The sequence below is a fragment of the Lysinibacillus cavernae genome, assembly GCF_009724685.1.
GTDB classification, from domain to species: domain Bacteria; phylum Bacillota; class Bacilli; order Bacillales_A; family Planococcaceae; genus Lysinibacillus; species Lysinibacillus cavernae.
Genome location: NZ_WMEF01000002.1, coordinates 1 through 57,671, shown reverse-complemented (window position 1 = coordinate 57,671; position 57,671 = coordinate 1). Strand labels below are relative to the sequence as shown.

Genomic DNA, 57,671 nt, shown 5'->3' with positions numbered 1-57,671 from the left:
CGTTTCCACACCAAGCATTCGTTCCACATTAAAAATAAATGCTGGGATGCGGGCAGCTCGTTCCTCATTGGTCATCAACACCATATCATCATCGAAGACAGTATTTGTATAAGCAATAATCATTTCCATACATTCATAAGGATATGGCGTATGGTACATACCTTGCTCAATGCCCTCACGGATAATGGCAGCAAGTATTGGCGGTACTTGGTTGATGACCACCTGCTGGATTTTTCGATGCATCAATGCATTTTGAGGCTTATGAACATGCTCCATCATTTCCTGACCACCGGTTTCATTTTGCATGTTTAATGCCATAACAACACGCAATATGCGCTCATTAACAGCAATGCTCGTGTCTGTAGCAACCGCTTTTGCTTTTGCTAGCATCGTGTTTGTATAGCGCTCAATGAGTGCATCCATAATGTCTTCCTTCGACTTAAAGTGATAATAAAGTGTCCCTCGCGCAATGCCCACTTTTTCAAGAATATTACTTGTGCTAGTGCCGTCAAAACCCTTCTGTGCAAATAACGCATCTGCTGCATCTAATATTTCATTTCTACGTTCTTCTGCTTTTTTCATTTCTCTCATCACGACAACTCCTTACAATTGACCGACTGCCTGTCGATAATTCATACACTAATCGTAGCATAGGACTACTTATAATGGCAATTATTTCTACAAAAAAAAGAATCTGCATAAAGCAGAATCTTTCAGACTGTAGACAAACTCAACGAATTTTGATTTTGCCTACAGTCTTTTTTCTTTTACATTGAAATAAAGTAAAGCCGTTGATTTCCACTACGGGCGGACGCTTTCCGCGGGCGGGGGCGTGCTGCTTCCCTCGCTCCGCTCAGTCCAGGATCTCGACTTTCCCGCTTTTCCCGCAGGAGTCGCCGCCCTTCGTTCCAATCAACTTCTACATAAAGAACTCCTTATTCATATGTTGATAAAAAGTAAATTTTCGAGGTGATTAACCATATGACGAAGAATCATAGCTAGAGGCTGCTATTGATTTTTCTTTCATATATCCGCGTAAAGAAAACTATTGAGTATGTCTCTGCGGATGCTTACTTTGCTACCACGAAATTAAAAAAACTGGCTACTTGGAATGGCAGGTAGCTTAAAAGAGTACTTATGCTTGAAGAGTACGTTTAAACATATTGAAGAAGAAAAAATGACAAAAAGAATCGAGTGTGAACTTCTCGATTCCTTTTGTCAACGGTCTGTAAGAATCTGCATAAAGCAGATTCTTATTCTTGCGTATTTTCGTTCTTACGATATTCCAAAATATCGCCGGGCTGACAATCTAACGCTTCACAAATTGCCTCTAATGTTGAAAAACGAATGGCTTTGGCCTTGCCATTTTTCAAAATAGAAAGGTTTGCCATCGTGATGCCAACTTTTTCTGAAAGCTCTGTTACACTCATTTTTCGTTTCGCCAGCATTACATCAATATTAATGATCATCGCCATAGTATTCACCTCAAACTGTCAAATCATTTTCTGATTTGATATCAATGGCATTTTTTAGAAGCTTTTGAAGCACAGCAGCAAAAACTGCTACGACAAAGGAAGCAAAAAAGATGACCATTCCGATAATAATAAGACCAGGGGCATCATCTACTTCCGCCACATAGTATATCAGTGGCATGCCTACCACGTATATACTACTAATGATAATTGCACAGTATTTGATATTGATTAAAGCTTTCACTGATCGCTCTGAAAATGCAATGTTTTGATCAATATAGCTTAAAAGTTTGATCGTCATATATAGGGCAACAAAATAAGCGATTGCCGTTGCATAGGCACCAATAACAGCAAAGAAAGTTGTTTTTGGAAAATGCGATGCTGCTCCCATAGCAACACGAGGCACCACCACTATACATAAGGCAAGAACTGGCAATCCCATTAGAAAAACAGCAATCTTTAAAAAGAGCGTTTCTCGTTTCATCTTACGCACCTCTTTTATTTATTCTCCAGTTCAATTTACCATATTATTTATCGTTTTTCAATAAACATTTATCTTGTTTCAAGATATTAAAACTATATATCCATTATTTGGATTAATTTAGTGTTATAATGAATTCAACTATTATGAAGGAGGTATCCCATGATTTATCGACCAGCAGAAAAAACGATAGAGACAGAGCGTTTATTACTCCGACTTTTTACAGAAGAAGATGCACCTGAAGTAAGTGTACTTTGTAACAATTTTGCTCTGTACAAAAGCACGCTGAATTTACCCTATCCCTATACGTTAGATTGTGCATTGGCATGGATTGCCAATCATCAACAAAACTTTGAAGCGGATAAACTATACGAATTTGCTATTACAAACAAGCGCAGCGGAAAATTATATGGAGCGATAGGATTGTCAAATCATCAACAACACCATAAAGGAGAAATCGCCTATTGGGTTGGGGAGCCCTATTGGGGAAATGGCTATGGAACAGAAGCAGCCCAAGCCATCATCGAGTTTGCCTTTAAAGAAAAACAATATCATCGTGTCTATGCCCAGTATTTTCAATCCAACCCCGCATCAGGCAAAATTATGGAGAAATGTGGCATGCACTATGAGGGAACGTTAAAACAACATGTATATAAAAATGGTGCTTATGAAGATATCGTTTATTATGGCATTATCAATCCATTTCATTAGTTACAACCTTAAAAGAAAGAGGCGTTAACTAAAATTTGCCTCTCTCTTATTTATATACCATTTCCCACATTACAATAATGATTATAGTGTGTAATTTGGTTACGACCATTACGTTTTGACTTGTAAAGTGCTTCATCTGCATGTTTGATTAGTTCTTCCACTTTTGTAATTTTACCTTGATTATTCGTACTGACTCCAATGCTAAATTCTAGATGAACCGTTTCATTATTAACCGTGAGTGACAATGAGGTTAAAGTTTGATAAAGATTGTTAGCCAATGATTTCACCGATTCACCCTCCTTTACTTGACTGAGTACAATAAACTCATCTCCACCGAAACGTGCCACGATAGACTCAAGGGGCTGAAAATAGTCCTTTAATGCTTTTGCTGTAATTGTCAAAGCATCATCACCAAATAGATGACCATTCGTATCATTGATCACTTTAAAATGGTCTAAATCCACCATCATAAAAGCTATTTGCTGATGGTCTTCAGCGGCTTTTTCAATCATTTTTTTTGCGTTTTCATCAAAATAGCGTCGATTGTAGATATTCGTCAGTGGATCAATGTAGGCGTTTTTTTCAAATTGCTTTTTATGATCGTTGTATTCCATTTCAAACAATACATGTGAATAGTTTTCACGTTGAATTTCTAACAAAATATTAATAAACTCTTTTTGCACAGCACATAACACGATTTTATTCCCCTGATCCTCAATTAGCTTCACTAAAGAACTATAAATTATTTGAAGCAAGGACAAATCATTGTTTTGCAAAGCATAATGTTTCGTCTTTTGGTATAAATCAATGGCTTCACTGATACGCCCTTGTCTCTCGCATAGTAGGGCAAACGCATTGAATACCTCTAGTTGTACTTTCGAATAAGGTGGGTCTTGAATCGTTGCCAACAATTCTTGTAAGAGTACGCTCGCTTCATCAAATTCTTCCAGCCAAATAAGCGCAACAGCCAGGTTCGTTTTTGGATATATAATCCCTGTATAGGGCTCTTTATGCTTCACTTCAAACGCATTTGAATAATAAAGACTCTTTAAGGCAAATTCCTTGGCTGTACGATAATTGCCCATGGAAATTTCTAAATCGCTTAGGTTATTGTTAATTTTCCCCATACTCTCCACATGATGAATCGTTTCAGCAATTTTTAAGCCCTTCAGCATCAATTCTTCAGCCTTCTTTAAATGACCGAATGTCCCCCAATAAATGGCTGCTAAATTGTAGTATTGAATTAAATCAATGTCATTGCCATGCTGAAACGTTAGCTCACGATATTGTTCAAGGACACTTATGGAAAGCTGTAGATCACCCGTTTGAAAATAACTGGCACAACTATAACGTAGTAGTAGGATAGCCTTATCATACATGCCAAGCTTAATGGCACTTTCGATTGCAACACTACTTATTTCTATATATTCTAAAAAGCGATCTGCATTATATAATTCATTTAGCGTAATCCATAATTCTTCAAATTCTTGTGTGTTCATTCCACCCCTCCTCATCTTCACCCTTACTTCTTTAATACTACCTTCGCTCACAAAATATTACAATTCTTAGGACTCATTTATTTTTTCATAATTAAGCAATTATTCCTAATGATGAGTTTTCCTGTGTATTTTAGCCTAAGAATCCTTTGAGAAGTCGATAGGTTATTTTAACATGGTCCCTTCACTATAGTTTTCTCCTAAACAAAAAACAAGCCTCTTTAACAGAGACTTGTTAAGATTCTTCTAAACCTAATAGGGATATTAACTGCTTTGCTCTTTCTGCCTTTAACTGAATCATTCCGCTTCCTACCTTTTGAAGATAAAGTGATTCATAGCCCATTTGTATGACCGTTTCATTTTTTTCAATTATTTTCATCAAGTACCTTGACCTTGGAGCATACTCCAATGTTAGGATGATTTTAGGAGGTGCTCATTTTGAAAATTAAACAATTCGCCGACAAGTTTCACTTAACTACTGATACGGTTCGTTACTATGAAAAAGAGGGGCTATTGTACCCTCAAAAACAAGACAATGGCTACCGTGTGTATGATGCCACATGTGAACATACAATGAAATTCATCATCGTCCTACGCCAGCTAGGGTTTACCCTACAAGAAATAAAACACTTACTGACACTAGAACAAAAGCCTATGTCACCAACGTGTAATGAAGAAACGGTCCATCTATTTAATGCAAAGATCGCCCACATCGAGCAGCAATTGCATTTTTATCAGCATGCGCTACAATCCTTACAACTGACAAAAACATTAATGGCTGATGGTCAATATGAAAAAAATCAAGAACAAATCGCCTCACTCATTGAGGGTATGTATCAAAATTTACAGGAAGGTCGTGGTTAAATGAAACTACGTAAAATCATCTCTTTAGAATATGTCATTGCCTTTATCATCACCGTCTTTTTCTATGGACAACTCGATTTTTCATGGCTTTATTTTATTGTGTTTTTACTACTCCCTGATGTCACAATGATTGGCTATTTCATCAATACAAAAATAGGTGCTCTTTTCTATAATATTGGGCATAGTTTTGTAGTACCAGCGCTACTTCTCGTTATAGGCTTTATGACGACTACACCTATTCTTCTTATGGTTGCAATGATTTGGCTTGCGCATATTTTCTTAGATCGTGCACTTGGTTATGGCTTAAAATATGATGAGGCCTTTACGAAAACGCATTTACAGCAAATTGTGTAATACATGATTTTGGAGAGGCTATCATGCATATTCTACTAGAATGATAAAAAACAGCCACTCTGCATGGTCAATTCAATTACCGTGTAGAGTGGCTGTTTCTGTCTGTTTTATCTCATCATAATCGTAAATGTAATCATATTATAAAGAACTGGTACAATGAAAGCGAACGCTAAGCACAGTACCGCCCACCACTTTGTTTTCTTAATGTCCTTGTCATCACCAGTCTTTAGATGATGAAAATACGTTAATGTCAAATAAAAACACACGACCATCAACAAAGGCGTAATCAGTTGTTGAACCAAGCTATGTATAAATGTAGACATTCATAAAACCTCCTTTAAAAACCCTTTTTATATAAATATTGTAATAGATAAAAGATAATTCTACCATAATAAAAGGCAGGACCATACACTCATGACCCTGCCACCAAACTATTTAAATAAAACGTTTTAATTTGGATTCATAAAGCCCCACAATAAATATACCTATCAATACTGGAATCAGAGAAGTAAAGTGAAAAGAAAAACCTACATCATCATATCGTCCCGTAAATTGAAATTGCAGCCAAGACACATCATAGGTCTCCCCCACTCCATATAAAAAAATAGTGGTAAATAAAAACAATGCCAGACATTTCAGTCCTTCTGCGCTTTTCATCGCATCACCTCATTGAACAAGTGTCATATGTTGCACATAGCTTAAAAGATCCTCAAGCGTTAACTCTGGATTTTCCCCAACGATATTGTATTGATAGCCATTTTCCTGCCAAGAAATAGAACGGAAATTTTCATCATCCATAACAGTTCCTTTTTGCCCTCGAATAGACATCTCTTTTTCATTTACTATTGGCTCAATTTCTGCCAAACTCGGATCTGCCTTAAAAATAGTGACAAAAAATGCTAGCTGCCCATCTAATCCATAGTCAAACGAGTATTCAGGTCGATCTTCTAATCCTTTATCCATGGAAATTTTGTCTAACGTAAGACCGTTTTCTTGTGGAACTGTTAAAAAGGCTCCTAGCTTTTCTTTTGCAACTTCAAACGAAATAGATTGTGAAGTATCCTCTCCACTAATTTCTTGAATCGTTACATCCTTTGGTAGCTCTAGTGTAAATTGTTGATCATCTATTTTTTCACCAACATTCAACTTTGAATATTCGGTGATCATTTGATTGCCTGCATTGTCTGTCTTCATTTTTAACGTCAGCCATGTTTTTTTGTCAATCCATGCCTCCATGTTTCCAAATAAAGACTCTGTTTTTTTAGTTTTTGCGACAATTTTATATGTGTCTCTACCAGCGACCTTCTCCTCACCTACGATCTTAATTTCATGTGTGTCCTTGACCAAATTAAAAATAAGCTGTACCTGATCTCTTGGTGATTGTAGCCCATCTAGTTCTCCTTGTGGGAAGGCCATTTTATAGGCAGTATTTTCAGTGACGTCATAGCTTATCACCTGTGAATCAGTTGTGACCGTGATGACATGTTCACCATTATCACCTGTCAATTCCATGCGTCTATTACCATCCTTGACCCATTCTTTCACTTGTGCTGTGCCACCAAGCTCGCCCATATCTAACGTATATTCGCCATAATAAGTAAGTGGTTCCTTCGATTCTTGTAGGGCTTGCTCCATAATTTCCTGTGGTGAATACGACACTTCCGTATTACAACCCACTAAGCTAAATGTCATGACCGCGATGAAGCCCGCTGCTTTGCATGTTTTTTTCCAATTCATTTTCAGTTGCTCCTTTATATAGTGGTAGCCAACAAACAACCGCTGTTCCGACGTTCTCCATCGAAAGCAGCTCTACAGTACCACCATGTTTTTCAATAATTTGTTTGGTAATATTTAAACCTAGACCTGTGCCATGTTCTCCAGCCTTCGATCTTGCACGATCAGCTTGATACATGGGCTCGAATAATTTTGTGATGTCCTCCTGCCGAATCCCCTGTCCGCTATTTTGCACGATAATATACATTCCCTCTTGCTTGCTCAAGGCTGGCTTCAGAAAATCAAAACCCCATATAGGATATTTCTCAGTATTAACGGCCGCTAAGCCGATAGATGTACCTGTCTTGCCATAACGCCATGCATTGCTCATTAAATTATCAATAACCCGCTGTAATTGTTTCGGATGAACAGCATATCGACCTTCTACGTCGCAGAAAACTTCTAATGAAAACCCTTGTTCCTCACATAACGGTTCATAGTCAGACAATGCCATCTCGAAAAATTCTTCTCCATCAACGGGTACCAGCTCTAATTCATAGTTCGTAGATTGGAGCAATGTAAACATGAGTAAATCCTCTAACATGTGCTTCATCCGATCAGCCTTCGTTACAATAACCTGCTGATATTCCGCTTGCTGCTGTTCTGATAGACCTTTGCTTTGTAAAGATTCAGCGTAGGCTTGGATGGCTGTAAGGGGCGTTTTTAAATCATGGGAGATACTTGCAATCATCAATTCTTTTTGCAGTTGCTCCGCTTTTAAAGAAGCTCGCGTCTTTTCAATTTCATCCTGCATGGCCACAAACGTTTGAGCCAATTCGCCAATCTCATCTTTTCTTGCACTGAGCGTTGTTTCCACATGTCCACCTTTTGCAAAAATACGCATTTGCTGCATCAGTACTGTTAAAGGTCGATTTAATCTACGATAAAGCAAGAATATGACAGCTAAATAGATGGCAAGAAACAGTAGAATAGAGCCTGTTATGACAAGCAAAGAACGATTTTCAACACCTTTTACCCAATCTGTTCTTACTGATTGAATTTCAAAGACTCCTAACAAATCACCTTTTTGATAGACAGGCTCCTTGTATGTAAAAGCATTGTAGGTCTGTTGTAAATCATATAAACCTTTAAACATGCGCTCTTTTCCTACATAGCCCGTTAGCAAAGGATTGGAGGAATATAAAACGAAGCCAGATTTTGTATAAAGTGTAATCCCCAGTTGCTCATTTGTGAGTTCTTCTAGCTCTTGATAATCCGCGTTTTTTTCATAGAGCTCTGGATTGTCAACGATAGCTTTGATGTGATTCAGCTCAGTCCATTTATCAAAGTATTCCGCAACATGTTTATCTTGATAATAAGCATTAATCCACACATACAGGCTATACGCACCTGTAATGGGTAACACCATGACAAGAAAAAATGTAATGAGTAACCATGTTTTAATTTTCATAATGGTTCACCAATAAAACGGTATCCCTTGCCCCATACAGTTTGAATAAACTGTGGGTTTTTCACAGAATCGTTAAGCTTTTCACGTAATGCCTTAATATGTACTGTAACCGTGTGGGTGTCCTCTATACTCGCTTGCTGCCAAATATGCTGATACAGTTCCTCTTTCGCAAAGGTTTGATTTTGGTTTTTTGCAAGTAACTTGAAAAGAGCAAATTCTTTTTGCGTTAACCCTAACTCTTGCTGATTAAGAGTCACTATTTCTCGTTGCCAATCAATTGTTAATCCATAGGTATAAGAAGTTTGATCTTCTACTTCTTCTAGCTTGTTATAACGTTTCCAGCGGCGAAGATGAGAGGCCACACGTGCCTTTAACTCCTCTAAACTAAACGGTTTTGCAATATAATCATCCGCCCCCTGCAACCCCTCCACCTTATCCGCTTCTTCCTTTCGGGCGCTCATCATAATAATCGGTACATCACTTTCCCAGCGTATATTCTGACAAACAGTGAGACCATCCATCTCTGGTAGCATCCAATCAACTAATACTAAATCAAATGCATCCGACTGAAAATCTGCCAGCCCTTCAAGGCCCGTGGTCGCCCATGTCACACCGTAGCCCTCCTGCTCCAGCGTATCTTTTACAATGTAACCAATGGCTGCATCATCCTCAATCAGTAGTAACTTTTCCTTCATCCGTTCTCCTCCTGTTTCCACTTTACTACGGAAAAAGCGATTCTCTCCGAACTTTACACTTTCTTTATAATTACCTTAGAGGGAAACCGCACTTCGCACAAGTATGGGATTATCCGCTATTTTGAGCGTTCTATCCGTTTCTTTCGCCTTATCCTCCACTATGTGCGTTCTATCCGTCACTCTGAGTGTTCTATCCGCTACTTTGAGCATTCTATCCGTCACTTTGAGCATTCTATCCGTCACTCTGCTCATTCTATCCGTTTCCTGCGCTTTATCCTTCACTTTCCTTAGGCATCCTTCACCTTGTGCGTTCTATCCAACACTTTGCTCAGACTATCCGTCACTTTGAGTATTCTATCCTCTACTTTGCTCGCTCTATCCTTCACCTTGTGCGTTCTATCCAACACTTTCCTAACTCTATCCCATACTCTGTGCGTTCTATCCAACACTTTACTCACGCTATCTTTCGTTTTGAGTATTCTATCCGTTTCCTACGCTTTATCCTTCGCTTTGTGCGTTCTATCCGTCACTCTGAGTGTTCTATCCGCTACTTTGAGCATTCTATCCGTCACTTTGAGCATTCTATCCGTCACTCTGCTCATTCTATCCGTTTCCTGCGCTTTATCCTTCACTTTCCTTAGGCATCCTTCACCTTGTGCGTTCTATCCAACACTTTGCTCAGACTATCCGTCACTTTGAGTATTCTATCCGCCACTTTTCTCGGGCTATCCTTCGCTTTGAGCGTTCTATCCACTACTTTGCTCGGGCTATCCTTCACTTTGAACGTTCTATCCGTTTCTTTCGCCTTATCCTTCACTCTGAGCGTTCTATCCGCCACTTTGCTCGCTCTATCCTTCACTTTGAGCGTTCTATCCACCACTTTGAACGTTCTATCCTTCACTTTAAGCATTCTATCCGTTTCTTTCGCCTTATCCTTCACTCTGTGCGTTCTATCCAACACTTCGAGCGTTCTATCCGCCACTTTGCTCGCTCTATCCTTCACTTTGAGCGTTCTATCCACCACTTTGAACGTTCTATCCTTCACTTTAAGCATTCTATCCGTTTCTTTCGCCTTATCCTTCACTCTGTTCGTTCCATACACCATTTCGCTCGGGCTATCCGTCACTTTGAGCATTCTATCCGCCACTTTACTCACTCTATCCGCCACTTTGTGCGTTCTATCCACCACTTCGAGCGTTCTATCCGTTTCTTTCGCTCTATCCACCACTCTAAGCATTCCATCCACCACTTCCCAGCGAGCTATCCTCAAACACAAAAAAGGAATGCACAGGGATTGTGCATTCCTCAATGTTACTAGAAGAACAAACTTAAAATATAGTAAATCAATGCTGCCATGACAGCTGAGATTGGCATTGTGATGACCCATGTTGTCACGATTTTACGTGCCATTCCCCATTTAACACCTTTGACACGATGTGCTGTTCCTACACCCATGATTGATGAAGAAATAACATGTGTTGTGGAAACAGGTAGGTGGATCAACGTCGCACCAAAGATGATTGAAGCAGAAGCTAAATCTGCTGCTACCCCATTCACTGGGCGGATTTTCATGATCTTGCCACCAACTGTTTTGATGATTTTATAACCACCTACAGATGTACCAAGACCCATCGCTGTTGCTGCTGCAAAACGTACCCAAAACGGAATATCATCCCCTTGGTGCATGCCTCCAGCTATTAAAGCAAGGGTAATAATCCCCATCGCTTTTTGGGCATCGTTTGTACCGTGCGTAAATGATTGTAAGGCAGCTGTCCCGATTTGCATCGTTCGGAAGCCTTTATTCGTACGATATAAATTCATATCTTTAAAGATGACCTTCAATAATGTCATCATTAGGAAACCAGCTGCAAACGCTAGTAACGGTGAAAAAATAAGTGCTTGAAGAATTTTAATAAAACCAGCATAGTTCAAAATATCAAATCCTGCCGCCGCAATGGCTGCACCTGCAACAGAACCAATTAATGTATGGGAAGAACTTGATGGAATCCCAAAATACCACGTTAATAAATTCCATGTGATCGCAGAAAATAAGGCTGCTAAAATAACGACAGAACCCGTAATATCGCCATCGTAAGCATTTAAGCTAAACGGGTCTACAATATCTTTTGTTAATGCTTTTGCTACTCCAACGAATGTAATCGCTCCGACGAAGTTCATAACCGCCGCCATATAAACCGCAGTACGTGGCTTTAAGGCACGGGTTGATACAGAAGTGGCAATGGCATTTGCTGTATCATGGAAGCCGTTAATAAAGTCGAACACAAGTGCGAAAATAACGACTAATATGGTGATTAATAATATCGTATCCATTTCGTACACTCCATCTTACGCATTACGCATAATTATTGTTTCAATTGTGTTTGCTACTGTTTGACAGCTATCCGCAATATCTTCAAATTGTTCATAAATATCCTTGAAGATAATCAGACGCATTGGATCTTTTTCCTGGATAAATAACTGCTTCATAGAAGAACGGAAAATTTCATCACATTCACGCTCATTGTCCTTGATTTGAATAGCATGTTTACGCATTTCTACAAGCTTTTTACTATTTAAAAGTTCCATGGCCTGTACCATTTCATCTGTGCTCTTCGCAATATATGTGAGGAATTGACGCATTGGCTCTGTTACTTCTGTTAAGTTGTACATATTGAAATGAGCAATACAGCCTTCCATCCCATCAATCACATCATCTAGTTTATTCGCTAATGCTAAAATGTCCTCACGCTCGATTGGTGTCATGAACGATTTATTCAGCATCACAATGAGCTCATGGATTAATTTATCACCACTTGTTTCATATTGCTTCATTGTATCTGCAATTTCTTTTAACGCATCTATATCTTGAATACGGGCATTATGTGCATAATAAATACCTTCATTCACATTTTTTGCGATTTTTAATAATGACTGAAAAAATGGATCTTGCTTATTTGAGTTGAACATCCTGTTCCTCCTGTGAAATAAAAATTGGTCAATTTCTGAACCATCATAACAAAACATTTACACAATTCTACAAAATTTTAAACAAAAAGATGTTGATTTTACAAAAATGTAATATAAAATTCGCCACATTTATTTTTAAGCTGTTTTCCAAGTTGAAAACGTTGGAAATCAAATGATAAAAATCACTATTTTTTCTTTAAATATGACCATTTTTTCTTTTATTTTTATAAAAATACTTGAAATAAACTTTTTTCCGCTTATTTGTTTTCTAGATGAAATGTTAAGGAATTGTAAAGACTATTTACATGAAAATGATGGAATTTCATTGTTATTTTTTGTCTTTCGCAATGCTCTTAGAGAAAGATGTGAGCAAATACATGGATATCGATGTATTTTTACTTACTTTATCATGCGCTTGTTGGACCCTATAAACAGAATACGATTTAATAAGAACTTTTTTAGACATTAAAAAGATTAGAAAAAATTCTCCCATTTATTTCTTGCGCTGGTCATCTTATCTCCTGCTATTAAAACCACTTATGCTTGTTATGCTCGTCCTTGTAGCTGCTTATACGGTAATAAAAAAAGATTGGGGACAATAACCGTCACACTTGTGCTCGGCAAAGCTGAAAAAATAACATACATTGGTGCACTTGCAGCGATTGGTTTTTTCGATGACCTTTTTAGACCAGACAGAGGCGTTTTTAATTTTTTGCACGATACTGGAGATACTAAAACAAGAGGTTAATTTTCTATATGCGTTTCAATACGTGAAGCCTGGAACAAAATTGATGTGCTTCGAATTATGTTTTCATTAACGAACTCCAATTTTCTGTCAATTGACAAAAATTATTAGCGTGCTATAATACTTTTGGGCTTCACCGCATTGAAGCGCAGAAGTATTTATTAGGAGGATTCACATGTTTCGAATAGAAGCAAAGAGTAACCCTCGATTTATCGAGGCAGGCTTCATTATACTTTTAATTATTGCCACTATGGCTTTTAGTATTGGCTATTTAAAAGCAACACCCCATATTCCCATTTTTCTAGTCATTTCACTATTACTGGCTTATGGATTACTGAAAAAAGTTCCCTTTCGCGAACTTGAAGGCGGTATGATTGCAGGTGCTAGTGCTGGCCTTGGTGCCGTTTTTATCTTCTTTTTTATTGGTATTTTAATTTCTAGTTGGATTATGGGTGGAACGATCCCAACGCTGATATATTATGGTTTTTTAACTGTTTCACCAAACTTTTTCTTTGCAATTGTTTTTCTTATTTGTAGTATCGTCGGTATTTCCGTTGGTAGCTCCCTAACAACAGTAGCGACTGTTGGTGTGGCATTTATGGGTATTGCTGGTGTCATGGACATATCGTTAACGATCACAGCTGGAGCCATCGTTTCTGGTGCCTTCTTTGGTGATAAAATGTCACCATTATCAGATACAACCAATCTTGCCTCAGGTACAGTTGGTGTAGACCTATTTGAGCACATTAAAAATATGGGCTGGACAACGATTCCCGCTTTCATTATCTCGTTTGTACTGTATGCGATCCTTTCACCAACAGGAGCAGATACTTCGTTTGATACAGTAGAGCAATTTAAAGAAGGTTTATTATCGACAGGGCTTATTCATTGGTATACATTATTGCCAATTGTGGTACTCGTTATTATGACCTTTTATAAAGCACCTGCCGTCATTACATTAGCAGTCGTGTCCATTCTTGGCGTAGGTCTTTCCTATCTATTAGACCCACTTCCGGCTTCAGATGTCTTCAAAATTTTGTTTGACGGCTATGTCTCTCAAACTGGTAATAAGGAAGTAGATGCCCTATTAACTCGTGGTGGGATGAATAGTATGTTATTTACTATTGCCCTTGTATTACTGGCCTTAACAATGGGTGGATTATTGTTTACACTTGGCATTATTCAAAGTATTTTAGCGAAAGTTGAAAACTTATTTAAAAGTGCTGGCTCTGTTATTACAGGTGCTGCGATTACAGGCATTGGCGTCAATACATTAATCGGTGAACAGTACTTATCCATTCTGTTGACAGGTGAAGCCTTTAAAGCTCAATTTGCGAAGGTTGGCCTGGCACCGAAAAACCTATCTCGTGTCATGGAGGATGCTGGTACGGTCGTCAATCCACTTGTACCTTGGAGTGTTTGTGGTATTTTCATCTCAAGTATCCTTGGTGTATCCACATTTGATTATCTGCCATTCACCTTCTTCTGTTTACTAGGCCCGATTCTAACTATAATTTTTGGTTGGAGTGGCAAAACACTAACAAAACTTGATCAATAACAAAAGGTAGCTGATGCAAAACGTCAGCTACCCTTTTTTCAATTTATGTTTGGATGAAAAGATCATGGGCATGTTGCTTAAGGTTTTATAATAAAGTTTAATCATATGCTTCCTCCGCCCTTCAACAATCGCGCCCTTTAATAGCTGGTATTATAGAATATCGTTATTCAACTATTGCACCTAAAGTGGAACAAGCAATCTATCTATATTCTTTAATTCCATCTTCAAAAGCCTGTCTATCGGCATTCTCAATTCCGTATAATGCTTCTTGTAAAGCAAAAGTGCTTTTATAAAATTTAACTCGTTCAGATATTTCTTCACCGTTAGGATATAGATTAATACATCTATCAAAAAAATCCTCACCATAGCTAGAGAGTATTCCAGCAAAATCATACGCTGGATCGCCTAAACCTGAACCACCAAAATCTAATATCCCTGAAATCATACTTATTACTGGATTCCACAAAATGTTAGATGCTCCAAAATCTCCGTGTATAAGTGTTATATCTAAATTTGAGAATGCCTTCCCTTTTAGGATCGTTTCAAAAGATTGTGATGGTTTTTCCCTTCCTCCAGAATAGCGTCCGATTATTGAAGATCGTTTTTCTGATGTTTTTTGGCTTTAAGTCTTCTATATCTTCTATTTGCTACTCCGAAAAAATCAAGTAACTAACAATGTAAAGCAGCAAAAAGTGTTTCTAGTCATTAACACAATCAGGAAAGTTTAGTAAAAGATGTTTACAAACAACTTAAAGATAGGTATACTTACAAAGTAAATAAAAAATTCTTAAGGAGGTCGAATGAAATGATCGTTATCGTTAAATTAAAGTCATTGGTAGTTACAACTTCAGTAAAAATGAAAATCACACATTCGACCAGATCGGAATGGATCGCTTAAGGTTTTTTTGTAATTAAGCATACCCATACCGCAGGGAGAAGTGTGCCCCTGCGGTATTTTTGTGCCTTTTTTCACCGTAGGGGAGTCTCTCTACGGTTTTTTTCATTTTTCATGGTAATTTAAGGAGGTGATAATAAATGATATTAAACATTTTTGATCTCACGATAACTATTACAAAACGTGAGAACTCTCTTGAGAAAGCACTTCATAATGAAAATGTGAAAAAAATCTTTGAAGAGAACCGAAGAAAAGTAGAAAATTATATTCGTATTCGTCAATATTAATTTTGTTAATTAAAAAACATGAAAGGTGGGAATCGAAATGATTTATATGATCAAAAGACGTCGTCATGCAGTTTTATGGCTGGAGAAAGACACAACCTAGCCACCAGATGGAGTAATATAAAGTGGCAATATAGCTATTTAATTTTATAATCTCAGTAAAGCTAACCCGTTCTAATCTAGGACGGGTTGCTTCAGGAGATATTTTACACATACAACTTGATGTAGTTTAAGAAAATGCGGAATTACAATGTTAGGGAAATTCTAATTCTAAAAAGCGGAATTCCTCGATAATAAAATTGAATTTGGCAATTTTTATCTTAATTCCATTATTCTGCCCCGTTAGCCATCCATATAGCGCAAAAACGCGCCCGATTGTGGAAGATCGTTGTCTTCGTTGAAGAAATATCAGTTAAAGAAAATGATTTAACTACTTTTTAACATTTATTACTTTGTATCCAACAAATAAGATTAAAAACCAAACTGGTGCGACATATAGGGCAGCACGCATATCTGGAATAAACGCCATCAACACAATAACCATTAATAAGAATGCAATGGCAATATACGTAGAAAGTGGATAAAGCGGAATTTTGAATTTCAGTTCGGCTACTTCCTCTTTCGTTTTTGACTTTCTAAATTTCAATTGTGCTAATAAAATAATCATCCAGCTTGTAATGACTGCAACAGTCGCAACAGCAGAAATATAAATGAATACTTTTTCAGGTACTACATAGTTTAAGACAACCGCAATTAATAACACCGCTGAAGAAAATAAAATCCCTCTACGCGGACTACCGTTTTTGCTTACTGTTTTAAAATATGTTGGACCATTTTTTTGTACCGATAAGTTGTGTAGCATACGTCCTGAACCGTATAACCCACTATTAAATGCAGACATTGCTGCTGTAATGACAACAAAGTTAATAATGTGAGCCGCAGCAGGGATGCCAACGTAATCGAAAATTTGAACGAACGGGCTACCTTCTGAACCAACTTCGTTCCAAGGATAAATAACCATCATAACGCCTAATGCACCAATGTAGAAAATTAATATACGCCAAACGATGTTGTTAATAGCTGAAGGAATTGACTTGCTAGGATTTTTTGCTTCTCCTGCAGAAATACCAACTAATTCAACCCCACCGAATGAGAACATAACTAATACTAATGACATTAAAATACCATGGAAACCGTTTGGCATGAAGCCACCGTGTGCCCATAAATTATCGAAGCCAATTGCTTCACCGTGGTTGCCAACACCGAAGAAAATAATGGCTAATCCTAGAACAATCATACCAATAATCGCAACGACTTTAATCATCGCAAACCAGAATTCGAATTCTCCGTAAGCTTTTACATTTGCTAAGTTTACAAGCGTCATAATAACAAGTACTACAAGGGCAGTTACCCATTGTGGAATATCAGGGAACCAGTAGTTAATGTATACACCGACCACTGTTAATTCTGCCATGCCAACGACAATCCACATGAACCAATACGTCCAACCAGATAAAAACCCAGCGAAGCGTCCTAAATATTTATTCGCGTACGTACTGAACGAGCCTGATACAGGTTCCTCTACTGCCATTTCGCCTAATGCACGCATAATTGTGAAAATAACTAATCCGCCAATTAAATAAGCTAGTAAAATAGATGGCCCAGCCATTTGAATTGTTGAACTAGAGCCATAAAATAAACCGACCCCAATGGATCCGCCAAGTGCAATTAATTGCATGTGACGAGTACTTAAACCGCGCTTTAGCTGTGAATCTTGATGATTGTCTTTCATAATGTTCTACTCCTAATACGTTTAGATTTTCAAATACTTTTGCTCAAAAAAGGAATAAAAAAAACGCCCTTTTGGATTAACCAAAAGGACGATTCAACTCGTGTTACCACCTTTAATTTATAAGCAATTCACATTACTTACCTTAAGAAGTACAGTCATTTGACGATACTCTCGCACATGATTACGGGTGCTTACCGGTGTAGCCTACTTAGAATGATCTTTTCGGTACACAGCTCCAAGATGAATTCTCAATCGTTTTACATGCACCTCTCATCAACCGGTAACTTTCTGTTCGTAAAAATAATTGATACTATTTCTTTTCATAGCCTTTGTTCTATACAAATATTTTTGAATTGTTTTTCATTTTACAGAAAAAAAATATTTTGTCAATATTTTTTTTGAAATTTCTCCATAACCCGCTTAAATTTCATATGACATTTTACTATATAAATACAAATCACCACTTAAATATAAACATTCTTTCACAAACTTTATTGATTTAGCTAAATTAAATAGTTTATACAATACAAAAATAATACCCCATTAGCAGCCTTTGAAAAAGCAATCCATCATAAAGAAAAATTACTTCCTTTCTTTTCATATTTACTTATTACTTTGGCTGTTAGTATGACCTAGCTTGCTAAATACTCTTATCATTAATTGCCCTAAAATATAAATAATTGAAACAAATATAATGGCGGCATCTCTGCCAAAAGGTTTAAACCAACCTCCATCATCAACTATGAAAAAATAGCCAACTATCAAAGAAATTACGGTCATAATAAAATTCAAGCCAAAGAACAAAGGGAATTTAATGTTTCTCGATGATATACCTACAACAATTATGAACACTAGAAATACCGGAAACAAAAAATCAGCTTGTTGCCTAGCAAGATGACAATTATATTCGTAAAAATGAAATAAGAAAGGAACAGGAAATAAAGACAAAATACTGTTAATAAACCTCTTCAATTTATATATACCCCCATATTATATTGATCAGGAAAAACCGCCTTACAGTGTAATTTTACACCATTAGGCGGTTTTTTCAATGTGCTGTCGTTTTATTATTTCTAATTCTTATTCTACTAAACTGAAAAATTCTATGCTCCATAACGATTTTCTTAAAATGTGGTACTCAAGAAATTAGCACTTTCCATGAATAAAGACGCTTTCTTATTCAGAAAAGCGCCCTTTATTTGAATAAGAAGAGCCTATTCAAAATATATAGGGTTCAGTTGTGAGGTAAAAAACAATTCACAACTGAGTTCAAATATCATTCTTGAATTTTTTGACAATAAATATAACTTAGGATGACTTTATAAATTTTCTCGCTCTAAAAATGACAGCCGGTCAAACGGAAACGTCAAGATTTGTCGTAGCGATCTTCATCTGTTCTATTAGACGTTGGCGCAAATCCTCCTCAATGGGAGCGTTGCGGCTTTTCAAGAAACGGACTATAAAGAACCCATCTGGGGCAAGCATGCTCAAGATCAATTCATGCTGTAATCCGGTGCTGCCCTTGAATTTTGATTCAATGATAGAGGAATTCTCCTCCATCATCAGGATATCACTATATTCCAGGGTATTTCCCTCAATATACGCATTTGTATGCTCTTCTATCGAGCTAACCTCCATTTTTTGGAAGTAATTGAAGGTAAGCTTTTCCGAGGTCCGATAGGTACAGCGCTCCTCTTCGGGATAGTAGCCGATGAACTCACTATCGGTATATGTAAGATAGGTAGCTGGCTTAAAATGCTCAAGATGAATAATATCGATAAAGCGCTTCATATTGTCCAAGTACAAGGCCCCAGGTGGCACAACCGCCTTTTCATCCGGTAAAATATTTCCTTCAAGATCCAAAAAAAGCTCACTGTATCTTGCATACTTCATGACCCAAATTTCTTTACTTTCTACCTTAAGCTGGACATAGTAGCTGGATATATTGTTCGGGTTTGTCCCGTTTTCATCCTCTTTATTTATACATGCATACATATGTTTCCGCGTATATGTAAAACTTGCCTCCTCTTCATTCATATCCAATACTTCGAGGTTGAGAATTTCAGATGTAATATTGTAAATTTGAAAGTTCATCATGAGGGAAAAGTGATTTAAAAAGGAGATATTGCGATGGTCGGGATGAAACATTTTCGACAATTGTTCGATTTCCTTATCCGTATATGTTGTTTCCAGTTTCCGCAAGAGTTCCTTGATTGTTTTCTCATTTATTTTCGGTTTTCTTTTGAAAAACATTTTATGCTACCTCCAGTGAATATCCCAACTATATTAAAAATCAAAATAAATCTATTTTTCCTATTATACAAAATATTGGTTTCATTTTCATAAGATTTTTAACCTATGTTTCCTCTAGAAAAAGTTTAGTTTACATGAAATTGATAACTCTTTGAAAAAGTGTGTTTTGAAAAAAAGTTTAATTAATATACATTAAGATTCTTTCTTCATTGCTTATTTACCGTTCACTGTTGGCATCCTCAAGTTCATTTGCCTGAATAAACAACACCTTTAAAAAAGTATTTCGGCAATACAACTTAGACCCCAAAAATGCTTACTTAGCTGATTTAGTCACTTTGATGCCAGTGAATAAATATGCATGGTATACAGACTTGAAGGAAAGCACCTAGCTAATGGCGTTTCGCAAAATAGATTAGCGATAGAGGTTGGGATGCCAGATAGTATGTGAGTGACATTGAAATTGCGGAAACGGCAAAATAATCTAGCAGCGTGTTTTGTACAACAAAAAAACTTGAAAGAAATATCCCTTCAAGTTTTTTGCTTCTTGCTATTTTTGTATAATCCGATATAAAAATGCCACAAACTGCGCTCTTGTTACTGGCACATTTGGGTGGAAATTGCCATTATCGCCTAACGTAATCCCTTCACGCTCTAACACAGCAATATAGCCTGAACTCCAATGGGTGCTATCCACATCTACAAATGAACTTGCGCCTTCTGGTGTTAGCCCAAGAACGCCAACAAGAACTTTTGCTAATTGCGCTCTTGTCATATTTTCTGTTGGACGGAAGGCACCGTTTGACCCGTCTACAATGCCTGCTTGTTGCAATGCTTGTATCGCCTCATAATAAGGGTGTGTGGACGCCACATCTGAGAAATCATCCGCTTCTCTTACTATTTTTAGTGAAAATGCTCTTGTTAGTAAAACTGCCACATGCATACGACTAATAGGGGTATTCGGACGGAAAGTACCATCTTCATAGCCTTGAATAATGCCAAGTGTCGCTAGTTCCTCCATCATCGCTTTTGCCCAATGTCCTTCTACATCGCTAAATGTCACGATTGGTTTGGATGGTTGTGGGTCTTGTGGAGATTCAGATTTTTCCACAGGTAACTCTATCCATTTGGCATAAAGTGAAATATTTTCTCGCACAATGATTTCCTCTGCCCATCGTTTTATTAGTGCTTCATCTTGATACCAACCATCAAAGCGATAACCAGCTCTTGTTGGAACAGGTAAATCGTTAACTTTTGTATTATAGCGGATGTCGATTGGCGCTATCACTGTGCCACCATTCGTATGCAACGTGATTTTCACTTTTGTTGGTGGCGAGTAGTCATTGTCATTTGATCCAGGTGGTGGATTACTATCTCCACCTGTCGTTGGTGGGTTCACTGTCCACTCGGCATACAGTGTGACATCCGTTTTCCTCATTTGGAATGTTGCTTTTTCAACATACGATGTCCCTTTGCCATCTGCTTGTGTGTTCCAACCTTTGAACGTATAGTTCGTTCTGACAAGTTGACCTCTGTTGTCCTGCACCGTTACACTGTCATTATCTTCATATGCTTTGTTATCTAGTGGCACAGTACCACCAGTTGCGCCGTTTTTATCATATATGACGGTGTATGTTGGGTTCGTTGTCCATTTCCCATACAATGTGATGGCTTCTGTGACGACATCTGTAGTGAAATCCCATGGCGCTGAAAATGCATTATTCTTATACCAGCCATCAAATATATAGCCTAGTTTTTTCGGGACTGGCGGTGCTGTCGCTTTTGTGTTGGGAGTGACGAATTGTGAGGCGACCATACTACCTCCATCGCTGTTAAACGTCACTTCATACTGCGTGACGTCCCACTTCGCATACAGCGTCGTATCTCCTGTTACCATATCTTTTGTAAAGTCCCACACATTCGTCAGGGCAGCTTCTTTATACCATCCATCAAATGTATAACCTGTTTTAGTTGGGACAGGCGGTTCCATCACTATTGTGTTGCGCGCGACGGTTTCGGGTGCTACAGTTGTACCACCATTTGATTCATAACTTACCAGAAAGGGACCCTCTTCCCATTTAGCGTATAGAGTAATATCTTGATTTATTACTATTTCTTCTCCAACATTATAATCCGTTCCACTTCCATCATGCTTACTATTCCACCCTATAAATGTATAGCCTATTTTCTTTAAACTCCCTTGATTTTTTACAATAAATGTTTTTGTAGTGTTTCCTGTGTAGTCTTCCGATAGTTCACCACTCGTTTGTCCATTCCCATCATATGTGATTTTATTCGCTATTTCTTCAAATGCAAATCCATTTGCATCAGAATATTCCTTTGCTTTAGATGGAATAATCCCTAATATCTTAGTGTTATTAGGGATAGAATTTTGCAATAATACTGTATTAGCGCCAAAAACCGTTATCGTTTTCAAATCATTCCCAATAAATGCGTTTTCACCAATTTCTTTTACGCTGCTTGGTATCGTTATACTCGACAGATTATTATTGTTAAAAGCAAAATACCCAATCCATTCAAGCTGATTCGAAAGCATTACCGATGTCAGCTGATTATTCTGAAACGCCCCGTAAGAAATTAACTTCGTATTATTTGAAAATTCTAAGGAGGTCAGTTGTTTATTATTAAATGCATCGATCCATATTGTAGTGACAGGTTTTCCACCTAGTATATCTGGTAAAACTAAATCTTTTCTACTCATTCCTAGATTGCCATAAATTGTTACCCCACCTGGATAATATTTTTCTGGTACTACACCCGTTATATTGTCACCATAATTAAAATCATTTTCTATACTATTTGCAAAAACTATATTATTAGAAAATAATATGTAAAACGAAAAGAAAATTATAGGGATGAAACATTTAAACTTACTCATTTTTCGCATATTGTGTTGCTCCTTTCATTTTTGACCATTCTTTCTGTTGCAGCTGCATCAATTTCCTCAATGGCCCAATGTGTAGAAGGGACATCGCTAAATGTAGACGTTGTGATTACTTCTAGAACTGGTCATTCGAATAATTGGTTGAGTACCTTCACTGTTTGTGCCCGTGTTAAAGAACCGTTTGGATGAAAGGTCGTTTTACTATAGCTGTCATAATCCCCCATGCACTCACTTGTTCAATCGCCCTGGCAGCCAGTGATTTGGCGAAACATCTGTAAATGATTTGCCTTTTCCAGAGGCATGGCAGATCGTTTTTGATGGAACCTTCTCACATTCATTTTCGATCCAATGGACCATTACTGTGCCCATTTATGCGCGTATAATCGTTCCATTTGGATTGAATATCGTTTCCTGTGCCACTAAATAACCCCATTTACTTCACCACTTCAATTGCATCTTTTGAAGGGTGGTCATCCATGATGGCCCCCTTGTTTAACTTGATTACTAAATACTGTCTGACTAAGAGTAGAAATTGTCCTCTTAAATTCAACTTGATGGAGCTGATTATTAACAAAGGCATAATTCCATATAGACATGATGCCCTCTAGTAATTACATATCTTAATTGTACTAAGAGGAAATAGAGGACGATACTGACAAATGTTAATAATGCGACAATTAACATTCCAAATGAGGATTCAACATGCTAGTTTGAGGTTAAAAAATTAGTTTTAGTGTTTTCCCTTTCAAGGCCAATTCACCTCTGATTTTCTTACATCACCATCTATAAGGATTCTTAAACTCATATTTCGATTTTTGAATTTACCTTTTTTATAGACATAAAAACACCCCTTTAGACCAATTATCTAAAAGGGTGTTTCTGCGTGATTTTTTACAACCGTCGCGACTTTATTTTAAACATCATATCTTTTTTATAAACATCGCAACTTTATTTCAAAGCTACATCAAGTTCCCTATTTTCGATTAGATATTACCCCAAATGTAGATGCTTTAATGTATGATTGCCCTTGTAATAACTCCAATTGCTTTGGTGTGCCAGTTACTACGGCCCCAATAATTTTCACATCACCTTTATCCAAAGTCCCATTTTCCCCTATTAAAGATTGATAAACTTGGTTTGTTTCCCACTCAAAATTCTTGCTTTCACGGAGTAGCTCAATGTTTCGAACAAAGGTGTCAACCTCATTATTTGAAGAACGGCGGGGTGCCGGTTTTGATTGCTCTGATTGAAAGCCGTAAATGTAAGGGGAATTGGCTGGAATAGTATTCTGTCCTTGCTTAAAAAAATCTAGAGTATCATCTGTATAGGCATCCACCCACCACCAATCTACTTGCACTTCTGAAGGTAGCTTGCTTTTGATTTCGTCAAAACTATAAGCATTATCAAAAGAGATTGCTAATTCTACAAAAGTATTTTTATCCAATTGAGTAAGTTCACTGATTTTATCTTTATAAACATCGTATGAAATCTTAGGGTGATAAAAAAACATTTCCCGATCACCTGTGTAGTCATTAAACCTTTCAAATTGATAGGTTTCTGCCAGTGATTCTGAACCTTCTATTTGGATGGAGCTAGAAACATAAGTTTGTGTAAGCGTGCCAAATAAATTGTAATCACTTTCAAAAGGTTGCCAAATATATGGCCTATGCTGATCTCCAAGTAACTTATAAGTTGTTGTTGTTATTTTCCCTCCGATTAAATTATCGTCATAAACCTGATTACTAATTTGAACATTTGGAGCACTTATTTCATTGAATAAACTAATATCATCCATTACTTTCTGAGCACTATTTAATGATAAATACCTGAGTCCATACCATAACACTACTAGAACAATAGGTGTAACAATGAGTGTTATACCAATAATTTTTATCGTTGACCAAAACTTTGCCTTTCTCATTATTTTTTTCATTTGTTTATCATCAAATAAAAAATTATTTTGTTCATTATTCATCATCAGTTTCCTCCTTAAATCGTTCAGTAAATTCTTCCCTAGCACGTCTGACATGCGTTTTTAGTGTGTTTTCGTTTTTATTCATTAGGGATGAAATTTCTTTATACGATAATCCCAACTCATATTTCAGGACTAATAATTCCTGATGCAAGGTGGATAGCGTGTCAAGTGTGTCCCGAATGTCCTGTAATTTTTCCTTTTTTAGCACCTGTATCTCAGGCATGTTAATCAATGCTGTCAATTGGACTTCATCAAATTCGGTTGTGGGATGACGCGTTTCTTTTCTCTTGAGATCATAAAACTGATTGGTGGCTACACGATATAACCAGCTCATTACTTTGTCTGATTGAATTCCATCTTTATGTAATAAAAATTTATAACATGTATCTTGGACGATATCTTCTGCATCTTCATGGGCTAATCCACGTTTCCTTAAATAACTGTATAACATGGTTCCTACTTGCTGCAGAAATTCATTCATTGATTGCTGTGCCATGTCTACCTCCCTTCTGCCTATACAACGCAGAACTTAAAGAAAAGTTTACATATTATAAAAAATTTCCCACTAATTATATTAATTTATCGAAAATAAAAAAGAAGCTATATAAATAGCTTCAAACTTTTCTAATAGTTTAATTGCTCTTTTGTAATCCCTTTAAAGCTTTTTTGATAATTTTGGTAACCAGCTATGTTCTTTCTCCACTTGAGGAACATAAGCTTTAGCACTTGGTAACCTTACACTCATATCGTCCCCTAAATGAAACGTTCTATTGTCATGTCCACTATTTTTAACAGGCTGATTTATCATTTTGACCATTCAGGGAATCGCTCATTTATTAACTACATTCACATCCATACTATTGATTTAATACACCTCTATTAATCACCATACGTTTGCCTTCAGTATTACTTATAATGGAAAATAATCTCATTAGAAATACTCCCTGTATGAAGCATCTACAACGAAAATTAGCAATGTTATTTTTAAAGGTTCTCAAAAAAGACAATTCTATTTCCAAATGGGTCTCCAATGCAAACTTCCTGAGAATTCCAAGGGGTTGTTTCGATGCCAGGACGCGCGTATTTGTATTTCTTTGATAGAAGGTTTGAATGGAGTAACTCTAGGTTTTCTACTTCAATTCTTATAGCACCTCCTGGACAGCAATCTCCATGATGTTCTGAAAGATGAATAATACAATTTCCATAAGAAATTTGCATGTATAAAGGTAGATCATCTTCAAATCGATGTTCCCAATCCAATGTAAACTCCAAAAATGTTAAATAAAATTCTTTGGCTTTCTCCTCATTAAAAATACGGAATATTGGTATGGTGCTTTTCATAATTATTTCAGATGCACTCATTACATACATCACCTTTCCTTAATTTTTTATCACTAAGTGATACCATAAATAATTTTACTTGTGATTCTTCCTCCATTAAATGGCCCTTTAGATGAAGAAAGACAAATCCCTTACTAAAGAAATGAGCCTTTTTCTTGAAGACTTGAATTTAGATAATTCATTTTAGCTGCCTTTAATTTAAGCAATATTAATTTATTTTGGAATAAATACAAGTGTCAGTCAGCTTGCTGCCATCTGCGGATAGATCCTCATTCCTTAATGTACCTTCAAATATAAAACCAAGTTTTTCAGGTATATAACGACTTTTAACATTTGTTGATTCACATCTTATTTCTAATCTCTTAAATTCGAGGTGATATAATCCGAAGTTAGCTAACGCCTTTACTGCTTCCGTCATATATCCATTACCACTATATTTTGTATTAATCCAGTATCCCATTTCACATTTAGGAATGTTCCAGTCAATCCCATGAAGGCTCGTAGTTCCAATTAAGTCCTTGCCGCCAGCTTTATTAAAAATAAGAAAACGAAAACTTTCTCTTTTTAAAAAATTTATATGAGCATTCCTTAACATGATTTCTGTTTCTTCAATGGTAGGAAGTTGTTGGAAAAGTGACAACCACTCTTTTAATTCAGAAAATGATTCTCTAATTGCTTGGTTCACAATTTCTCCATCTCCAGTTAAAAGTGGTGCACGAAGAATTAACCTTTCTGTTTCTAATTGTAAAGGAATATCTAATAACAAAGGGTTCATTTGTTTTCCCCTCTCCTTGATTATTTTAGATTAATAGGGCACTCTACCAACCTCTTTGATTATGGCAAAAAAATAATACCCTACCTCAATCTCAGTAATGGGAGATCCCGTCGCGCATCATCACTAAGAATAATAACCTTAGATCCATACGAAGCTCCAAGTCTTTTTAAATCATAACTACTCTTCTCTTCACAGCCGAATGTTTTTTCCGTACTTATTAAAAGAAAGAAATACGCATTCCATACTAAAGAAAAGCGCTTTTATTGAATAACTAAAATATGAGCTTATAACATAAGGTTCATCTTCAAAAACAGCCATCACTTAATCTAGGCTCAGGATCACCGTTATATCGCAACATTAAAGTTTCCTCTTCTGCTCACCTTAATGAAGTCGGTATTATTCCTCCTCAATTATTTTCTAACCCTCTATAAGTTTCAACCTTATATCACTCATTTTCCTATCCCCTTTAACATTAATAAAATCTCTTCTATTACAATTTCAGGTTCATCATGATGTATATAATGTCCACTATGACTAGCAATCCGGAACTTACTTGACGTTGATAGCCATTGGAATTCTGCTTGTAGACTTTGTTCAATTTCTAATATTTCTTGAGAGGGCCATCCATCTTCACCATTATCGGGTAAACCTCTTGTAATAATGGAGAGAGGGATGTCACTTTGTTTTGAACAATCAACAACTTGCTTATAACTCTGTATTTTGTCAATTTTCTTACTATTCAACATAGGTTTCTCGAAATATTCCCTATTTCCTGCAAGTAGATTTTCTGATAGAACCTTTTCATAGGCAAGTTCTTTATATTCCGGTGCAGCGTCAACCAAAACCATACCACAGATGTCCAGCGGATAAAGACTGGTATACAATCTGGCGACCAACCCACCAAAGGAATGGCCTACTAATATATAGGGCTTCTCCACGTCAAGCGCTTGCAACAATTCGGAGAGCTCCTCGACAAGATCACAGCAAGTCCGCGGGACAGCTACGCCTTGACTCCTGCCAATACCCGCCCTGTCATAGGACAAAGTTGACGTTTCTTCCGATATTCGGTCTTGAACCTTTTTCCATGTTTCATGGCTATCGCCTAACCCTGCAATAAAGATTACGCTGGGTGTATTTTTACGATATTTATTGAACAGTATACGCCTATCATAAAAATTGATTATCTTTTTATGTTGTATCGTCACTTTTAATCACCCAATTAAATTATAAGCTTTACATTATTATTTCTACAATAAAAAAAGGGCCGTTTATGCAGCTCAGTAATATTTTGCTAAAGCACCTGTTAGTTGAAAAAATTGAATCACTCAACATTTACTTTCTACGAATAACTACTGCATTATTGGTTACCAGTGTCACTCAAAAGTTCCTTCGGCAAAGAGCAGAATGAGTGAATCAGTCGGATTATTCTATCCCTAACTTTTTATTCTATCATTCCAAATCGGAATCAAAACTAATTATTTTTCGCACTTCTGTTCTATGCTATCCTTTGCTATTCTCAAACAAAGGAGATGAAGTGACATGACGACAAAGTGGAATGCCCATTTATACGATGAAAAGCATGATTTTGTTTCAAAATATGGAACTAGCTTAATCGATTTATTGGCTCCTCAAAAAAATGAACTTATTTTAGATGTAGGTTGTGGCACAGGAGATTTAGCTTATGAAATGACAAGTCTCGGGGCTTCTGTATTCGGAGTAGATGCCTCAGCTACTATGATTATGGCCGCACAGCAAAAATATCCTACCATTGCCTTTCAAACAATGGAGGCAACAGCTATGCGCTTTCCACAGCCATTCGATGCAGTCTTCTCCAATGCAGCACTGCATTGGATGAAGGAGCCTGATTTAGTCATTGGAAAAGTTTACAAAGCATTGAATAACGGAGGGCGTTTCGTTGCTGAAATGGGTGGACAAGGCAATATTGCGTCGATCGTATGGGCGTTACAAACAAGTATGGAAGAATTGAAGTTGCCCTATATCGAACACTATTTCCCATGGTATTTTCCAAGTGCGGAAGAATATCAATCGAAACTAGAAAACGCAGGCTTTCACGTCGAAATGATCACTCTTTATGAACGCCCCACACCGCTTCAGGGGCAGGGTGGGCTTCACAATTGGTTGGTCATGTTTAGTGACAATCTATTACAACATTTAACAGAAGATGAGAAGAAACAAGTTTATGCTACATGTGAGGAATTATTAAAGCCGACTTGTTTTCACGATGATCAATGGATCATTGATTATTTTCGACTACGCTTTGTCGCTCGCAAAAAATAGGAGAAAAAAGGTTACTAATTCAACTAGTAACCTTTTTTTTATATGTTAAGAGCGCGGTAATAAAATAACGATCACGCCAATTAGACAGATCCCTGCACCAATAAAATCCAAGTGATCGGGCTTTTTGCCATCAATACCCCACCCCCATAAAATGGACAATACGATGAAGACACCACCGTATGCTGCATAGACCCTTCCAAACGTTGGAAAGGATTGAAAGGTTGCGACTACTCCATATAAAGCAAGTGCAATCCCTCCGATAATCCCCCAATAAAAAGGCTTCCCCTCTCGTAACCACAGCCAAATTAAATATCCCCCTCCAATCTCACCAATTCCTGCAAGAATAAATAATACTATTGCTGTCATTTTATCTGTCTCTCTTTCTCGTTTTAGCTTTATTATACATGCACTAATCGGATATAAATTTAAAAGCCTGAAAAACCATCAAAAAATGGACTTAACCAAATAATAATGTAGGTTAAACCATCAAAAAATAAGATAATCCCTAACGCAATCATGAGATAGCCACCGACCTTTGTAATCGTTTGACTATATTTTCTTATCCACCTGATTTTCGTAACAAATTGTGATAATAAGAAAAACGGTATGGCAAACCCTAATACATAGGCAATCATATAAAACATGCCCTCCCCTGGATTTTGGGAAGCCATCATGAACACTGCCCCCGTGATAGGACCTGTACATGGAGTCCAACCAGCAGCAAAGGCAAGGCCAATGAAAAAGGAGCCCATATAGCCTGTTGGGCGATTTTTAAAGGATAGACGCTTTTCTTGCATTAAAAACTTTGGAGACAAGACCCCTAATATGATAAATCCAAAGAGGACAATTAAGATGGCACCGACCTGTCGAAGTAAATCTTGGTATTGATAAAAAAACCATCCCACAACAGATGAGCCATAGCCTAAGAAAATAAAAATTACCGAAAAACCTAGAAGGAAGAACAAAGTATGAAGCATACCAATTGTCCTCATTTTTTTATTGTCGCCCTGAAGCTCGTTCAGCGACATGCCTGTAATATAAGAAATAAAGGCAGGATATAACGGTAATGTGCAAGGTGATATAAAATTTAAAAAGCCTGCACCAAAGGCTAATAAAAGATTAATGTCTGCATTCATTTTGTTAGCTCCTTACAATTCCCAATATGTAATGGTGTCCATAATACCGATTAACAGTAACAGTATACCTGCTACTATTTGAATGACCTTCCCCATCTTCATACTTGTCCGTAAAATGAGACGCTTTGCATCAAATAGATAAATAAATACGAGCATGATGACGAACGGTACAGAAGTTGCCACTCCAAAAATACTTGGCAGTATCAAGCCATAGGAAGTGCTTGCAACGATTGGCATTAACCATACAAAGAACAGCACAAACATGGTTGGGCAAAAAGCAATGGAAAAACTAGCGCCCAATAAAAAGGAGCCCAATCTTCCCTCTTTTACCACAGGTGGAAGAAGCCGTGACAAGCGATGTAGAAATGTTAACTTAAATAAACCGATTAGCACGAGACCTGTGATGACCATAATCGGTCCAATAGCTTGACGAAAAATCGGAAAATATACTGTCATCTTGGTTTCAAACGATTGACCAAAAAGCCAAGCAAAAAGGCCAAGTCCACTAAAAACAACGACCTTGCCAAGAATAAAAAACACAATCTCCTGCCAATTACTTTTCATTTGAAATGTTCGATTCCCATAAAATGTAATAGCACTCAAATTACCTGTTAATTGACATGGAGCCAGTGCACCGATCAAGCCAAGAAGAACAACCATAGTCAATGCAGAATGCTCATAACCATGTAAGAATTGCGTAATTGGCTCACTAATAAACTGACTTATTGTTGACAACACACTATACATACAAACACCTTCTATCTGTCGTTTAAGACCTACCCTAAATCAGTATAAAGGCTAAATATGAATAAATGATGCAGAAAAGACAAGAAGCCGTTTGGAAGATAAAAATTATGATTAAAGTTTGTCTTTTTGTTTGTACACGCTATAACAAGCTGTTAAAAATGCTTCAAATTCTGCGGATACATTCTGTCTCTATTGCCATCCCCCACTCGTTTTTCAAATAGTATAGCGAAAAGTTTGCTAGTCTTGAAACTTTTTTACAAGATAAGCGTATGTATAGCTAACCAAGTTAGTAGGAGGAATGAAAGATGTCTTTTTTTCATAAAGCATTAGCAAGTTTTGGAATAGGTTCAGCAACAGTCGATACACGATTGGAAAAGGATACTTATCAAGCAGGAGAGGTCATGCAAGGAGAAATTATCGTGCGTGGCGGTCAAGTCGAGCAACAAGTGGATACCATCTATCTATCAGTGAATACGACGTATATTCGTGAGTCGAACGATCACAAACATACAGAGGTTGCCACTCTGCAAAAAGTCAAAGTGACAGAGCCTTTCACATTGGGGGCTGGTGAAGAAAAGGTCTTTCCGATTTCGTTAACACTACCATTTGAAACACCGATTAGTGCAGGTAAAACACAGGTCTGGATTCAAACTGGGCTGGATATTAAAAACGCAGTGGACCCGAGTGATAAGGATTATATTCGTGTTGAGCCAACAACGCTTGCAGAGCACATACTAGATGCTATTCGTGGATTAGGTTTTCGTTTACGTGAAGCCGAATGTGAACAAGCGCCTTCACGATTCCGTGGCTATTATCCATTTGTGCAGGAGTTTGAATTTGTGCCAACAGGACAATTTAGAGGGCATTTAGATGAGCTTGAAGTGGTCTTCCTCTCTCAGTCCAATCATTCTGCAGAAATTTTAATGCAAATTGACCGCAAAGTGAGAGGGATTGGTAGCTTCTTCTCTGAGGCATTAGACATGGATGAAAGCTATGTTAGAACTACCATCACGATGCACGACTTACCAACACTTCAAGCGAAGCTTCAGCAAATTATTTCAAAACACGCATAATCCAACCAAAAGTAGTTGAAGCTTCTTTTCAGCTACTTTTAATTTATTTTAGGTGGATTCACATAGTACCATAAATCCTCCAAACAAGAACACATTAGGATGGTGTATCTCATGGACTTAAAAGCAGTCTTATTTGATTTGGATGGCACTTTGTTAAATAGAGATGAATCCGTAAAACTATTCATTGAGAAACAATATGACCGATTAAACGAGGTACTAAATCATGTTCCAAAAGAAAGCTATATAGCTCGTTTTATCCAATTAGATAACCGAGGATACGTTTGGAAAGATAAAGTCTATCAGCAATTAGTGGATGAATTTAAGCTTACTATTCCTTGGGAAGAACTACTCCAAGATTATATGAATGAATTCAAAAATCACTGTGTTCCTTTTCCTAATCTTTTTAGCATGTTAGAAGAATTAAAACGTGAACATTTTCTTTTAGGCATGATTACAAATGGCTATGGACAATTTCAGATGAATAATATAAAAGCTTTAGCCATTGAGAAGTATTTTGATGTCATTTTAGTTTCTGAATGGGAAGGTATTAAAAAACCAAATCCTCAACTATTCATCAGAGCATTAGAGAAGCTTAATGTTCTTCCGAATGAATGCATTTTTATAGGGGATCATCCTGAAAATGATGTAAAAGGTGCTCAAAGGATAGGAATGAAAGGTATTTGGAAAAAAGATTTACAATGGGACAGTGTTGAGGCAGATGCCATCATGGATGATTTATTAGAATTACCATTCATCATCGACAATTTAAGTAAATAATCTTGTTAGGCGCATGAAGCGAAAAACCATCTACCCTATTTTGTTGGTAGATGGTTTTTTGTATAACTTATTTCACAGCTTGCTTTACTTTTTCTATCACTTCATCAGCTGTCGCTAATTGTAATGCTTCTGCTGCTAAAGCTTGCATGTCTGTAACAGTTAATTGTTTAAGCAAGGAACGTGTTTTTAAGATGGATGTCGCACTCATTGAAAACTCGTCTAAGCCTAAGCCCAGTAATAGCGGGACAGCTAGCTCATCGCCTGCCATTTCTCCACACATGCCTACCCATTTTTGTTCTTTATGTGCGGCATTAATGACCATTTGAATCAAGCGTAAAATGGCTGGATTATAAGGTTGATATAAATAAGAAACTTTTTCATTCATGCGATCTGCAGCCATCGTATATTGAATTAAATCATTGGTTCCAATTGAGAAAAAGTCTACTTCTTTCGCAAAAATATCCGCGATCACTGCCGTGGCTGGAATTTCAACCATCATCCCGATTTCGAGGTCAGAACTAACAGCAATACCTGCTGCTATAAGCTTTTCCTTTTCTTCCACCAAAACCGCTTTGGCATCATGGAATTCTTGAATTGTCGCAATCATTGGGAACATGATTTTTAGGTTACCGTATACGGATGCACGAAGTAATGCGCGTAATTGCGTACGGAATAATTCCTGTTGATCTAGGCATAGACGAATGGCACGATGACCAAGGAATGGATTCATTTCTTCTTGCAGCGGTAAATATGGTAAATGTTTGTCGCCACCAATATCCAATGTTCGAATGACAACCGGCTTGCCCTTCATTCCTGCGACGACCATTTTATAAGCCGTAAATTGCTCGTCTTCTGATGGCAGGTTTTCTCGACCCATATATAAAAACTCTGTACGATACAAGCCAATACCTTCAGCACCATGACGCAACACGCTATCCAAATCACTCGGAGATCCGATGTTGGCTGCTAGTTCGACATGCACACCATCTTTAGACATGGTTTGTTCGTTCACTAATGTTGACCACTCCGCTTGCTGTGCACGAAAGTTTTGTGCCTTTTCTTGGTAGTCAGCAATCACATCTGCAGTTGGATTGACAAGGACTTGACCTGATAAACCATCTACAATTAATAGATCGCCATCTTGAATTGTTGTCGTTGCTGTTCCTGCCCCTACTACTGCTGGGATTTCTAACGAACGAGCCATAATGGCAGAATGTGAAGTACGACCACCAATATCTGTGATAAAACCAAGGACAAAGTTTCGATCCAATTGGGCGGTCTCTGAAGGTGTCAAATCATTGGCAACAATAATCACCTGTTCTTCGATATGGCTTGGATTTGGAATATGTACACCGAGTAAATGGGCTAAAATGCGGTTTGTTACGTCTTTAATATCGGATGCACGCTCACTCATGTATTCGTTATCCATACCTTCAAATAATGCCACAAACATGGATGAAACTTCATGCAGTGCATACTCTGCGTTAACCGCTTCGTCCGCAATTTTTTGATTGATTGGTCCAATCAATTCTGGATCATTCACCACTAATAAATGGGCCTCAAAAATCGCTGCCTCTTCTGCACTAAACTTTTTCAATGTTTGCTGTTGAATCGCAGCCAGTTCTTGCTCTGCTTTGGCAAGGGCGGCTGCTAAACGTTGCTGCTCAGCATCGGTATGTTGAACAGTTGTTTTAGTAATGGTTAAATCTGGTTGGACAAAACGATACGCTTTGGCAATGGCAATGCCGTCTGAAGCGGCAATACCAGTGAGATGTGTCATTGTGCAAGCCCCATTTCTGTTAATAGTGTTGTTAACGCTGTAAATGCTTGCTCTTCATCTTCCCCCTCTACAACAAGTGTAAATTGAGAACCTTGCTTTAAGGCTAATCCCATTACACCTAAAATGGACTTTAGATTGGCTGCTTTTTCCTCTGTACGCACCTCAATAGATGAAGCGAATGGTGTTGCTTTTGCCACAAGTTGACTCGCTGGACGTGCATGAATACCTAAAGGATCGACTACTGTAAATTGTTGTGTTTTCATTTTTTATTCTCCTCTTCTTGTAAGTCTGTTAAAATGATGACATTTGGATGTTTGGCTAAAACACTTGCTGGTACATCCTCTGTATAGTCACATGCCAGCACTCGCTCTAAAACCTCACGCTTAGTTTCTCCCAATGCAATTAACAAAATGCACTTTGCTCGCATAATGGATTGAATCCCCATCGTGAAAGCTTGTGTAGGCACTTCATCAATAGATGAAAAGAAACGAGCATTAGCTTGGCGAGTAGATTCCTCCAATGTCACTAGATGTGTCAAGGAATCAAATGGCGTACCTGGTTCGTTGAAGCCAATATGACCATTTTGACCGATACCAAGTAATTGAAAGTCTAAGGGATGTTGTTGTAATAATGCTTCATAGCGAGCTGCTTCCTCTAAAGGAGCGGCTGCTAGACCATTCGGTAGAAAGGAGGCTCGAAATGGCTTTTGATGAAATAAATGTTTGTTCATATAATAGGCATAGCTTTGTTCATGCGTTGCCTCGAGCCCAACATATTCATCCAAATTAAAGCTAGTGCAATCGGAAAAATCAATATCCGTTTTACAGATTTTAGCATACAACGGTTCCATTGTTCCACCAGTTGCTAGCCCAAACGTTGTCGCACCATTATTTTTAGCTTCAACGATTGTGGTTACTGCTTGTGCATATAAATCTTCTTTTGAGGAAAATCTTTTTATTTTCACCACATATCCTCCTTCTCTTTGTACCTAGAAATGAATACGCTGACCATATTGATCTATGAGCTCATCGTTATTGTTTTTCCCTACATTACTGCTACCAAACACTGGTATAGTTTCGCCTTGTTCATGCATAAGCTCAATGATTTGGGCAAATAAAGCATTTAATAAAGTCGCCCCTAAAACGGTTGATACAGGTGCATATTGCAACTGATTGACTGTTAAAACACCGTCTCCTAATGGCACATGCGTATTCAAAATCTCATCTACTACATGCTCTAAACGCTTGCCTGACGGATGGCGTGATGGCTGATGTTGATAGTCTAGTGATTGCAGTGATATGGTGAAGGCACCTGCTTCCTTCGCATAGATAGCCATATCAATGGGAGCCGGATTATTGGCTGATGTTGATATGATGATACAAACATCTTGGTCATCAAACTGTAGCTGATCCTTATAAGAGGCTAAAAAAGCCTGTTTTTTTTCATTTTGCGAGGATTGCCGTGCACCCTGATGAAGCATTAACGATTCTATGTGTATCGGTTTGACAGGCACTAAGCCTCCTGCTCTGTAGTAACATTCCTGCGCTAATAACATGGAATGTCCAGAGCCAAACAGTTGGATAATGCCTCCTTGTGAGAGACGATTAACAATTTGCTGGGCTACATGGATAATTTGTTTACTCTCCTGTTGTGCCACCACTGTTAAATATCGATTGACTTGTTGAAAATAGGTATTCATGTTCTATCACCTTTTCATTTCGATCGTTCCATGCTAGATGTTTGCTTGCATCATGAGACGTTAGCGCCCATCGCCCTTTACCATTGCATCAAATGTGACTTTACCAGCTTTAATCGTTTGCTGAAGCATTAAATGCTCATCCAAAATTACCGCATCCGCATCATAGCCTTGCACAAGCTGGCCCTTATTCGTTAATTTCAATTGTTGGGCAGCATTATAGCTTGACATCTTCACAAGCTCCTCCACTGTACAATTCGTAATTTGATGCATATTTCGCACTGCTTGATCCATTTTTAAAATACTGCCTGCTAATGAACCGTTTGATAAATGAGCCCCTGCTTCTGTCACATGAACCATTTGACCACCTAAATCATACTCACCAAAAGGCATACCCTTCGCTCGCATAGCATCGGTTATTAAAATAATCCCGTCTGCTCCCTTCAAACGATACGCCATTTCCACTGCACCTTCATGCATATGAATAAAATCAACAATCAGCTCAGCCTTTATAGCATCTAGCAACAGGACACCACCAACTACACCTGGGTCACGATGATGGAATGGACGCATTTGGTTGTATAAATGTGTCCCCTGCGTTGCACCTAATTGAACCGCTTCTTGCATTTGCTCAAACGTAGCATCTGAGTGACCAATCGATACGATGACACCGCTATTAGAAATACTTTGCACAGATGTCATTCCGTTCGGCTCTTCAGGGGCTAGTGTAATTTGCTTAATTTTGTTGCCGCTTAGTTCTTGCCACTTTGTCCAGACATCGATATCTGGCTGAACAATGTAATCAAGAGGTTGGGCGCCCGCTCGGTTTTTAGAGACAAATGGTCCTTCGATGTGAATGCCCAATACTTCCGCTTCATCCAGCTGCGGCTGGAATTGTGCTACATTGGCGATGGCACGTTCAATATTGTCATAGCTTTGTGTCATCGTTGTTGCTAAAAAGCTTGTCGTTCCTTCCTTTAAAAGCGATTTGGCCATAATATGAAGCCCTTCATCAGAGGCATCCATTGTATCCATTTGAGCAGACCCATGAATATGCATATCAATAAACCCTGGCAATAAAAATTTACCTGAACCATCTAACTGATCCACATCACTGACATCGATATGGGTGGCGATTTCAGCAATTTTGCTATCCTTCATCCACACATCCACTCGTTCTTCTCGACCATTTGCGTTGACCACTGTGATGTTTCGAATTAATAAACTCAAGAAAAACATCTCCTCTTCTTGAACAAGGGCTGTTGAAAAGGTGTTCATTTGCAATTTCAAATTGCCTATGTGTCCTCAGCTAACAGCCCCATTTGTTGTTACTTTTTCATTGCAATAATATTTGTAGAGCCTGCTCGTTGGTAACCTGATTTACCAAGTGTAATCTCTTGCCCCATTAAGCTAGTGAAAACGACTGGCGTGATGATGGAAGGCACTTGGTCTTTAATCCGTGCGATGTCTGCTTTTAACAGTGCATCACCACGCTTAATTTTTTGACCGTCAGTCACGAACATGTCAAAGCCTTCACCATCAAGTTTGACCGTATCTAAACCGACATGAATTAATAGCTCTAATCCTGTATCTGATTTTAAGCCAATCGCATGTTTCGTAGGGAAAATCATCACCACTTGACCATCAAACGGCGCATAAACTGTCCCGTCTGTAGGACGAATGCCAAATCCTGGCCCCATAAAGCCTGCAGAAAATGCCTCATCTGGTACTTCTGATAATGGTAGTAAATCACCTGTCATTGGCATCTCGAAATCATGGAATGTCGTTGTTTCGTTTTTCGCTGTTTCTTCAACTTTAGGTTGTGCTGTTGACAGCTCAGCATTCGTAGGTGCTGGATTACCACTTTTCAGACGATCTTTCATGGCCTCAGCTAAAAACTCAACAGATGTTCCAATTATTACTTGAACATTCGTTTTACTAATGCGCATAACACCTCGTGCACCTGTTTGTTTCAATGTTTTTTCATCCACAATATTGGCATCCTGCACAGACATACGTAAACGAGTCGTACAATAATCCACTTGCTTAATATTGTCTATTCCGCCTAATGCTTCAATTGTGTAGTATGCACGTAAATCGACATCGTTAGAAATGGAAGTATTGGCTTCTCCTTCTTCTTCATCTTCGTCTTCACGGCCAGGTGTTTTTAAGTCTAATTTTTTGATTAAGAAATAGAAAACAACAAAGTAAATTGCACCAAAACCTAACCCTAAAGGAATTAACAGTAACGGTTTATCTGCTAGACCAAAGTTTAGCAAGTAGTCAATTAACCCTGCCGAGAAACCAAAACCATCACGGAACCCCACAATGTAGGCAACTGCCAGCGCAATACCCGTTAACACAGCATGGATACCATAAAGAACGGGTGATAAGAACATAAACGAAAATTCGATAGGTTCAGTTACACCTGTTAAGAAGGCTGTTAAAGCGATGGATACAAACATCCCTCCAACAATTGGACGCTTTTCTTTTTTCGCTGTAAAATACATGGCAAGACATGCTGCTGGTAAACCAAACATCATGATTGGGAAGAATCCAGCTTGGAAATGTCCAGCAGATGGGTCCCCTGCTAAGAAACGGTGGATATCCCCTTTGACCACTTCTCCCGCAGCATTCGTAAATTCACCGAAATCAAACCAAATGACTGTATTAATAACATGATGTAGACCAACAGGAATTAACAGACGGTTGAAGAAACCATACATCCCAACACCAAGTGATCCTGCACCAATCATCCAATTGCCGACAGCATCAATACCGCCTTGAATTGGCCCCCACACAATCGCTAAAATACTACCTAAGATGGCCATGGTGATGGACGTAATAATCGGTACAAAGCGCCGTCCACCAAAGAATGATAACCATTCTGGAAATTTCACATTATAATATTTGTTATACAATAAACCTGCCGTAATACCGGCAATAATTCCACCAAACACACCCATATTTAAATCTTCGTTAACTGCACCTAAAACAGCTACTAAAACGAGATGAGCAATCGCACCCGCAAGAGCTGCACCTCCACTGCTATCATGTGCCAACCCCATCGCAATACCAATCGCAAAAATAATTGGTAAATTCCCTAGTATAGCATTTCCCGAAGCGGCCATAATACTAGCGATGTACTGAATTGCTTCATTCGGTACTGCCCCAAGCATATCTCCAGAACCTAAACGCAATAGTAATGCTGCTGCTGGTAATGTAGCGATTGGAAACATAAGCGACTTACCGATTTTTTGTAAGAAAGCAAACATTCATTATCCCCCTTTGGTATAGTTGTCTAGACCACTTTAGTAAAAAAAAAGCGTTTTCACTAAGTTGCTATTATTATAGGCGCAATTTGAAAAAAAATAAATACTTTTTTATTTTTTCATGTTGTCATACCAAAAAACCGCACCCCAATAAAGTATTAGGGCACAGTTCTTATTTACATTATGCAGTTACATCACGTTTCATAAAGGTTGTATAACTAATAATAAGGAAAAGAATTGCGTAAACGGCAAGCACAGTTAGTGAGAAAGGCATCGTAATATCTGCTATCATCGAGCCACCTCGTTCATACTGTGTTAAATCTGAATGTGTTAGCCAAACGTATTTCACAATGTCGTATCTACTTAAGAACATGACAATCATGCCACCTGTAAAGGATAGGAACATCGTTAAACCAATTGCTAATGAACTTGAACGGAAGACAGAACCTACTAAAAAGGCAAATAATGTTGACATGACAAAGTCACCGCCAGAAAGTAGATAATGATACGCTAAATCATTCCAAACTGCCTTTTCAACGAATTGACCATTGACCATTTCTAATTCGACACCTGTACCAATCCCAAACAATAGTAAGCCTACAATGGCACTTACAACAACATTTACAGCATATAAAAACAAGCCAAATAGAAATGTTGTCAGTAATTTAGACGTAAGTACTTTTGCACGAGACATAGGACGCGTTAATAGCATTTTAATGGTACCTGTTGAAAATTCACTCGAGACAATACTAGCAGCTGTAATAACCGTAAATAAAGTGACAAGTGTTAGCATGTTACTCGTAAAGGACATAAAGCTCGCAAGGCTACTTTCCTTTTGACTTGGAGCATCATTAGCTAAACGATATTCCGAAAGGGCAATTTGCTCTTCAAAATATGCCTTATCTTCCTCCGTTAATTCCTCACTTGCTAACATTTCTTTATTTGTTTGAATGGCTTGCTGCTCTACTTCCTGCCATGAGCCTTCATCTGTCGATTTTACTTCATAATATTTTGTGATTGCTCCTGGAACAAGGATGACAAGAATCAGCATCGCAACCATTGCCCATGTTCCTTTTTTATGCCATAATTTCATCCACTCATTTTGAATTAGCTTCAGCAATTTGTCCGCCTCCAGTCATTTCTAGGAATTGATCTTCTAATGTTTTTTGATGTGGCTGCACTGCAAATAGTTGAATACCAGCTTGCACTAAGTGTGTTGTCAAGGCTGGAACATCCTCTTTCTTCATTTCCACTACATAGCCTTCATTTTCAGCGACGAAATTGTAATCATGCTGTTCAAAATGAGCAGACACCTGTTCTTTTGGTTGTGCTTCCACATAATAAAACGATGAGCCTTCATTGTGAATATCACGCATATCAATCAGCTTTCCATTTTGGATCACTGCCACGCGATCACACATTAGCTCAATTTCAGATAGTAAGTGACTCGATACAAATACGGATACACCCTCTTCTGAAGCTATCTTGCGCAGGTACATACGAAACTCACGAATACCAGCAGGGTCTAAGCCATTCGTTGGTTCATCTAAAATTAAAAATTTTGGTCGATGCAGTAGCGCCTGAGCTAACCCTAGTCGTTGACGCATACCAAGTGAATACGTGGAGACCTTTTCATGTATACGATTTTCAAGTCCAACCTGTTGAACGACCTCTTGTATTCGTTCTTTCGTAACATTTTTATGCATACGCGCAAAATGTAGTAAATTTTTATAGCCTGACATAAATTTATACATTTCAGGATTTTCAACAATTACGCCAACCTTACTAATAGCTTCCTCATAATGCTCCTGTAGTGAAAGGCCATCAATAATCACCTTGCCCTCTGTTGGATGCATGAGGCCAGTCATCATTCGAATCGTTGTTGTTTTCCCCGCACCATTTGGTCCTAAAAATCCTGTAATCTGCCCTGGATATAAATCAATATTTAACTGTTTAATTAATTGCTTTCCTTTAATTGTCTTCGATAGATTTTGCAATTGTACAATTGGTTCTGTCATGTTTTTCACCCTTTCTAATCCATTTAACCTTGGCTTAATTGAGTCTGGATTTAATTGTGCACGCACAATCAAAATTCATGACATCGGCCAGCGGCTATATCATCAGCCAGTAGATGCCTTTGAGGTTATCCCGCAAATAAGCTTTACTGACGATTCTTTCTTCACCTTGAGCGGTCAGTGTCGTTTACTGAGGGACGATAAAATCCTTTCATCCACTCGACTGCATTCTTGTTCGTCACATCGCGTAATGTCTCTACTTCTTCATAAGCCGTAATAGAGCCCGCTTGTAATAAAATAATTCGGTCTAATATGGGCTCAACCTCATATAATTCATGTGTTGACAGCAAAATCGATTGATTTTCGATGTCTGTAAATTGAATTAAGCCTTTAATGAGCTGCTCTCGCACAATAGGATCTAGCCCAGCAAATGGCTCATCCATTAAATAATAGGGAACTTCTCGGCCAAGCGTAGCTGCCATTTTCATGCGACCACGATTGCCCTTTGATAATTGGCGTAGCTTCGTACTTTTATCAACCTGTAAATATTGCGCTACGATACAAGCCTTATCATAGGAAAAATCTTCAAATTGCGAGGCATAATACTGGAATAGCTGTTCACCCGAATAGTACTCAAAAAATAAATCCGTATCTGGTAAATAAGCAATTTGGTCAGCACTTCTACGTGTGACTTGCTTACCATTCAATGTTACTTCACCAGCAGTAGGTTGCAGTAAGCCAGCTAAGACTTTCATTAATGTGGATTTACCACTACCATTCTCCCCTACAAGACCAATAATTTGTCCAATTGGAAAGGAAAAGGATACATCCTGTAAAATAGGCTTTTTCTTATATTGAAAAGACACATTTGAAAGCTGTAACATACCCTTCACCTCACGCTTTATTTTTCAGAACAACGAGCATTTCTTCCTTCGAAAAACCTAATGCCTCAATCGATGTTAAAAAATTTGCAGCTAACTGGTTTTTCATGTCTTCCCGTAATAACTCAATGCGTTCTTCATTTGTCGTAATAAATGTACCCTGTCCTCGTTTGGTTTCCGTTATATTCATCGCCTCTAACTCCTTATATACACGTTGCACCGTATTGACATTAACACCTGTTTCGACTGCATACTCTCGAACAGAAGGAAGTCGATCCCCTAGCAATAACTTTCCCCTCAAAATGTCCCCGCAAATTCGATCCACAAGCTGGCTATAAATTGGTTTATCACGCGAAAAATCCATTGTCATCGTAAAACCACCTTTTCGAGCCACTTGGATGCCGCCCAAAAAAGCAGTAGCATGAACAACGTCATAGCCACTTCCTCTACAACATATATCGAACCTAGCATCCATTCCATTGTCATCTCTTTAGCTTTTGGTAAATACTGTTCAACTTTGCTTAGGGAGACTTCTCCACGTAGGAAAATCGTTTGGTACAGCTGACTTTCCGTTATGCGAATCCAAGTATCAATCGCTAGGAAAAATGCAACCATTGTTAGCACAATAGAAAAACGCCCAATCAAATGCTTCAGTTGCAAATATAATGCGAAAAAGAATAAGAGCAATATAAATAGCATTAATTGGAAAATAACTAACATAGTAACAATTAATACCAAAATTAATAAAATTTGTCCAGCATTTGCGATAAGCTCATCTTTTATAGTGTAGATGGCTATACTCGTAAAGAGTGTATTAAATAATGTATACCCTATTAGTGAGCAGACCATCTTCGCCCCGATTAACTTCGTGATGGAACTTGTTGAATGTAGCCAACTCTCCTTGGCTTTAATATCTAATCGCATACTAGCTAAAAATTGTAGGACGGAATAAAACCCACCTGCAAAAAGTACTAGGAGAGTAAAGACAAATGCTAGTTGATGCTCTTGTGCGAAAATATCCACAAATTGATGTAGTACATAGGGAACGATCCAAGATAGCATGATGCCACCAAATATCCCCACAAGAAACCAAGATCGGTAAAGTACCCATTCCTTTTTTAAAAGCCCTGCAAAACTTTTCAAGCTCAACACCTCGTGTCATAGTGTACTAGTCACATAGTACACTATGACTTTTTAGTTTGCAAGTGCCAAATACAAGAAAAAGGAAGATTACGTAATTATTCAGGTCTATCCTCTTTACTATAGCCTCCCATTCCTTTTTTCGTTTTTAATATGAACGATTATAAATTGCCAGGAACGCCTCTTTTCTAGTCGTTGCTTCTTGAAAAAGGTATTCGTATATGAAAAACAGAATATATTGATAGCACGCTAAAACTAACGGTAAGGTGGTACTCGAATGGATAAAAGAGTATTATTTGATTTTGAAATTGAGTTTACAAATGGGGGTGGCATACAAGGACAAGAATTCCGACTTGATCTTGATGGAGATGATATATCGGACGAAGAGCTAGCTAAGTATATTGTGGAAGATATGCGGTTGCTTATGGTTGGTAAGGTTACAATCCTCAATAAGAAAATTATTGATGAAAAACATAAACGAAAACCTACTAATGAATAAAATTTTAGTTACTAGACCTCAAGTATAGTAGAAAGTAGATGAAGCTAATTGAAAGCTATGCTATTTGATTTAGATGATACCTTACTGAATCGAGATAAGGCTGTAGATAACCTATTTTTCATTATTTTAGAAAGGTTTTATAAGGATATTCAGCATTCCGTAAAAAAGGACATGCTGCAGAAATTCAAAGAATACGATAAAAGATTCTATGGCTTTCCTGATAAAACAAACGTTTTGACATCGTTTTTTGATGAATTCCCACCAAATGATCCATTACCTAGTAGTGACATGCAAGACTTTTGGAATCATCAGTTTCCTTATTGTTTTTCTATCGACCAACATACGTTGAATAGTATCAATTTTATCAAGAAGCACGTACAAGTTGGCATCATCACGAATGGCACAGTTCAGAGACAAAAAGCGAAAATCATGCACACTCATTTAACCAGCTGTTTCGATTTCATCTTTATTTCTGAAGAAGTCGGTTACAGCAAGCCTGACAAGCGCATATTTGAACTAGCATTAAATAAACTTAATGTACGACCAGAAGATGCATTATTCGTTGGAGATGACTTAGAAAAGGATATAGCTGGTTGTCAGCATGCAAAAATTAAGGGTATATGGTTCAATCCACATAGGTGCATAAATGATACTGAAATCAAACCCTATGCTGAGATTCATTCGTTTGATGAATTAGTAAAAGGAAGAGCCCTGTTTGACTAGGACTCTTCCTTTTGTGCTAGACCATTTTTCCTACTACTTTAACTTTTAATCTTGTTGCATTTTCTGGATGATACGCGAGTGGTGTTTCTTCTACTTCTACCAGCTCAATCGTATCCGCAAGAGCACCTGCTAATATCGCTTGTTTCACCGCTTTACTTTGTGCATCCTTTAATGATTCCTCACGTGGTTCTTTTGAGTAAATATAAATTTGCTCATATTGACCACTAATTTGTGCAATGGAAGCACCAATAGCATTCGCGACACCACCGTATTCAGATTTCACAATATTGGAAACGCCTCGAATCTTCTCTGGCACGATGATACCACCACCACCTACTAAGACCAATGACACATCCTCTGAGGAAGTTTTCATCTTATCAATCGCCTGCTCTAGTAATGAGGAAATTTCTTCTTGAACTGCTTTAGCAAATGCTTCATCAATATGTGCCACTAAATGGCGATCGCCTACATCTGCTAAGCCTAAACGTACAGCGATGTCCGTTGTTGTTAAAGTCGAGCCACCAAAGACAAGGGCTTCTTCACTAATTTTATAGCCTACACTATCTGGTCCAACTGTAATTTTGTCGCCGTTCATACGAACAATACTACCACCACCAAGACCGACAGAAATAATATCTGGCATCCTAAAGTTTGTCCGGATGTCTCCTACTTCCACTGCGACAGAAGATTCTCGAGGGAATCCATCCTGTAATACACCTATATCTGAAGTCGTTCCACCAACGTCCAGCACCATCGTATTTTGAATTTGAGATAAATACGACGCACCACGAATACTGTTTGTAGGTCCACAAGCAATCGTTAAGATGGGAAACTGCTTCGCGTAGTCAATGGACATTAAGGTACCGTCATTTTGACATAGGTAAACTTCTACGTTAAAAATATCTTCCGCTTGAAGCGCTTGGACAAAGCCCTGTGTTGTCGTCTCGATGACTTTACATAACGCAGCATTTAGAATCGTCGCATTTTCACGTTCAATTAGCCCGACAGAACCAATTAATGATGAGCAGGAAATTGGGAAATCCTCACCATAAACTTCTTGTATCCATTCACGAACCTGTAATTCTTGATCGTTTTTAATAGAAGAAAAGACACCGACAATTGCAATCGATTCTACTTGGTCACGCCATTCCTCTACTAGTTTTGTAATTTCTTCTTGATTGAGCGCACTTAGTAATTGGCCATCATATTCATAGCCACCATGTGCAATCGCATAATTTCCCGATAATTTATCAATCATATCCGCTGGCCAAGCTGTATAAGGGAGAACTGAGGCCGTTGCTGGATAGCCCAGTCGAATAACGCCGACCTTCGCTAATTTTTTTCGTTCAACAATAGCATTCGTACATTGTGTTGTCCCTAGCATAGCATGCGTAATTTTTGCTTTATCAATGTTTGCGCCCTCTAGTAATTGCTGCAATGATTTTTCAATGCCTGTTTTAATATCTAAGCTTGTTGGTGATTTCACACTATAAATGAGTTGACTATTATGGTCTAAAAGGATGGCATCCGTATTTGTTCCACCTACATCAATTCCAATTTTATACATGTTCTGCTACCTCCTTTTTTACCATTTCCTCAATTGGCACATAATCATAATCGTAACCAAAGTATTTAGGTCCTGCCGTTTCAATACCTTTTGCTGTACGCCATTTTTCATGTGCTGGTAAGCCAATCACGCGCACACGTTTGCCGTATTTTAAACTTTCAGTTGTAACAGGCAATAATGTTTCATAATCGACTAAACAGATTAAGTCTGGCGTCATTGCGACAACCTGCTCGTTCTTTTCTGCTAACAAGTTTTCATTTTGGAAATGAACCATCATCTGATCTTTTTTATAGGACTCAATCCCTTCAAGGTTCATTTTTCCTAAGTTAAAGCCACCCTTTGTTTCACGAATAACATCCACTATCTTTCCTTGGAATAGCTCATAGCCCTCAACAAGCTTCAAAAGATTTTGTAGCTTATCGTTCACCTCTTGATCTTTGGAGGCAATAATTTCGCCGATTTTTTCAGAAAGCGTCACAATATGATGAACACCGCTTTTCTTGATTTGTGCACCAGTTGTTGGATACAAGCTCACTAAAGAACTTGCCCCCATCTCGACGGTTGCTGTTCGTGCTATACGCTCTGTCCATTTATTATCAATCGTTTCAAAAATACCAATATTCCCTTTTTCATCTGTAATCGCCATTGGGGTTGCTGAAATTCCATCTAGATTAAAGGTCACCATTTGTAATTCAGGGAATGCACGACCCATGCCGTCACAATCAATCAGCGGTAAGCCAAGCTGGGCAGCTACCACAATTGGAATCATCGAATTGACGCCGCCCGCCTCCATTGGGTATGTTCCTGCAATTTTTTCTTTGCCCAAATATTGTGCAAGCTTTTGGAAAACTTTTACGAACTCATCACCGCGTGGAAACTTCTCTACTAAAACAGATGGTGCACCCATCATCGCTGCTGGAATGAAAAAGTCTTCATCGTCAATTTCATCCACCGAATACAGTTTTACAGGTCCATTTTTCTCAATAGCAGAAAGAGCCATTAATTTTCCGATATACGGATCTCCTCCCCCACCTGTTCCTAGAAATGCTGCACCAATGGCAATATGTTCAATAGCTGCTTGATCTAAATATCTCATCTATGTTCCTCCAGTATGACAGTTTTTTGTACAGATACACGATACCCAATATAATAAATAACAAAAGAAATAATGATGCCGATCATCGGTTGGTTTGGTAGTGTAGGCAATTCCGGGAATAAGGAGAATACGACTGGCATACATGCGATCACAGCCCCTACAAGCCAAGAAAATACACCTAATCGATTAACACCCTCCACCTCATGCCAGCTATCTTTATTGCCTTTATGAATCACCCAATAAGAAGCAATCATCACACCTGCAACAGGTGGAATCATGGCTGATAAGATCGACATGATCGGTGTAAAGTAATTTAATATTCCTACTACAGCTAATATCGTACCAATCGTTCCTGCCATACCAATCGCTAATCTCTCTTTGTTTTTGGCAATATCGAATACATTAATTAAGGCAATACCGCCTGAAATTGCATTGACCAAATTGGTTTTCCATGTAGCTAAAATCAAGCCAACTCCACCTATAAATGGTGTAGCGATATGCAAAAAGACTGCTGTAATATCACTCGTTTGATAAGCAATCGTTAAAATAGCCCCCACAGCAATCATCAGCACACCAGCAGGAATAATCCCTAAAGTAGCTGCTTTGAAAACATCCGAACGTTTTTTGGAAAATTGCGAATAATCTCCCGCTATGACCGCCCCTAACGCAAATGATCCAATCGTTACAGCTAAACCATCCATAAAGCTCATATTGCCTTGTGGCTGGTAATCACGAATCAGCTGAAGTTGATCGCCTGTTAATGTTTGTACTAAACCGTAAACGCAAATGATGACAAGTAAAGGAACTGCGATATAGCTTAATATGCGTAACACTTTCATACCATAAAGAGCTGATACGACCATAACCATTCCACTTATGAATGAAGCGAGAGGAATTGGTATATTCACATGATAGATAGCTAATAAATTCGCTAAGGCAACGCCACAAACATTGGCCTGAATGCCAAACCAACCTAAGCAAGCAATGGCTAAAATAATGGACAAAATTGTACGCGAGCCTTTTTTCCCAAACACTTGCCCAGCAATATGAACAGTTGGTTTTCCTAAATCGCTGCTTTGCATTCCTTGTAACACCATGATCAATACAACAATAACGTAACCTACAAAAGCTACAGTAAGTGCCTTTGATAAACTCATACTTGTAATGAGTGCGTTTCCTACTAATAAACTGGGAATACAAATCATAGCACCAGCCCAAATAATACCTAAGCTATACCAAGATTGACCTTTATTTTCATTTTGCAAGTGACTCCCTCCTTATACTTTGGGTGATTGATTAATGTTCTTAATTATAAAAGAATGCCGTGATTCGAGTCTTTTGCGTAAATGAAAAAAATAATCTGAAATTTTGTTCAAAATGACAAAATTTCAGATTATTCTAATCATTAATCAATCGATACAGCATACAAGCCATATACACATCGTAAAATTCTGAGTAAACTGTGACGTCCGTGCCAATCAGCTCACTTATTTTTTTGATGCGATATTTCACTGTATTTTTATGAATATAAAGTAACTCTGCGCAGCGCTCAACACTAGCATTTGCATCTAATAAAAATGTAATCAACGTCTGTAATGAATCGTGGTCACGCAAAATAGGTTCAATCACAGCCAAATATTCTTCAATCATCTCTTCGCCCTGCATACTTACATCGATTGCTCGTTTCATTGAACGGACTTCCGCAGCAGTAAATAATTTTCTCATCGGGTAAATGGTATGGGCTTTGCTGTCTACCTGGTTGACTAATTGATACATTTGGCGAACAGCCTTTGTGTTTTTCATTTTCGGTGCATAAACAATTTCTGCAATTTGAGTATCATAGCTAGTAGTTTCATTAAATACAGTGGCAATTTCAAACTCATGGTGCTTATACAGACAATTCCCTAATAGCACAATCATACAATGATCAATGCATTGTATCACCCTTGTTTGATAATACTTGGACAGTTGCTCTTCTAATTCATCGCGAATTCTTTTTTCGTCCGCTAAATCATGCATGTATACTAGCCACATCATTTGAATGGCTGAAACATCTATATGAAGGAGATTCGCTAATCTTCTCATTTTCTCACCTTCATCATTGATAATGGCTTTAACTAAGGCATACTCACTTACCTCATCATGTTTATCTCCCCATAAATTTATGGCTACTTGCACAACCTCACTTACTTTTTCAATCGTTTTAGCGGGCAGTTTTGTATTTTCTTTTATTAAGAATAAAAAGAGGGGCTCTCCATTTTTCTGGTGGACTTTTTTATAGTCAACCACACAGGAGACATCACTTCTTTGTAGCTCTAGCTTGCCTGTTTCGCGAAGGAAATTGGCTTGCGAGCATTCTTCAATAACGTTCGCAACATCTAATGATGAATTTCGTGGCCACATAACTTGATTCACAATATCGAAATGGCTATTCGTTAGCAGAATATTGGCTTTCAATCGATCTGAGAGCATTTTCAACGTAATTTCAACACTTCTTAAATGCTCTGGTAGCAAGGACACCTTCTCTAATGTCTCCTTGACAAAATAATCATTGACACCTTGATTGCTCACAATCGCTTCCATTACCTCATAAATAACCTCATTATAGCGCAGTGAATAGTCATTTCTTGGCATACAAATGATAATAAAGCCTTGTGCCTCTGCTAATGCGAGTACTTCCTCTGGAATATCTGGCAACACAATCCCAACATAATATAAAATAAGACCAAGCTCTCCTAAATCATGTAAATGTTGAATGGTTTCACATTGCTGTTTTACACTATCTCGGATGGAGTAAAAGGAGCTGATGACCAGCTCTTCTGCATACCATTCCTCTTGCACTCGGTTAATAATTTTAGAATAAAAATCAACATTCGACACTTCTAATACAGATAAAGAAGATACAGTACGATGTAAATTATCTCGACCAGTTAACACCTCTGCCCCTCGAAAGGATGGCAGTTGTAGTAATTCATTGACAGTTACCCCATGTTCAACCACCACTTTTCTATACAATGTCTTTTGAAGAAGAATACCATATCCCCTATTATCTTTCAAAATACAGTTTCGTCTATATTTCATCTGCTAGCCTGTTAGTGATAAAATAATAACTAAGTTTATGAGATAAGAGAGGGAAATGAGGATGTCTAATCTGACAAATAGAGATACATCAGTTGACATAAAAATTCGAGAAAGCTTGCAGGCGAATTGCCAAAGCTGTTTTGGTTTATGCTGTACAGCTTTAAACATTGTGGCTTCAAGTGACTTTGCCATCAATAAACCAGCAGGCACACCATGTCCAAATTTAAAGGATGACTATAGCTGTCACATTCATAGCAAGCTACGGGATACTGGCTTTAAAGGCTGTACTGTTTTTGATTGCTTAGGTGCAGGACAGCAGGTTTCACAGGTGACATTTCAAGGTCAAGATTGGCGACAATCTCGTGAGCATGCTGACAAGATGTTTCGGGTTTTCCCCATCATGGAACAACTTTATGAAATGATCGCCTATGTAGCTGAGGCTCTATCCTATCAGGTGGACAACACCCTTTATGAACAACTTCGAGCTCAATTGGAGCAACTTCAACAGGCAACAGAACTAGATGCTGATACCTTATTAGCACTGGATATAGTGGCTATCCGTATGCCCGTTAATGCATTACTGCTAAAAACAAGTGAACAAATACGTCAGCATAGCAGAAAAGAGAATACTTCCAGAAAATTAAATCAGCGTGGGGCTGATTGGATGGGCAAAAATTTAAAAGGCAAGGATTTACGAGCTACTGATTTAAGAGGTGGCTATTTAATTGCGGCCAACTTACAAGGTGCTAATTTACAAGAGGTAGATTTCATTGGAGCTGATTTACGGGATGCCAATTTACGTGGGGCTGACCTTTCAACAAGTATGTTTTTAACACAAATGCAAATCAATGCCGCACAGGGTGATCGTTCCACGAAATTACCTTTCTATATAAAACGTCCAGCCCATTGGCAATAAAAAAAGGTAGATGACGATTTACGCTCATCTACCCTTCTCATTAGGCTTTTTTCTTTTTATAGATAATTGTAGCTGCTACTAAAAATAATAGAATTGCTTGACCTATCATTGTTTCCATTGTTGGGTAGAAACCAATCAGACTAATAACAGGTAAGCCATCAACAATCGTTGTGGACAGATTGTTAGTGAGCTGTAATGTATGCAGACTCACACCAATAATCTTAAAGGCTAATACGTAAATTAAAATTGTTGCTACGGCAAAGAATTTATGGATTGGGATTTTGCCACTTGCTTTAAATAGCACGATTGCGAGCACAGCCAGAATCAGCAATGCTACGACAATACCAAGGACAAATTGCGAAGTCTCCATTTTCGGTGCAATCCCTGCGTAAAAGACCAGTGTTTCTGCCCCTTCACGGAAGACAGATAAGAAGCTAATCGTTGCCATTGCAAAAATAGAGCCACTGGAAATGGCATGGCCCATTTGTTTTGAAATGTAATGATTCCAGCTGACAACACTTGATTTACTATGCAGCCAAATACCAACACCGATCATCATGGCTGCTGCAAGTAAACCTACATAGCCTTCCATCAATTCTCTATTTGTATCAATCGTCGCTGAGTTCAAAATCGTCGACATCAGTATCGCTGCAACGGCAGATAGCAGCACACCCACAAATGCACCGACATAAATCCATTTACGCATGTTCTTCTGTCCAGATTTTTCAAGGAATGACACTAAGGCTAAAATAATAAGTAATGCCTCAAGCCCTTCACGTAGTAATATTAACGCTGCGTCCCATATTGTATAATCTGAATCACCTTGAACCAGCTCAATTTCTGTACGGAAAGTAGCTAATTTCTTTGTCATCGCTTCTTTATCTACGTTCGATTTTAATAAATCACTCGCAATAATCGGCATATCACTTTCAATTTTCGTATAAAGACTGCCATTTCTTGTTGAAATTTCAATTTCAACACTTGGCCATATTGTAATAAATTCACGCACTTTATCAGATGCTGCCTGATAATCACCAGCATCGATGAAATCCTTCGCCTCATCAATATAAGCAATCAATGTAGCTAACGAATAGTCTCCTTCTACCACTTCAGCCGTTTCTTTACCAGCCACAAAGTCTTCAATGGTTTGTTGTAAATCTGCAAATTGAGATTGCATCAGAGCTATATCTGGCTCCTCAGCAGAAATGGAGATACGAAGAAACGCCATTTGTGTTTCGATTTGCCCATACATTGCAATGCTTTGCTCACGTACAGGTCGCTCGTTTTTATTCCATTTACTATTAAAATCTTTGTACGCATCATCAATGGCCCCAATGTCTCCGCTTGCTAAAGCCTTTTCAAAGTCTGCCATGATTGGCTTAAACTTTTGCCCAAACTCAGCTCGTTGTGCCGCTTCATCTACTGGATTTTCAAGCTTTTCTAATGTACGTAATGCATTCGACAGTGCCGACAGCGCCTCTAAACGTTCTTCTTTTGACGCTGCTTCGGTTGCTTGCACAAGGATTTCATCAACCTTCGCTTTCGCCTCTTGTTGCTCTGATGAAACCTGCGCCCAGTCAGTAGCAAATTGTTCGAGTGCCTGCTTGGCCTCCGCCTCTTTATCCTGCTTTGTATTCATCAGCGCATCACTAATCGCAATATATAAATGACTATATGATTGCGCAGCTTGCACAGGCATAGCTAAAGTCAGAATGAGCGCAATCACTATACTACAGCGCGTTAAAAAGTGCTTCACCTAAATAACTCCCCTTTTGTACACCAGGGAAGCAAGCGAACACAGCACTGCCTCGATGGGTAATATACTCATTCATTTTATCCATGCGCCCTAAGCTATTTTGGATGGTTGTAAATTGTTCTGGGTCTTTTTGGAAAGAGATAAAGATAAGCCCTGCATCATGGGTCCCTGTATTCGACATGACACCTGATGCATACGAATAAGAGCGACGTAAAACACGTGCCCCTGATTTGCGCGCTAAATGAACATGCGAAGTATCAGGCATAATATAATTATCCTTCTCATCCTTTGCCTCTACATCGAAATCATCAAATTCTTTTGTTTTACCAAATGGTGCGCCACTGTCACGGTAACGACCAAATGTAGCCTCTTGATCTTTCAAAGATGTGCGATCCCAAGTTTCAAGATGCATTTGAACTTTACGTGCAATTAAATAAGAGCCACCCTTTAACCAGCCTTTATCTACCCATACAACTTTGTTTAAATCTTTCTCATCTTTAATCGCAGGATTTACTGTACCGTCCTTGAATGCAAAGAGGTTTCGCGGTGTTCCTCCAGCGGCAGGGAACGAGTTAAAACCGGCCTGTGACCATTTGATCTCTACTTTGCCAGATGCAGCTCGTACTAAATTACGAATTGCATGGAATGCCACCTGCGGATCATCTGCACATGCCTGAATACACAGATCACCACCTGTATATTCCTTCTGTAACTGATCTTTTGGAAAATGTGGCAAATCCTTTAGCTCCGCTGGCTTTACATGCTGCATTCCAAGTTTATCGAATAGCGAAGGACCAACACCAAACGTGATGGATAAATTGGCTGCATTTAAACCCTCTGCCTCACCCGTGTCACCAGTAGGCACTCTCGTATTTGTCGATAGGTCTGCCATTAATTCACCATTCATTAAACGCACAACAAGAGGTGTCCATTGCTGGAACAACTCTTGTAGCTCCTTCTTCGATGTCACTAGCACATCCAAAGAAGCAAAATAAATATTCGTTTGAACAGGTGTCACAATACCCGACTGATGTTTGCCATAGAAATTGACCTTATTGCTTGCTGTCGTGCTATCTGCAACCGTCTCAAAAACATCGTAGCCCATCGCCTTCATGACACCACCCAAGCCAGAGGCACCGATGGCAACACCTGCCACACCGATGCTTGTCAGCTTTAACATATCGCGTCTAGAGATTTTTTTATTGATCCATTTTTCATCATTTGACGTTGTCATGTTTTATGTTCACTCCAAAATGATACCCATTTGACTTAATGGTTCTCCAAGCTGATTAACTGCAGCTGCAAGTGCTTTCGTATTGTCCTCCGTTAATTCTTCATAGGATACATAACCACCATCAGCAGTTGCGTGCTGTGCTAATAAATCGTCCACTGCTTTGAACTTTTCATCAAGCGTTGTCACTAATTCTTGATCTTTCGCCTCTAATTTTGAACGTAAAATTTCAAAGATTTTCTCTGCGCCTTCAATGTTTGCTTTAAAATCATAAAGGTCTGTGTGTGAGTAAATTTCTTCCTCACCTGTAATTTTAGAAGTCGATACTTCATTTAATAAATCCACCGCACCTGTAATCATTAAATCAGGTGTCACTTCTACTGTTTGTACAAGTGCATGTAATTCCTTTGCATCCGCAAGAAGTTGATCTGCTACAGCCTCATAACCTTTTGTTGTATTTTCTTCCCATAATGCATACTCAAGCTTATGGTAGCCTGACCACTCTTCCTCGCCTTTTCCTTCTTCCTGAATATCTGCTAAACGTCCATCGATACGTGGGTCAAGGTCACCGAAGCTTTCTGCGATTGGCTCTGAGCGTTCAAAATACATACGTGCCGGGGCATACGCTGCTTTTGCTCCTTCGATATCACCAGCCTTAAATAGGTTCACGAATTTTTCAGTGTCTAATAAAAATTGATCCATTTGCTCTAGCGCAAATTGTTGATAGGCTGATAGTTCAGCAGATAAATCCACCTCTTGAGTTGCCTGTTCTGTTGCCGGCTTATCCTCTTTTTTCGTTTCTTCTGTATTGCCACAACCAGCCATTAGAATGCCTCCTGCTACTAAAACCGACAATAATGATTTGTTTTTCATACTTCGTACCTACTTCCGCATTTGTTTTATATTGTGATGATAATGATTATCATCATCCATTGCAAGATATATTTTTTTTAATAGAAAAAAACGTCATTTTTCAGTTCATCTATACAACAAACTAGAAAAAAGACATTTTTTCTACAATATAATGATTCTAATCTACGAAATTTTTGCTTGTTTCAAATTTTCATGTTTTCCATGTAAGAAGTAATAAAGCACAATCGATACTAAAATGACAAATACCATGGCATAGAAGATCGAGCCGTAGCCCATTGATGGGACAAATAATCCTAAGAAATAAGGCCCAACACCTAAGCCTAAATCATAAAAAATAAAGTAAGTAGATGTCGCAAGCCCCAGACGCTCATTCGGTGTTACTTTAATGGCAACTGCCTGTGCAACTGAATTGAAGTTACCATAACCAATACCAATACATGCCGCAGCAATTAAAAAGGCCATAGTCGTTGTCGCTGAGCTAAAGGCATACATACCGATAGCAAAAAGCACTAAACAAGGATAAATAATGATATTGGCACCTCTAGTATCTAGTAATTTCCCTGTAAATGGACGAGTTGCTAAAATAACAAGCGCATAAATAATAAAGAAATAACTGCCTGCAGCTACTAAATTTAGCTCTTTTGCATAAAACGTCATAAAGGACATAACGCCTGAGTAAGCAAAACCAATAACCAGCGCAACAAAGGCGATTGGCACCGCACGCATCTCAATAAAGTTTGTCACCTTAAAGCCAGCCTTCACTGCTGTATCCTTCGCTTTCTTCGGTGCATCTGGCACTGTCACGATAAAATACATAAAAAAGCAAATAATGGCTAAAACTGAATCTACTGCAAAGATCATTCGATAATCTTCAAATAGCTGTGTCAATAGAATACCAACAAATGGCCCAATAGCTGTTGCCAAAATCGCACTTAAGCTATAATAACCAATCCCTTCACCACGCCGTTCAGGTGGTAAAATTTGTGCAATAATTGTTCCTGTCGCTGTACTTGCCACCCCAAGGGCAATCCCCTGTACTAAACGAATCAACATCAGCAGTGGCAAATTACCTGCTACAAAATAAGACATGGTAGACAGCATAAATAACAATAAGCCGCAAAATAATGTTTTTTTACTACCCCAGTCCCCAATAATACGCCCTGTACCAAGACGACCTAAAAGTGTCCCAATAATAAAAATACTCGATACAAGACCTGCTGTACTTGTAGAGGCATTAAAATGCGCCACAGCATAAGCGGCGATCGTAACCATTAACAAATAAAAGATTAACGTAATCGTAAAGTTAATGAGTGAGACAAATAAAAAATCCTTTGTCCATAGTTTCTTTCTGGTTATTTCCACATTTCTCTCTCCTATTGATTAATATTCATACAAATCCTTGCTAACACCTGTGTCGCAATTTCAATATCCTGTTTTGACACACCTGCAAGGGCCTCCTCAAAAAACGGACTCAAATGCGCCTTAATTTCCTGCACAAGCTCTTCTCCATACGTCGATAAATGGACAAGCTTTTCACGCTTATCTTTGCCCGCCATCGTTTCCACATAGCCCAGCTCCACAAGTTTATGTACAAGCTTCGTTACACTTGGTTTCTCTATAGACATGAAATTAGCAATATCTACAAATGAATGCGGACCTTTATCCTTCAACAAACGAAGTACAGCCCACTGCGAGCTATATAACTGATATGGTTCAAGTTGCACATTCAACTGATTGATAAATGGCCTATACATTAAGCGATACTGATTAAAAAATTCCTGTTCAATCGTCATACTATCACTTCCTTTTACATTAGTTAGCCTAGCTAACTATATACCTTAAAACTCTATTTGTCTAGTAGGAAATGTATGAATGCCTGCTATTATTGCAGGCATTCTATACGTTGTTTTGTAGCGTATCCTTTTCTTTCTTCTCACTATCCACGGCTTTGCGCGGCCTATCCACCGCTTTTTCTGTTCTAACCACCATATTGTTGCGTATCCTCCTTTTTCTCCTCTCTATCCATCACTTTGCGCGGTCTATCCTCCACTTTTTCTCTCTATCCACCACTTTGCGCGGTCTATCCACCGATTTTTCTACTCTATCCATCACCTTGTTGCGTACCCTCCGATTTCTCCTCTCTATCCATCACTTTGCGCGGTCTATCGTCCTCTTTCTACTCTCTATCCTCCACTTTGCGCATTCTATCCACCGCTTTCTCTGTTCTATCCATCACCTTGTTGCGTACCCTCCGATTTCTTCTCTCTATCCATCACTTTGCGCGGTCTATCCTCCACTTTCTTCTCTCTATCCGTCACTTTGCGCATTCTATCCACCGCTTTCTCTGTTCTATCCATCACCTTGTTGCGT

At 38.2% G+C, this 57,671-nt stretch carries 61 protein-coding genes, 1 pseudogene and 1 other annotated feature (1 of these 63 running past the window's edge); of the genes and pseudogenes, 12 read left to right on the top strand and 50 right to left on the bottom strand.

Going from position 1 to position 57,671, the window contains the following annotated elements:
- The 3 genes from GJU32_RS04605 to GJU32_RS04595 all read right to left on the bottom strand — a co-directional run.
- Positions 1 to 591, bottom strand: the 5' portion of a protein-coding gene (locus tag GJU32_RS04605) for a TetR/AcrR family transcriptional regulator (RefSeq protein ID WP_155590779.1). Its footprint begins 60 nt before the window's first position; 591 of the gene's 651 nt are visible here — the first part of the coding sequence; the start codon lies at positions 589 to 591; the stop codon falls past the left edge of the window.
- A gap of 662 nt (positions 592 to 1,253) precedes the next feature.
- The gene (locus tag GJU32_RS04600; RefSeq protein WP_155590778.1) at positions 1,254 to 1,475 is read right to left on the bottom strand and encodes a helix-turn-helix domain-containing protein; all 222 of its coding nucleotides are present in this window, start codon (positions 1,473 to 1,475) and stop codon (positions 1,254 to 1,256) included.
- A 10-nt stretch (positions 1,476 to 1,485) separates the two neighbouring features.
- Complete coding sequence (locus GJU32_RS04595) at positions 1,486 to 1,956, bottom strand: DUF2975 domain-containing protein (RefSeq protein WP_155590777.1); 471 nt, start codon at positions 1,954 to 1,956, stop codon at positions 1,486 to 1,488.
- Between the two features lie 159 nt (positions 1,957 to 2,115).
- Between GJU32_RS04595 and GJU32_RS04590 the strand changes: the two genes are divergently transcribed.
- Entirely contained in the window at positions 2,116 to 2,664 is a 549-nt protein-coding gene (locus tag GJU32_RS04590; RefSeq protein WP_155590776.1) for a GNAT family N-acetyltransferase, read from the top strand.
- Between the two features lie 50 nt (positions 2,665 to 2,714).
- Here GJU32_RS04590 and GJU32_RS04585 read toward each other — a convergent pair whose 3' ends face one another.
- Both GJU32_RS04585 and GJU32_RS04580 read right to left on the bottom strand, forming a co-directional pair.
- On the bottom strand, positions 2,715 to 4,163 hold the full coding sequence (locus GJU32_RS04585; RefSeq protein WP_155590775.1) for a tetratricopeptide repeat-containing diguanylate cyclase: 1,449 nt from the start codon (positions 4,161 to 4,163) through the stop codon (positions 2,715 to 2,717).
- A gap of 232 nt (positions 4,164 to 4,395) precedes the next feature.
- Positions 4,396 to 4,539: a hypothetical protein gene (locus tag GJU32_RS04580; RefSeq protein ID WP_155590774.1), complete on the bottom strand. Its 144-nt coding sequence runs from the start codon at positions 4,537 to 4,539 to the stop codon at positions 4,396 to 4,398.
- Between the two features lie 59 nt (positions 4,540 to 4,598).
- Here GJU32_RS04580 and GJU32_RS04575 point away from each other — a divergent pair, with 59 nt between their 5' ends.
- Together GJU32_RS04575 and GJU32_RS04570 are read left to right on the top strand one after the other, a co-directional pair.
- On the top strand, positions 4,599 to 5,024 hold the full coding sequence (locus GJU32_RS04575) for a MerR family transcriptional regulator (RefSeq protein ID WP_155590773.1): 426 nt from the start codon (positions 4,599 to 4,601) through the stop codon (positions 5,022 to 5,024).
- Entirely contained in the window at positions 5,025 to 5,378 is a 354-nt protein-coding gene (locus tag GJU32_RS04570; RefSeq protein WP_155590772.1) for a DUF4260 domain-containing protein, read from the top strand. It begins immediately after the preceding gene.
- 107 nt (positions 5,379 to 5,485) lie between these two features.
- On the opposite strand, the gene GJU32_RS04565 is transcribed toward GJU32_RS04570, so the two are convergent.
- From GJU32_RS04565 to GJU32_RS04520, 11 genes are all read right to left on the bottom strand, one after another.
- The gene (locus tag GJU32_RS04565; protein WP_155590771.1) at positions 5,486 to 5,701 is read right to left on the bottom strand and encodes a hypothetical protein; all 216 of its coding nucleotides are present in this window, start codon (positions 5,699 to 5,701) and stop codon (positions 5,486 to 5,488) included.
- 112 nt (positions 5,702 to 5,813) lie between these two features.
- The gene (locus tag GJU32_RS04560) at positions 5,814 to 6,035 is read right to left on the bottom strand and encodes a hypothetical protein (protein ID WP_155590770.1); all 222 of its coding nucleotides are present in this window, start codon (positions 6,033 to 6,035) and stop codon (positions 5,814 to 5,816) included.
- A 9-nt stretch (positions 6,036 to 6,044) separates the two neighbouring features.
- A complete protein-coding gene (locus GJU32_RS04555; RefSeq protein WP_155590769.1) occupies positions 6,045 to 7,115 on the bottom strand; it encodes a LolA family protein in 1,071 nt (356 codons plus the stop codon).
- On the bottom strand, positions 7,060 to 8,562 hold the full coding sequence (locus GJU32_RS04550) for a HAMP domain-containing sensor histidine kinase (RefSeq protein ID WP_155590768.1): 1,503 nt from the start codon (positions 8,560 to 8,562) through the stop codon (positions 7,060 to 7,062). The genes GJU32_RS04555 and GJU32_RS04550 overlap by 56 nt, the downstream gene beginning before the upstream one ends.
- Entirely contained in the window at positions 8,559 to 9,257 is a 699-nt protein-coding gene (locus GJU32_RS04545) for a response regulator transcription factor (protein ID WP_155590767.1), read from the bottom strand. Before GJU32_RS04545 ends, GJU32_RS04550 begins: the two co-directional genes overlap by 4 nt.
- Before the next feature lie 75 nt (positions 9,258 to 9,332).
- Positions 9,333 to 9,539 carry a hypothetical protein gene (locus GJU32_RS04540; protein ID WP_155590766.1) on the bottom strand — a complete coding sequence of 69 codons (207 nt, stop codon included), beginning with the start codon at positions 9,537 to 9,539 and terminating at the stop codon, positions 9,333 to 9,335.
- Between the two features lie 5 nt (positions 9,540 to 9,544).
- Positions 9,545 to 9,715: a hypothetical protein gene (locus GJU32_RS23040; RefSeq protein ID WP_196426592.1), complete on the bottom strand. Its 171-nt coding sequence runs from the start codon at positions 9,713 to 9,715 to the stop codon at positions 9,545 to 9,547.
- Positions 9,716 to 9,748: 33 nt separating this feature from the next.
- Complete coding sequence (locus tag GJU32_RS04535) at positions 9,749 to 9,889, bottom strand: hypothetical protein (RefSeq protein ID WP_155590765.1); 141 nt, start codon at positions 9,887 to 9,889, stop codon at positions 9,749 to 9,751.
- A gap of 5 nt (positions 9,890 to 9,894) precedes the next feature.
- The gene (locus tag GJU32_RS23320) at positions 9,895 to 10,482 is read right to left on the bottom strand and encodes a hypothetical protein (protein WP_230874933.1); all 588 of its coding nucleotides are present in this window, start codon (positions 10,480 to 10,482) and stop codon (positions 9,895 to 9,897) included.
- 89 nt (positions 10,483 to 10,571) lie between these two features.
- Positions 10,572 to 11,588, bottom strand: coding sequence for an inorganic phosphate transporter (locus GJU32_RS04525; protein WP_155590764.1), 1,017 nt, complete (start codon positions 11,586 to 11,588; stop codon positions 10,572 to 10,574).
- A 15-nt stretch (positions 11,589 to 11,603) separates the two neighbouring features.
- Positions 11,604 to 12,224 carry a DUF47 domain-containing protein gene (locus tag GJU32_RS04520; RefSeq protein ID WP_155590763.1) on the bottom strand — a complete coding sequence of 207 codons (621 nt, stop codon included), beginning with the start codon at positions 12,222 to 12,224 and terminating at the stop codon, positions 11,604 to 11,606.
- Positions 12,225 to 12,813: 589 nt separating this feature from the next.
- On the opposite strand from GJU32_RS04520, the gene GJU32_RS23035 reads away from it, so the two are divergent.
- Together GJU32_RS23035 and nhaC are read left to right on the top strand one after the other, a co-directional pair.
- Positions 12,814 to 12,972: a hypothetical protein gene (locus GJU32_RS23035; protein WP_196426591.1), complete on the top strand. Its 159-nt coding sequence runs from the start codon at positions 12,814 to 12,816 to the stop codon at positions 12,970 to 12,972.
- A 172-nt stretch (positions 12,973 to 13,144) separates the two neighbouring features.
- Positions 13,145 to 14,527, top strand: coding sequence for a Na+/H+ antiporter NhaC (gene nhaC / locus GJU32_RS04515; RefSeq protein WP_155590762.1), 1,383 nt, complete (start codon positions 13,145 to 13,147; stop codon positions 14,525 to 14,527).
- Between the two features lie 199 nt (positions 14,528 to 14,726).
- Here nhaC and GJU32_RS04510 read toward each other — a convergent pair whose 3' ends face one another.
- The gene (locus tag GJU32_RS04510) at positions 14,727 to 15,032 is read right to left on the bottom strand and encodes a phosphotransferase family protein (protein ID WP_420798373.1); all 306 of its coding nucleotides are present in this window, start codon (positions 15,030 to 15,032) and stop codon (positions 14,727 to 14,729) included.
- Between the two features lie 530 nt (positions 15,033 to 15,562).
- Here GJU32_RS04510 and GJU32_RS04505 point away from each other — a divergent pair.
- Entirely contained in the window at positions 15,563 to 15,709 is a 147-nt protein-coding gene (locus GJU32_RS04505; RefSeq protein ID WP_155590761.1) for a YrzI family small protein, read from the top strand.
- 427 nt (positions 15,710 to 16,136) lie between these two features.
- Here GJU32_RS04505 and GJU32_RS04500 read toward each other — a convergent pair whose 3' ends face one another.
- The 10 genes and pseudogenes from GJU32_RS04500 to GJU32_RS04455 form a co-directional block, all read right to left on the bottom strand.
- Positions 16,137 to 17,498, bottom strand: coding sequence for an amino acid permease (locus GJU32_RS04500; RefSeq protein ID WP_155590760.1), 1,362 nt, complete (start codon positions 17,496 to 17,498; stop codon positions 16,137 to 16,139).
- An 81-nt stretch (positions 17,499 to 17,579) separates the two neighbouring features.
- Positions 17,580 to 17,831: a binding site (T-box leader), on the bottom strand.
- Positions 17,832 to 18,101: 270 nt separating this feature from the next.
- Positions 18,102 to 18,470, bottom strand: a complete 369-nt coding sequence (locus GJU32_RS23030) for a hypothetical protein (protein ID WP_196426590.1) — start codon at positions 18,468 to 18,470, stop codon at positions 18,102 to 18,104.
- A gap of 381 nt (positions 18,471 to 18,851) precedes the next feature.
- Positions 18,852 to 19,751, bottom strand: a complete 900-nt coding sequence (locus tag GJU32_RS04490; protein WP_155590759.1) for a hypothetical protein — start codon at positions 19,749 to 19,751, stop codon at positions 18,852 to 18,854.
- Between the two features lie 547 nt (positions 19,752 to 20,298).
- Positions 20,299 to 22,656, bottom strand: a complete 2,358-nt coding sequence (locus tag GJU32_RS04485; RefSeq protein WP_155590758.1) for an InlB B-repeat-containing protein — start codon at positions 22,654 to 22,656, stop codon at positions 20,299 to 20,301.
- A 970-nt stretch (positions 22,657 to 23,626) separates the two neighbouring features.
- Positions 23,627 to 24,628 (bottom strand): anti sigma factor C-terminal domain-containing protein, encoded by a 1,002-nt coding sequence (locus GJU32_RS04480; protein WP_155590757.1) that lies wholly within the window; start codon positions 24,626 to 24,628, stop codon positions 23,627 to 23,629.
- Positions 24,621 to 25,124 (bottom strand): RNA polymerase sigma factor, encoded by a 504-nt coding sequence (locus tag GJU32_RS04475; protein ID WP_155590756.1) that lies wholly within the window; start codon positions 25,122 to 25,124, stop codon positions 24,621 to 24,623. The genes GJU32_RS04480 and GJU32_RS04475 overlap by 8 nt, the downstream gene beginning before the upstream one ends.
- Before the next feature lie 162 nt (positions 25,125 to 25,286).
- Positions 25,287 to 25,465, bottom strand: a pseudogene (locus GJU32_RS04470) (aminoglycoside phosphotransferase family protein); the annotation flags it as partial.
- A gap of 147 nt (positions 25,466 to 25,612) precedes the next feature.
- Positions 25,613 to 25,999, bottom strand: a complete 387-nt coding sequence (locus GJU32_RS04465; protein WP_420798366.1) for a glyoxalase superfamily protein — start codon at positions 25,997 to 25,999, stop codon at positions 25,613 to 25,615.
- Between the two features lie 178 nt (positions 26,000 to 26,177).
- Positions 26,178 to 26,744, bottom strand: coding sequence for a GNAT family N-acetyltransferase (locus tag GJU32_RS04460; protein ID WP_155590754.1), 567 nt, complete (start codon positions 26,742 to 26,744; stop codon positions 26,178 to 26,180).
- 449 nt (positions 26,745 to 27,193) lie between these two features.
- Positions 27,194 to 27,949, bottom strand: a complete 756-nt coding sequence (locus tag GJU32_RS04455; RefSeq protein WP_155590753.1) for an alpha/beta fold hydrolase — start codon at positions 27,947 to 27,949, stop codon at positions 27,194 to 27,196.
- Positions 27,950 to 28,283: 334 nt separating this feature from the next.
- On the opposite strand from GJU32_RS04455, the gene GJU32_RS04450 reads away from it, so the two are divergent.
- Complete coding sequence (locus tag GJU32_RS04450) at positions 28,284 to 29,042, top strand: class I SAM-dependent methyltransferase (protein WP_155590752.1); 759 nt, start codon at positions 28,284 to 28,286, stop codon at positions 29,040 to 29,042.
- A 45-nt stretch (positions 29,043 to 29,087) separates the two neighbouring features.
- Here the strand turns inward: GJU32_RS04450 and GJU32_RS04445 are convergent, their stop codons facing one another.
- Genes GJU32_RS04445 through GJU32_RS04435 form a run of 3 tightly spaced genes read right to left on the bottom strand, consistent with a single transcriptional unit; the run spans position 29,088 to position 30,925 of the window.
- Positions 29,088 to 29,408, bottom strand: coding sequence for a YnfA family protein (locus GJU32_RS04445; RefSeq protein WP_155590751.1), 321 nt, complete (start codon positions 29,406 to 29,408; stop codon positions 29,088 to 29,090).
- Between the two features lie 59 nt (positions 29,409 to 29,467).
- Complete coding sequence (locus GJU32_RS04440) at positions 29,468 to 30,178, bottom strand: cytochrome c biogenesis CcdA family protein (RefSeq protein WP_155590750.1); 711 nt, start codon at positions 30,176 to 30,178, stop codon at positions 29,468 to 29,470.
- A 12-nt stretch (positions 30,179 to 30,190) separates the two neighbouring features.
- On the bottom strand, positions 30,191 to 30,925 hold the full coding sequence (locus GJU32_RS04435; RefSeq protein ID WP_155590749.1) for an urease accessory protein UreH domain-containing protein: 735 nt from the start codon (positions 30,923 to 30,925) through the stop codon (positions 30,191 to 30,193).
- A 305-nt stretch (positions 30,926 to 31,230) separates the two neighbouring features.
- Here GJU32_RS04435 and GJU32_RS04430 point away from each other — a divergent pair, with 305 nt between their 5' ends.
- Positions 31,231 to 31,998 carry a sporulation protein gene (locus GJU32_RS04430; protein ID WP_155590748.1) on the top strand — a complete coding sequence of 256 codons (768 nt, stop codon included), beginning with the start codon at positions 31,231 to 31,233 and terminating at the stop codon, positions 31,996 to 31,998.
- A gap of 111 nt (positions 31,999 to 32,109) precedes the next feature.
- Positions 32,110 to 32,775, top strand: coding sequence for an HAD family hydrolase (locus tag GJU32_RS04425; protein ID WP_155590747.1), 666 nt, complete (start codon positions 32,110 to 32,112; stop codon positions 32,773 to 32,775).
- A gap of 67 nt (positions 32,776 to 32,842) precedes the next feature.
- Here the strand turns inward: GJU32_RS04425 and ptsP are convergent, their stop codons facing one another.
- From ptsP to GJU32_RS04370, 11 genes are all read right to left on the bottom strand, one after another.
- The gene (gene ptsP, locus GJU32_RS04420) at positions 32,843 to 34,555 is read right to left on the bottom strand and encodes a phosphoenolpyruvate--protein phosphotransferase (protein WP_155590746.1); all 1,713 of its coding nucleotides are present in this window, start codon (positions 34,553 to 34,555) and stop codon (positions 32,843 to 32,845) included.
- Positions 34,552 to 34,818, bottom strand: coding sequence for an HPr family phosphocarrier protein (locus tag GJU32_RS04415; protein WP_155590745.1), 267 nt, complete (start codon positions 34,816 to 34,818; stop codon positions 34,552 to 34,554). The genes ptsP and GJU32_RS04415 overlap by 4 nt, the downstream gene beginning before the upstream one ends.
- Positions 34,815 to 35,519, bottom strand: a complete 705-nt coding sequence (locus GJU32_RS04410; RefSeq protein ID WP_155590744.1) for a glucosamine-6-phosphate deaminase — start codon at positions 35,517 to 35,519, stop codon at positions 34,815 to 34,817. The genes GJU32_RS04415 and GJU32_RS04410 overlap by 4 nt, the downstream gene beginning before the upstream one ends.
- A gap of 24 nt (positions 35,520 to 35,543) precedes the next feature.
- A complete protein-coding gene (locus GJU32_RS04405; RefSeq protein WP_155590743.1) occupies positions 35,544 to 36,254 on the bottom strand; it encodes a sugar isomerase domain-containing protein in 711 nt (236 codons plus the stop codon).
- A 60-nt stretch (positions 36,255 to 36,314) separates the two neighbouring features.
- Positions 36,315 to 37,481, bottom strand: a complete 1,167-nt coding sequence (nagA, locus tag GJU32_RS04400) for an N-acetylglucosamine-6-phosphate deacetylase (protein ID WP_155590742.1) — start codon at positions 37,479 to 37,481, stop codon at positions 36,315 to 36,317.
- 98 nt (positions 37,482 to 37,579) lie between these two features.
- Positions 37,580 to 39,526 (bottom strand): N-acetylglucosamine-specific PTS transporter subunit IIBC, encoded by a 1,947-nt coding sequence (gene nagE, locus GJU32_RS04395; protein ID WP_155590741.1) that lies wholly within the window; start codon positions 39,524 to 39,526, stop codon positions 37,580 to 37,582.
- Positions 39,527 to 39,704: 178 nt separating this feature from the next.
- On the bottom strand, positions 39,705 to 40,643 hold the full coding sequence (locus tag GJU32_RS04390) for an ABC transporter permease (protein ID WP_155590740.1): 939 nt from the start codon (positions 40,641 to 40,643) through the stop codon (positions 39,705 to 39,707).
- Positions 40,621 to 41,541, bottom strand: a complete 921-nt coding sequence (locus GJU32_RS04385) for an ABC transporter ATP-binding protein (RefSeq protein WP_155590739.1) — start codon at positions 41,539 to 41,541, stop codon at positions 40,621 to 40,623. The genes GJU32_RS04390 and GJU32_RS04385 overlap by 23 nt, the downstream gene beginning before the upstream one ends.
- 161 nt (positions 41,542 to 41,702) lie before the next feature.
- Positions 41,703 to 42,422, bottom strand: a complete 720-nt coding sequence (locus GJU32_RS04380) for an ABC transporter ATP-binding protein (protein ID WP_155590738.1) — start codon at positions 42,420 to 42,422, stop codon at positions 41,703 to 41,705.
- A gap of 10 nt (positions 42,423 to 42,432) precedes the next feature.
- Entirely contained in the window at positions 42,433 to 42,789 is a 357-nt protein-coding gene (locus tag GJU32_RS04375) for a GntR family transcriptional regulator (protein WP_155590737.1), read from the bottom strand.
- Complete coding sequence (locus GJU32_RS04370; RefSeq protein WP_230874931.1) at positions 42,786 to 43,571, bottom strand: hypothetical protein; 786 nt, start codon at positions 43,569 to 43,571, stop codon at positions 42,786 to 42,788. Before GJU32_RS04370 ends, GJU32_RS04375 begins: the two co-directional genes overlap by 4 nt.
- A 265-nt stretch (positions 43,572 to 43,836) precedes the next feature.
- Here GJU32_RS04370 and GJU32_RS04365 point away from each other — a divergent pair, with 265 nt between their 5' ends.
- Positions 43,837 to 44,058: a cyclase gene (locus tag GJU32_RS04365; protein ID WP_155590735.1), complete on the top strand. Its 222-nt coding sequence runs from the start codon at positions 43,837 to 43,839 to the stop codon at positions 44,056 to 44,058.
- A gap of 57 nt (positions 44,059 to 44,115) precedes the next feature.
- Positions 44,116 to 44,781 (top strand): HAD family hydrolase, encoded by a 666-nt coding sequence (locus tag GJU32_RS04360; protein ID WP_155591335.1) that lies wholly within the window; start codon positions 44,116 to 44,118, stop codon positions 44,779 to 44,781.
- 16 nt (positions 44,782 to 44,797) lie between these two features.
- Here the strand turns inward: GJU32_RS04360 and GJU32_RS04355 are convergent, their stop codons facing one another.
- The 4 genes from GJU32_RS04355 to GJU32_RS04340 form a co-directional block, all read right to left on the bottom strand.
- Positions 44,798 to 46,348 (bottom strand): hydantoinase/oxoprolinase N-terminal domain-containing protein, encoded by a 1,551-nt coding sequence (locus GJU32_RS04355; protein WP_155590734.1) that lies wholly within the window; start codon positions 46,346 to 46,348, stop codon positions 44,798 to 44,800.
- Complete coding sequence (locus tag GJU32_RS04350) at positions 46,341 to 47,444, bottom strand: DUF917 domain-containing protein (RefSeq protein ID WP_155590733.1); 1,104 nt, start codon at positions 47,442 to 47,444, stop codon at positions 46,341 to 46,343. The genes GJU32_RS04355 and GJU32_RS04350 overlap by 8 nt, the downstream gene beginning before the upstream one ends.
- Positions 47,441 to 48,709: a cytosine permease gene (locus tag GJU32_RS04345; RefSeq protein WP_155590732.1), complete on the bottom strand. Its 1,269-nt coding sequence runs from the start codon at positions 48,707 to 48,709 to the stop codon at positions 47,441 to 47,443. The genes GJU32_RS04350 and GJU32_RS04345 overlap by 4 nt, the downstream gene beginning before the upstream one ends.
- 133 nt (positions 48,710 to 48,842) lie before the next feature.
- Positions 48,843 to 50,459, bottom strand: coding sequence for a PucR family transcriptional regulator (locus GJU32_RS04340; protein ID WP_230874930.1), 1,617 nt, complete (start codon positions 50,457 to 50,459; stop codon positions 48,843 to 48,845).
- A 127-nt stretch (positions 50,460 to 50,586) separates the two neighbouring features.
- On the opposite strand from GJU32_RS04340, the gene GJU32_RS04335 reads away from it, so the two are divergent.
- Positions 50,587 to 51,441, top strand: a complete 855-nt coding sequence (locus GJU32_RS04335) for a pentapeptide repeat-containing protein (RefSeq protein WP_155590731.1) — start codon at positions 50,587 to 50,589, stop codon at positions 51,439 to 51,441.
- A gap of 40 nt (positions 51,442 to 51,481) precedes the next feature.
- Here GJU32_RS04335 and GJU32_RS04330 read toward each other — a convergent pair whose 3' ends face one another.
- From GJU32_RS04330 to GJU32_RS04310, 5 genes are all read right to left on the bottom strand, one after another.
- Complete coding sequence (locus GJU32_RS04330; RefSeq protein WP_155590730.1) at positions 51,482 to 53,197, bottom strand: FTR1 family iron permease; 1,716 nt, start codon at positions 53,195 to 53,197, stop codon at positions 51,482 to 51,484.
- Entirely contained in the window at positions 53,172 to 54,431 is a 1,260-nt protein-coding gene (efeB, locus tag GJU32_RS04325) for an iron uptake transporter deferrochelatase/peroxidase subunit (RefSeq protein ID WP_155590729.1), read from the bottom strand. The genes GJU32_RS04330 and efeB overlap by 26 nt, the downstream gene beginning before the upstream one ends.
- Before the next feature lie 9 nt (positions 54,432 to 54,440).
- On the bottom strand, positions 54,441 to 55,301 hold the full coding sequence (gene efeO / locus GJU32_RS04320) for an iron uptake system protein EfeO (protein ID WP_155590728.1): 861 nt from the start codon (positions 55,299 to 55,301) through the stop codon (positions 54,441 to 54,443).
- A 162-nt stretch (positions 55,302 to 55,463) separates the two neighbouring features.
- A complete protein-coding gene (locus tag GJU32_RS04315; protein WP_155590727.1) occupies positions 55,464 to 56,663 on the bottom strand; it encodes an MFS transporter in 1,200 nt (399 codons plus the stop codon).
- An 11-nt stretch (positions 56,664 to 56,674) separates the two neighbouring features.
- Positions 56,675 to 57,094, bottom strand: a complete 420-nt coding sequence (locus GJU32_RS04310) for a MarR family winged helix-turn-helix transcriptional regulator (RefSeq protein WP_155590726.1) — start codon at positions 57,092 to 57,094, stop codon at positions 56,675 to 56,677.
- Positions 57,095 to 57,671: the final 577 nt, after the last annotated feature.

Excerpts from the sequence above, each read along its gene's own strand:
- GJU32_RS04600 (WP_155590778.1), bottom strand. The coding sequence starts at position 1,475 with ATGGCGATGATCATTAATATTGATGTAATGCTGGCGAAACGAAAAATG.
- GJU32_RS04595 (WP_155590777.1), bottom strand. The coding sequence starts at position 1,956 with ATGAAACGAGAAACGCTCTTTTTAAAGATTGCTGTTTTTCTAATGGGA.
- GJU32_RS04590 (WP_155590776.1), top strand. The coding sequence starts at position 2,116 with ATGATTTATCGACCAGCAGAAAAAACGATAGAGACAGAGCGTTTATTA.
- GJU32_RS04585 (WP_155590775.1), bottom strand. The coding sequence starts at position 4,163 with ATGAACACACAAGAATTTGAAGAATTATGGATTACGCTAAATGAATTA.
- GJU32_RS04580 (WP_155590774.1), bottom strand. The coding sequence starts at position 4,539 with ATGAAAATAATTGAAAAAAATGAAACGGTCATACAAATGGGCTATGAA.
- GJU32_RS04570 (WP_155590772.1), top strand. The coding sequence starts at position 5,025 with ATGAAACTACGTAAAATCATCTCTTTAGAATATGTCATTGCCTTTATC.
- GJU32_RS04565 (WP_155590771.1), bottom strand. The coding sequence starts at position 5,701 with ATGTCTACATTTATACATAGCTTGGTTCAACAACTGATTACGCCTTTG.
- GJU32_RS04560 (WP_155590770.1), bottom strand. The coding sequence starts at position 6,035 with ATGAAAAGCGCAGAAGGACTGAAATGTCTGGCATTGTTTTTATTTACC.
- GJU32_RS04555 (WP_155590769.1), bottom strand. The coding sequence starts at position 7,115 with ATGAATTGGAAAAAAACATGCAAAGCAGCGGGCTTCATCGCGGTCATG.
- GJU32_RS04550 (WP_155590768.1), bottom strand. The coding sequence starts at position 8,562 with ATGAAAATTAAAACATGGTTACTCATTACATTTTTTCTTGTCATGGTG.
- GJU32_RS04545 (WP_155590767.1), bottom strand. The coding sequence starts at position 9,257 with ATGAAGGAAAAGTTACTACTGATTGAGGATGATGCAGCCATTGGTTAC.
- GJU32_RS04525 (WP_155590764.1), bottom strand. The coding sequence starts at position 11,588 with ATGGATACGATATTATTAATCACCATATTAGTCGTTATTTTCGCACTT.
- GJU32_RS04520 (WP_155590763.1), bottom strand. The coding sequence starts at position 12,224 with ATGTTCAACTCAAATAAGCAAGATCCATTTTTTCAGTCATTATTAAAA.
- nhaC (WP_155590762.1), top strand. The coding sequence starts at position 13,145 with ATGTTTCGAATAGAAGCAAAGAGTAACCCTCGATTTATCGAGGCAGGC.
- GJU32_RS04505 (WP_155590761.1), top strand. The coding sequence starts at position 15,563 with ATGATATTAAACATTTTTGATCTCACGATAACTATTACAAAACGTGAG.
- GJU32_RS04500 (WP_155590760.1), bottom strand. The coding sequence starts at position 17,498 with ATGAAAGACAATCATCAAGATTCACAGCTAAAGCGCGGTTTAAGTACT.
- GJU32_RS04490 (WP_155590759.1), bottom strand. The coding sequence starts at position 19,751 with ATGTTTTTCAAAAGAAAACCGAAAATAAATGAGAAAACAATCAAGGAA.
- GJU32_RS04485 (WP_155590758.1), bottom strand. The coding sequence starts at position 22,656 with ATGCGAAAAATGAGTAAGTTTAAATGTTTCATCCCTATAATTTTCTTT.
- GJU32_RS04480 (WP_155590757.1), bottom strand. The coding sequence starts at position 24,628 with ATGAATAATGAACAAAATAATTTTTTATTTGATGATAAACAAATGAAA.
- GJU32_RS04475 (WP_155590756.1), bottom strand. The coding sequence starts at position 25,124 with ATGGCACAGCAATCAATGAATGAATTTCTGCAGCAAGTAGGAACCATG.
- GJU32_RS04465 (WP_420798366.1), bottom strand. The coding sequence starts at position 25,999 with ATGTATGTAATGAGTGCATCTGAAATAATTATGAAAAGCACCATACCA.
- GJU32_RS04460 (WP_155590754.1), bottom strand. The coding sequence starts at position 26,744 with ATGAACCCTTTGTTATTAGATATTCCTTTACAATTAGAAACAGAAAGG.
- GJU32_RS04450 (WP_155590752.1), top strand. The coding sequence starts at position 28,284 with ATGACGACAAAGTGGAATGCCCATTTATACGATGAAAAGCATGATTTT.
- GJU32_RS04445 (WP_155590751.1), bottom strand. The coding sequence starts at position 29,408 with ATGACAGCAATAGTATTATTTATTCTTGCAGGAATTGGTGAGATTGGA.
- GJU32_RS04440 (WP_155590750.1), bottom strand. The coding sequence starts at position 30,178 with ATGAATGCAGACATTAATCTTTTATTAGCCTTTGGTGCAGGCTTTTTA.
- GJU32_RS04435 (WP_155590749.1), bottom strand. The coding sequence starts at position 30,925 with ATGTATAGTGTGTTGTCAACAATAAGTCAGTTTATTAGTGAGCCAATT.
- GJU32_RS04430 (WP_155590748.1), top strand. The coding sequence starts at position 31,231 with ATGTCTTTTTTTCATAAAGCATTAGCAAGTTTTGGAATAGGTTCAGCA.
- GJU32_RS04425 (WP_155590747.1), top strand. The coding sequence starts at position 32,110 with ATGGACTTAAAAGCAGTCTTATTTGATTTGGATGGCACTTTGTTAAAT.
- ptsP (WP_155590746.1), bottom strand. The coding sequence starts at position 34,555 with ATGACACATCTCACTGGTATTGCCGCTTCAGACGGCATTGCCATTGCC.
- GJU32_RS04415 (WP_155590745.1), bottom strand. The coding sequence starts at position 34,818 with ATGAAAACACAACAATTTACAGTAGTCGATCCTTTAGGTATTCATGCA.
- GJU32_RS04405 (WP_155590743.1), bottom strand. The coding sequence starts at position 36,254 with ATGAATACCTATTTTCAACAAGTCAATCGATATTTAACAGTGGTGGCA.
- nagE (WP_155590741.1), bottom strand. The coding sequence starts at position 39,526 with ATGTTTGCTTTCTTACAAAAAATCGGTAAGTCGCTTATGTTTCCAATC.
- GJU32_RS04385 (WP_155590739.1), bottom strand. The coding sequence starts at position 41,541 with ATGACAGAACCAATTGTACAATTGCAAAATCTATCGAAGACAATTAAA.
- GJU32_RS04380 (WP_155590738.1), bottom strand. The coding sequence starts at position 42,422 with ATGTTACAGCTTTCAAATGTGTCTTTTCAATATAAGAAAAAGCCTATT.
- GJU32_RS04375 (WP_155590737.1), bottom strand. The coding sequence starts at position 42,789 with ATGACAATGGATTTTTCGCGTGATAAACCAATTTATAGCCAGCTTGTG.
- GJU32_RS04365 (WP_155590735.1), top strand. The coding sequence starts at position 43,837 with ATGGATAAAAGAGTATTATTTGATTTTGAAATTGAGTTTACAAATGGG.
- GJU32_RS04360 (WP_155591335.1), top strand. The coding sequence starts at position 44,116 with ATGCTATTTGATTTAGATGATACCTTACTGAATCGAGATAAGGCTGTA.
- GJU32_RS04355 (WP_155590734.1), bottom strand. The coding sequence starts at position 46,348 with ATGTATAAAATTGGAATTGATGTAGGTGGAACAAATACGGATGCCATC.
- GJU32_RS04350 (WP_155590733.1), bottom strand. The coding sequence starts at position 47,444 with ATGAGATATTTAGATCAAGCAGCTATTGAACATATTGCCATTGGTGCA.
- GJU32_RS04335 (WP_155590731.1), top strand. The coding sequence starts at position 50,587 with ATGTCTAATCTGACAAATAGAGATACATCAGTTGACATAAAAATTCGA.
- efeB (WP_155590729.1), bottom strand. The coding sequence starts at position 54,431 with ATGACAACGTCAAATGATGAAAAATGGATCAATAAAAAAATCTCTAGA.
- efeO (WP_155590728.1), bottom strand. The coding sequence starts at position 55,301 with ATGAAAAACAAATCATTATTGTCGGTTTTAGTAGCAGGAGGCATTCTA.
- GJU32_RS04310 (WP_155590726.1), bottom strand. The coding sequence starts at position 57,094 with ATGACGATTGAACAGGAATTTTTTAATCAGTATCGCTTAATGTATAGG.